This is a genomic window from Paraburkholderia sp. 31.1, assembly GCF_014397645.1.
In the GTDB taxonomy this organism is placed as follows: Bacteria; Pseudomonadota; Gammaproteobacteria; order Burkholderiales; family Burkholderiaceae; genus Paraburkholderia; species Paraburkholderia tuberum.
Window position 1 is genome coordinate 1 of the sequence record NZ_VZQN01000035.1, and the last position, 57,671, is coordinate 57,671.

51 protein-coding genes and 3 pseudogenes are annotated in these 57,671 nt (G+C 62.3%); 23 read left to right on the forward strand and 31 right to left on the reverse strand.

The window, feature by feature from the left end; all coding sequences use genetic code 11:
* Positions 1-678: 678 nt before the first annotated feature.
* On the reverse strand, positions 679-1,641 hold the full coding sequence (locus F6X37_RS24945; RefSeq protein WP_187613144.1) for a 2-hydroxyacid dehydrogenase: 963 nt from the start codon (positions 1,639-1,641) through the stop codon (positions 679-681).
* Positions 1,642-1,950: 309 nt separating this feature from the next.
* Between F6X37_RS24945 and F6X37_RS24950 the strand changes: the two genes are divergently transcribed.
* The 5 genes from F6X37_RS24950 (at position 1,951) to F6X37_RS24970 (ending at position 7,315) form a co-directional block, all read left to right on the forward strand.
* Positions 1,951-2,709 (forward strand): SDR family oxidoreductase, encoded by a 759-nt coding sequence (locus F6X37_RS24950; protein WP_187613145.1) that lies wholly within the window; start codon positions 1,951-1,953, stop codon positions 2,707-2,709.
* Positions 2,710-2,761: 52 nt separating this feature from the next.
* A complete protein-coding gene (locus F6X37_RS24955; RefSeq protein WP_090807439.1) occupies positions 2,762-4,078 on the forward strand; it encodes an MFS transporter in 1,317 nt (438 codons plus the stop codon).
* 26 nt (positions 4,079-4,104) lie between these two features.
* A complete protein-coding gene (locus F6X37_RS24960) occupies positions 4,105-4,494 on the forward strand; it encodes a VOC family protein (protein ID WP_090807437.1) in 390 nt (129 codons plus the stop codon).
* 108 nt (positions 4,495-4,602) lie between these two features.
* The gene (locus F6X37_RS24965; protein WP_187613146.1) at positions 4,603-5,847 is read left to right on the forward strand and encodes a citrate synthase; all 1,245 of its coding nucleotides are present in this window, start codon (positions 4,603-4,605) and stop codon (positions 5,845-5,847) included.
* 562 nt (positions 5,848-6,409) lie between these two features.
* On the forward strand, positions 6,410-7,315 hold the full coding sequence (locus F6X37_RS24970) for a lipid A biosynthesis lauroyl acyltransferase (RefSeq protein ID WP_187613147.1): 906 nt from the start codon (positions 6,410-6,412) through the stop codon (positions 7,313-7,315).
* A 322-nt stretch (positions 7,316-7,637) separates the two neighbouring features.
* On the opposite strand, the gene F6X37_RS24975 is transcribed toward F6X37_RS24970, so the two are convergent.
* Positions 7,638-8,705 (reverse strand): GGDEF domain-containing protein, encoded by a 1,068-nt coding sequence (locus F6X37_RS24975; protein WP_262420014.1) that lies wholly within the window; start codon positions 8,703-8,705, stop codon positions 7,638-7,640.
* Positions 8,706-8,809: 104 nt separating this feature from the next.
* On the opposite strand from F6X37_RS24975, the gene F6X37_RS37680 reads away from it, so the two are divergent.
* From F6X37_RS37680 to F6X37_RS25000, 5 genes are all read left to right on the forward strand, one after another.
* Complete coding sequence (locus tag F6X37_RS37680; RefSeq protein ID WP_187613148.1) at positions 8,810-9,532, forward strand: hypothetical protein; 723 nt, start codon at positions 8,810-8,812, stop codon at positions 9,530-9,532.
* Between the two features lie 177 nt (positions 9,533-9,709).
* Entirely contained in the window at positions 9,710-10,252 is a 543-nt protein-coding gene (locus F6X37_RS24985; RefSeq protein ID WP_187613197.1) for a (2Fe-2S)-binding protein, read from the forward strand.
* A complete protein-coding gene (locus F6X37_RS24990; protein WP_187613149.1) occupies positions 10,249-11,259 on the forward strand; it encodes an FAD binding domain-containing protein in 1,011 nt (336 codons plus the stop codon). The genes F6X37_RS24985 and F6X37_RS24990 overlap by 4 nt, the downstream gene beginning before the upstream one ends.
* Entirely contained in the window at positions 11,256-13,397 is a 2,142-nt protein-coding gene (locus F6X37_RS24995; protein ID WP_187613150.1) for a xanthine dehydrogenase family protein molybdopterin-binding subunit, read from the forward strand. Before F6X37_RS24990 ends, F6X37_RS24995 begins: the two co-directional genes overlap by 4 nt.
* A 178-nt stretch (positions 13,398-13,575) precedes the next feature.
* Positions 13,576-13,962 carry a DUF4142 domain-containing protein gene (locus F6X37_RS25000; protein ID WP_262420015.1) on the forward strand — a complete coding sequence of 129 codons (387 nt, stop codon included), beginning with the start codon at positions 13,576-13,578 and terminating at the stop codon, positions 13,960-13,962.
* 423 nt (positions 13,963-14,385) lie between these two features.
* On the opposite strand, the gene F6X37_RS25005 is transcribed toward F6X37_RS25000, so the two are convergent.
* The gene (locus F6X37_RS25005) at positions 14,386-14,712 is read right to left on the reverse strand and encodes a hypothetical protein (RefSeq protein ID WP_187613151.1); all 327 of its coding nucleotides are present in this window, start codon (positions 14,710-14,712) and stop codon (positions 14,386-14,388) included.
* A 331-nt stretch (positions 14,713-15,043) separates the two neighbouring features.
* On the opposite strand from F6X37_RS25005, the gene F6X37_RS25010 reads away from it, so the two are divergent.
* On the forward strand, positions 15,044-15,952 hold the full coding sequence (locus F6X37_RS25010) for a LysR family transcriptional regulator (protein ID WP_187613152.1): 909 nt from the start codon (positions 15,044-15,046) through the stop codon (positions 15,950-15,952).
* A gap of 7 nt (positions 15,953-15,959) precedes the next feature.
* Here the strand turns inward: F6X37_RS25010 and F6X37_RS25015 are convergent, their stop codons facing one another.
* The 10 genes from F6X37_RS25015 to F6X37_RS25060 form a co-directional block, all read right to left on the reverse strand.
* A complete protein-coding gene (locus F6X37_RS25015; RefSeq protein WP_187613153.1) occupies positions 15,960-16,664 on the reverse strand; it encodes a sterol desaturase family protein in 705 nt (234 codons plus the stop codon).
* 72 nt (positions 16,665-16,736) lie between these two features.
* A complete protein-coding gene (locus F6X37_RS25020; RefSeq protein ID WP_187613154.1) occupies positions 16,737-18,113 on the reverse strand; it encodes an MFS transporter in 1,377 nt (458 codons plus the stop codon).
* A gap of 97 nt (positions 18,114-18,210) precedes the next feature.
* Complete coding sequence (locus F6X37_RS25025) at positions 18,211-19,959, reverse strand: GMC family oxidoreductase (protein ID WP_187613155.1); 1,749 nt, start codon at positions 19,957-19,959, stop codon at positions 18,211-18,213.
* Between the two features lie 33 nt (positions 19,960-19,992).
* On the reverse strand, positions 19,993-20,799 hold the full coding sequence (locus F6X37_RS25030; RefSeq protein ID WP_090807408.1) for an enoyl-CoA hydratase/isomerase family protein: 807 nt from the start codon (positions 20,797-20,799) through the stop codon (positions 19,993-19,995).
* A 6-nt stretch (positions 20,800-20,805) separates the two neighbouring features.
* Positions 20,806-22,362, reverse strand: coding sequence for an AMP-binding protein (locus tag F6X37_RS25035; protein WP_187613156.1), 1,557 nt, complete (start codon positions 22,360-22,362; stop codon positions 20,806-20,808).
* Positions 22,355-22,870, reverse strand: coding sequence for a (2Fe-2S)-binding protein (locus tag F6X37_RS25040; protein ID WP_244145040.1), 516 nt, complete (start codon positions 22,868-22,870; stop codon positions 22,355-22,357). Before F6X37_RS25040 ends, F6X37_RS25035 begins: the two co-directional genes overlap by 8 nt.
* 23 nt (positions 22,871-22,893) lie before the next feature.
* On the reverse strand, positions 22,894-23,715 hold the full coding sequence (locus tag F6X37_RS25045) for an FAD binding domain-containing protein (protein WP_187613158.1): 822 nt from the start codon (positions 23,713-23,715) through the stop codon (positions 22,894-22,896).
* Positions 23,712-26,741 (reverse strand): xanthine dehydrogenase family protein molybdopterin-binding subunit, encoded by a 3,030-nt coding sequence (locus F6X37_RS25050; RefSeq protein WP_187613159.1) that lies wholly within the window; start codon positions 26,739-26,741, stop codon positions 23,712-23,714. Before F6X37_RS25050 ends, F6X37_RS25045 begins: the two co-directional genes overlap by 4 nt.
* On the reverse strand, positions 26,738-27,361 hold the full coding sequence (locus tag F6X37_RS25055) for a UbiX family flavin prenyltransferase (RefSeq protein WP_090807398.1): 624 nt from the start codon (positions 27,359-27,361) through the stop codon (positions 26,738-26,740). The genes F6X37_RS25050 and F6X37_RS25055 overlap by 4 nt, the downstream gene beginning before the upstream one ends.
* Positions 27,354-28,847, reverse strand: coding sequence for a UbiD family decarboxylase (locus F6X37_RS25060; protein WP_187613160.1), 1,494 nt, complete (start codon positions 28,845-28,847; stop codon positions 27,354-27,356). The genes F6X37_RS25055 and F6X37_RS25060 overlap by 8 nt, the downstream gene beginning before the upstream one ends.
* A gap of 290 nt (positions 28,848-29,137) precedes the next feature.
* On the opposite strand from F6X37_RS25060, the gene F6X37_RS25065 reads away from it, so the two are divergent.
* From F6X37_RS25065 to F6X37_RS25090, 6 genes are all read left to right on the forward strand, one after another.
* On the forward strand, positions 29,138-30,079 hold the full coding sequence (locus tag F6X37_RS25065) for a LysR family transcriptional regulator (RefSeq protein ID WP_187613161.1): 942 nt from the start codon (positions 29,138-29,140) through the stop codon (positions 30,077-30,079).
* Positions 30,076-30,678 carry an aldehyde dehydrogenase family protein gene (locus F6X37_RS25070; RefSeq protein ID WP_187613162.1) on the forward strand — a complete coding sequence of 201 codons (603 nt, stop codon included), beginning with the start codon at positions 30,076-30,078 and terminating at the stop codon, positions 30,676-30,678. The genes F6X37_RS25065 and F6X37_RS25070 overlap by 4 nt, the downstream gene beginning before the upstream one ends.
* Before the next feature lie 160 nt (positions 30,679-30,838).
* Positions 30,839-31,069 (forward strand): hypothetical protein, encoded by a 231-nt coding sequence (locus F6X37_RS25075; protein ID WP_187613163.1) that lies wholly within the window; start codon positions 30,839-30,841, stop codon positions 31,067-31,069.
* 256 nt (positions 31,070-31,325) lie between these two features.
* Positions 31,326-32,681 carry an MFS transporter gene (locus F6X37_RS25080; protein WP_187613164.1) on the forward strand — a complete coding sequence of 452 codons (1,356 nt, stop codon included), beginning with the start codon at positions 31,326-31,328 and terminating at the stop codon, positions 32,679-32,681.
* A gap of 150 nt (positions 32,682-32,831) precedes the next feature.
* Positions 32,832-33,803: a dipeptidase gene (locus tag F6X37_RS25085; RefSeq protein WP_090807390.1), complete on the forward strand. Its 972-nt coding sequence runs from the start codon at positions 32,832-32,834 to the stop codon at positions 33,801-33,803.
* A gap of 93 nt (positions 33,804-33,896) precedes the next feature.
* Positions 33,897-34,430 (forward strand): DUF5943 domain-containing protein, encoded by a 534-nt coding sequence (locus F6X37_RS25090; RefSeq protein WP_187613165.1) that lies wholly within the window; start codon positions 33,897-33,899, stop codon positions 34,428-34,430.
* 859 nt (positions 34,431-35,289) lie between these two features.
* On the opposite strand, the gene F6X37_RS25095 is transcribed toward F6X37_RS25090, so the two are convergent.
* Genes F6X37_RS25095 through F6X37_RS25105 form a run of 3 tightly spaced genes read right to left on the reverse strand, consistent with a single transcriptional unit; the run spans position 35,290 to position 36,539 of the window.
* Positions 35,290-35,805, reverse strand: a complete 516-nt coding sequence (locus F6X37_RS25095; protein WP_090807386.1) for a DUF2867 domain-containing protein — start codon at positions 35,803-35,805, stop codon at positions 35,290-35,292.
* A 36-nt stretch (positions 35,806-35,841) separates the two neighbouring features.
* The gene (locus F6X37_RS36440; RefSeq protein WP_187613198.1) at positions 35,842-36,018 is read right to left on the reverse strand and encodes an SDR family oxidoreductase; all 177 of its coding nucleotides are present in this window, start codon (positions 36,016-36,018) and stop codon (positions 35,842-35,844) included.
* Positions 36,015-36,539, reverse strand: coding sequence for a TetR/AcrR family transcriptional regulator (locus tag F6X37_RS25105; RefSeq protein ID WP_262420017.1), 525 nt, complete (start codon positions 36,537-36,539; stop codon positions 36,015-36,017). The genes F6X37_RS36440 and F6X37_RS25105 overlap by 4 nt, the downstream gene beginning before the upstream one ends.
* On the opposite strand from F6X37_RS25105, the pseudogene F6X37_RS25110 reads away from it, so the two are divergent.
* The 5 genes and pseudogenes from F6X37_RS25110 to F6X37_RS37685 form a co-directional block, all read left to right on the forward strand.
* Positions 36,498-36,710 (forward strand): annotated as a pseudogene (locus tag F6X37_RS25110) (glutathione binding-like protein); the annotation flags it as partial. The gene F6X37_RS25105 and the pseudogene F6X37_RS25110 sit on opposite strands and share 42 nt — an antisense overlap.
* Before the next feature lie 625 nt (positions 36,711-37,335).
* Complete coding sequence (locus F6X37_RS25115; protein ID WP_187613203.1) at positions 37,336-37,557, forward strand: hypothetical protein; 222 nt, start codon at positions 37,336-37,338, stop codon at positions 37,555-37,557.
* 227 nt (positions 37,558-37,784) lie between these two features.
* Positions 37,785-40,190: a beta strand repeat-containing protein gene (locus F6X37_RS25120; protein ID WP_187613166.1), complete on the forward strand. Its 2,406-nt coding sequence runs from the start codon at positions 37,785-37,787 to the stop codon at positions 40,188-40,190.
* A 220-nt stretch (positions 40,191-40,410) separates the two neighbouring features.
* Entirely contained in the window at positions 40,411-40,800 is a 390-nt protein-coding gene (locus tag F6X37_RS25125) for a VOC family protein (protein ID WP_090810234.1), read from the forward strand.
* A 318-nt stretch (positions 40,801-41,118) separates the two neighbouring features.
* A pseudogene (locus F6X37_RS37685) lies at positions 41,119-41,205 on the forward strand (ketosteroid isomerase); the annotation flags it as partial.
* A 466-nt stretch (positions 41,206-41,671) separates the two neighbouring features.
* Here the strand turns inward: F6X37_RS37685 and F6X37_RS25135 are convergent.
* The 9 genes from F6X37_RS25135 to F6X37_RS25175 form a co-directional block, all read right to left on the reverse strand.
* Positions 41,672-43,177, reverse strand: a complete 1,506-nt coding sequence (locus F6X37_RS25135; RefSeq protein ID WP_187613168.1) for an amidase — start codon at positions 43,175-43,177, stop codon at positions 41,672-41,674.
* Positions 43,178-43,205: 28 nt separating this feature from the next.
* Positions 43,206-43,838, reverse strand: coding sequence for a GntR family transcriptional regulator (locus F6X37_RS25140; protein ID WP_316251998.1), 633 nt, complete (start codon positions 43,836-43,838; stop codon positions 43,206-43,208).
* An 80-nt stretch (positions 43,839-43,918) separates the two neighbouring features.
* Positions 43,919-45,229 (reverse strand): amidase, encoded by a 1,311-nt coding sequence (locus F6X37_RS25145; protein WP_187613170.1) that lies wholly within the window; start codon positions 45,227-45,229, stop codon positions 43,919-43,921.
* A gap of 2 nt (positions 45,230-45,231) precedes the next feature.
* The gene (locus tag F6X37_RS25150) at positions 45,232-46,209 is read right to left on the reverse strand and encodes an ABC transporter substrate-binding protein (protein WP_184063207.1); all 978 of its coding nucleotides are present in this window, start codon (positions 46,207-46,209) and stop codon (positions 45,232-45,234) included.
* The gene (locus F6X37_RS25155; protein ID WP_184063209.1) at positions 46,206-47,018 is read right to left on the reverse strand and encodes an ABC transporter permease; all 813 of its coding nucleotides are present in this window, start codon (positions 47,016-47,018) and stop codon (positions 46,206-46,208) included. The genes F6X37_RS25150 and F6X37_RS25155 overlap by 4 nt, the downstream gene beginning before the upstream one ends.
* A complete protein-coding gene (locus F6X37_RS25160; RefSeq protein WP_090807368.1) occupies positions 47,011-47,871 on the reverse strand; it encodes an ABC transporter ATP-binding protein in 861 nt (286 codons plus the stop codon). The genes F6X37_RS25155 and F6X37_RS25160 overlap by 8 nt, the downstream gene beginning before the upstream one ends.
* Entirely contained in the window at positions 47,868-48,323 is a 456-nt protein-coding gene (locus tag F6X37_RS37690; protein WP_187613171.1) for a hypothetical protein, read from the reverse strand. Before F6X37_RS37690 ends, F6X37_RS25160 begins: the two co-directional genes overlap by 4 nt.
* A gap of 396 nt (positions 48,324-48,719) precedes the next feature.
* Positions 48,720-49,268 carry a hypothetical protein gene (locus F6X37_RS37110; RefSeq protein ID WP_262420019.1) on the reverse strand — a complete coding sequence of 183 codons (549 nt, stop codon included), beginning with the start codon at positions 49,266-49,268 and terminating at the stop codon, positions 48,720-48,722.
* Between the two features lie 170 nt (positions 49,269-49,438).
* Positions 49,439-49,705, reverse strand: coding sequence for a hypothetical protein (locus tag F6X37_RS25175; protein ID WP_184063215.1), 267 nt, complete (start codon positions 49,703-49,705; stop codon positions 49,439-49,441).
* 424 nt (positions 49,706-50,129) lie between these two features.
* On the opposite strand from F6X37_RS25175, the gene F6X37_RS37695 reads away from it, so the two are divergent.
* Positions 50,130-52,133, forward strand: coding sequence for a hybrid sensor histidine kinase/response regulator (locus tag F6X37_RS37695; protein WP_187613172.1), 2,004 nt, complete (start codon positions 50,130-50,132; stop codon positions 52,131-52,133).
* Here F6X37_RS37695 and F6X37_RS25185 read toward each other — a convergent pair.
* The 6 genes and pseudogenes from F6X37_RS25185 to F6X37_RS25210 form a co-directional block, all read right to left on the reverse strand.
* On the reverse strand, positions 52,075-52,824 hold the full coding sequence (locus F6X37_RS25185; protein ID WP_187613173.1) for a response regulator: 750 nt from the start codon (positions 52,822-52,824) through the stop codon (positions 52,075-52,077). The two genes, F6X37_RS37695 and F6X37_RS25185, sit on opposite strands and share 59 nt — an antisense overlap.
* Positions 52,825-53,342: 518 nt before the next feature.
* The gene (locus F6X37_RS25190; protein ID WP_187613174.1) at positions 53,343-53,975 is read right to left on the reverse strand and encodes a TetR/AcrR family transcriptional regulator; all 633 of its coding nucleotides are present in this window, start codon (positions 53,973-53,975) and stop codon (positions 53,343-53,345) included.
* Between the two features lie 366 nt (positions 53,976-54,341).
* A pseudogene (locus F6X37_RS25195) lies at positions 54,342-55,625 on the reverse strand (glycosyltransferase family 2 protein).
* Positions 55,626-55,692: 67 nt separating this feature from the next.
* Positions 55,693-56,295, reverse strand: a complete 603-nt coding sequence (locus tag F6X37_RS25200; RefSeq protein ID WP_187613175.1) for a cytochrome b — start codon at positions 56,293-56,295, stop codon at positions 55,693-55,695.
* Positions 56,296-56,338: 43 nt separating this feature from the next.
* Positions 56,339-56,470, reverse strand: coding sequence for a TetR family transcriptional regulator (locus F6X37_RS38020; protein ID WP_410451427.1), 132 nt, complete (start codon positions 56,468-56,470; stop codon positions 56,339-56,341).
* 84 nt (positions 56,471-56,554) lie between these two features.
* On the reverse strand, positions 56,555-57,535 hold the full coding sequence (locus F6X37_RS25210) for a fumarylacetoacetate hydrolase family protein (protein ID WP_187613176.1): 981 nt from the start codon (positions 57,533-57,535) through the stop codon (positions 56,555-56,557).
* Positions 57,536-57,671: the final 136 nt, after the last annotated feature.

Below are 57,671 nucleotides of genomic sequence, written 5' to 3' on the forward strand. Positions count from 1 at the left end.
GCGTCCGCCCAAATTACGAGAGTAGACGCGATCCGGCCAAAGTTTACAAGCACGGCTTTCAAGTCATTGAATGTAAACGGCTTGCTGGCGCGGGCGGCTGCCGCAGCGAGATGTGTATAACGCTATGACTAATACCCCCGATGTTTATGGAGATAATAGCAGGGCATCTATCGACACGGCCGCGCAAGTCCGGAATTATCTTGTTGCTCGTCGGACGCGGCCAGGGCGCCCCAGCCGGGTCTCGCCTTTTCTGGCGCTATTTGAACAAGTACCAGTTCATTGCCGCCTCCAAAATTCAGTGTCTAGTACAGTCGTCATCGGAGGTCGGCGATTACTTTGCGGCAGCGACGATCCAAACTGGGCGGCGTTGAAATCGTTTTAGTCGACGTGCGAAGGTCAGTTGTCTGGGGCAAGTTCGTCGTTCGGACGTCCGCTTGAAAGCGTTGGTCAGCGTCCGTAGCTGGCCGCACCCGGCCGGATGGCGACCGTCTCAGTTCGTTCCCTATGCGCAGGTCGCAACTATGCGCAGATTTACATAGCGACCCACTGCCGACCTTCGGCCCGGTGCGAAACCAACGGCTGCTTGCGGTGGCGGATTCAACCGGCCGTTGGTCGATGTTTATCGGGAGACGGCTGGTCAGCCGGCGTCGCAACGTACTGTCCCCATGAGGGCGAGCCTTAGACAGGATTCGAGGCGGGCCGTCCTTCCAGCACGGCGGCGATATTGTCCAGCGCCGTAAAGCCCATCTGGTCGCGGGTCTCGATCGTTGCGCTGGCCATATGGGGCGTCAGGAACACGTTGTCGAGCTCAGCAAACCGCTTGTCGACGTTGGGCTCGTTCCGGTACACATCCAGAGCCGCGCTGAACAGATGACCCGACGTCAGGGCGTCATAAAGCGCATCTTCGTCCACCAGGCCGCCACGCGCCGCGTTAACAAAAATCGCGCCTGCGGGAAGGAGTTCAAACTCTCTTTTCGTCATGAGCGGGACGCTTCCACCCGGCACGTGCAGCGTGAGGACCTGGCAGTGCGGCAGCATTTCGTCGAGAGTGGCATAGAAGGTCGCGCCATTTTCCAGCGACGGGGCCGCACGGTGCATGTCCGTGTAGATCACGCGCATGCCGAATCCCTGCGCACGCTTAGCGACCGCCCGTCCAATACGCCCAAATCCGACGATGCCGAGCGTCTTGCCATTCACTCGCATACCCAGCATCTCGGTCATGCCGAACGAGTTGCCCCATCCGTTGCGCATGATCCGTTCGTATTCTGACGCGCGACGGCACGCAGCCAGCAAGAGCAGCATGGAAAAATCGGCTGTGCACTCGGTCAACGCATCGGGCGCGTTCGTCACGACGATTCCCCTTTCACGAGCCGCCGCTACGTCCATGTGATCGAAGCCCGCGCTCGCGTTCGCAATAATCTTGACCGTCGAAGGCAGCGCGGCAATGTGTTCCGCTTGCAGGCCGGATTTTTTCCCGATGAGTACGGCCGGCACGTCGTGCTTCTTGCAGAAGTCGACGACAGACCACGAGTTCATATCGGACTCGGTCAGGAAGGCATGGAATTCGGCCGCAGCGCGATTCGCCACGGCGGTGGGAACCGTTCGCGCAATCAACAGGCTGGTGCGTTTATCTTCCGACATGGTTTTTCCTTTGGTAGGCAGACGTCGAGAGACTACGAAATCGCTGACCGGGCCGTCAATGTTGATTGGATGAATCAACTCCTCGGTGATGACTCGCCCCTATTGTTCGCGGCGCCTGCGCGTTGCGATTTGTTTCCGTCTTGTCCCTCTTCAATCTTGCTTGCGGCCACACGCGCATCAGGAAAACCCTGATGCGATCCCCATCCGCAAGGCCCGCGGATGTTGATTCAATGAATCAAGATTGCTCAACCCCTGATGCGAATGCAACTCTGTTTCCCATGTCCAATTGACTTGACGAGAGGAAAGGAAATGTCTGCATCGAAGAAGTTCGCAGCCGTGACGGGCGCCGGCTCCGGCATCGGCCGAACCGCCGCCGTCGCACTTGCTAACGCAGGATTCGCCGTCGCGCTGATCGGGCGCAGAGCCGAGCCGCTGCTGGAAACAAAGGAAGCAATCGGCAGGGCGGGGGGAGAAGCGGATGTATTCCAGGCCGACGTTGGCGACGCAGCATCGGTCGAGCACGCGTTTTCGGGAATTGCCGAGGCATTCGGTCGGCTCGACGTGCTGTTCAACAACGCGGGGCGCAATGCTGGGGCTGTCCCTCTGGAAGACTACGAAGTCGACCTCTGGAACGACGTCGTGGCCACCAATCTGACCGGCGTTTTCCTCTGCGCTCGCGCCGCTTATCGTTTGATGAAGGAACAGTCCCCGCAAGGCGGACGAATCATCAACAACGGATCGATTTCCGCCCACTCGCCAAGGCCGCACACCATTGCCTATACGGCAACAAAACATGCTGTGACTGGCATCACCAGATCGATCGCGCTGGACGGACGCGCATTCAACATCGCCTGCAGCCAGATCGACATCGGCAACGCCGCCACATCGCTCACTGAACGGATGAACCGCGGCGTACTGCAAGCGGACGGACGCCTGGCACCCGAAGCAAGAATGGATGTGACGCACGTGGCGAATGCAGTCGTGCACATGGCCAGTCTTCCGCTCGAAGCCAATGTTCTCAACATGACCATCATGGCGACCGCCATGCCGTTCGTCGGCCGCGGATAAATCGCCCTTAAGCCAACTAAAAAAACAACAGGCCAATGTTACGGAGACACCGATGAAAATCGCAGAGGAACAAACATTGCCGGTGGGAACCCCGGCTTACGCGGATACCACGAATCGCTCCAGAGTCCGCTACGTCGTGCTCTCGATGTTGCTCATGGCCACCATTCTGAATTACGTGGACCGGTCGGCGCTGGGCATCGTTGCGCCGGGCCTCTCGAAGGGGCTGGCGCTCAACAAGATGCAGATGGGCGAGCTGTTTGCGGCATTTGGTCTTGCCTATTCCATTGCGCTGGTGCCCGGCGGGGTGCTGACCGACATTCTCGGCTCACGCCTCGCCTATGCGCTGTCTCTGGTCGGTTGGTCATTCGCCACGCTGACGCAGGGTTTCGCGACCGGCTATCAGATGCTGCTCGGGTCGCGGCTCGCCATCGGCGCACTGGAGGCGCCGGCCTTCCCTTCAAACGCACGCGCCGTGACCTTGTGGTTTCCCGCCCGGGAACGCGGCTTCGCGACCAGCGTCTATGTAATGGGGCAATACATCGGGACGCCCTTGTTCACCGGAGTGTTGCTGTGGATCTTCGCCGCGTACGGTTGGCGGACGGTTTTTTATGTGACCGGTGGCTTCGGCATTCTGTTCAGTCTGCTCTGGTACCGGGTTTACCGCGATCCGCATCAGCACCCGCGCGTGAATGCCACCGAGCTGCAATACATCAATGAAGGTGCCGCGGCGACGCGCAAGCCCCGCGAGAAGTTCGACTGGCGCATGGCGCTTAAGCTGCTCAGCTACCGCCAGGTTCTCGCCATCTGTCTCGGAAAGTTCTGTAACAACACGCTGCTGGTCTTCTTCACCACGTGGTTCATGACCTATCTGATCGAAGCGCGTCACATGTCGATGATCAAGGTTGGGATCTTCCAGGCACTGCCTTTTATCGGCGCCACGGTCGGCATCCTCGCGGCCGGCTCCCTTTCGGACTTTTTTATTCGGCGCGGAGTGGCGCTTTCGACAGCGCGCAAGGCTCCGCTCATCATCGGCACGATGCTCGGCGCGTCTATCGTGCTTGTCAATTTCGTCGAGTCGAACGAGCTGGTGATCGCCATCCTGACGATCGCGTTCTTCGCGCAGGGCGTCGGGTCGATGTCGTGGGCCGCCGTTTCCGAAATCGCGCCTCGACAGTACGTGGGACTGACCAGCAGCATCACGAGCCTCGCGGCCAACATCGCGGCCGTCACCACGCCGCTCATGATCGGCTACATCACCCAGCACACCGGCCACTTCTACTGGGCCCTCAACCTGATGGGCGCGATCTGCCTGCTCGGAACGTTTTCGTATTCCGTGCTGCTGGGCAAGCTTTCCCGCATCGAACTGTGATGCTTTCAACTATACGGTGAAATCGGATGATTGAATTCAAGTGGGATCATCTGCAACTGTGCTCGGCGGACGCCGAAGCCACTGCGGCATGGTTTGCGCGCTGCCTGAACGCCGAGATCGTGCGTCGTCCTGGGCGAGTGGATTTGCGCATCGGCAGCATCAACCTTTTCATCACCTCGCTGGCGAGCGTCCAAGCCGGCCACCCTCGCTGCGAGCGGCAGCAGGGCATAGATCATTTCGGCGTGGTCGTGGACGATATCGACGCGGCGTTCGTGCATCTGTTGCTCTGCGACGCGGAAATCGTCGAACCGATCAAGCAGGTTCGCCCCGGCGTCAGAGCCTGCTTCGTGCGCTCGCCCGGTGACGTTCTCGTTGAGATACTGGAGCGGCGACCCGCCGAGATGACTTTTACCTGAAAAAACGTCAATATTGGCGCTGGATCGGTCGTGCTCGAGTGCAAGGCGCGATCTGCGTCGTCACTCCCCCGTTGCCCCGTTGCGCCGCATCACCTTGCTTGCCATCCCATGCGAAACTGGATCACTCTGACTGAAGCGGCTCGACAACTCGGAGTGCAGGCGCAGACTGTCTATGCGTATGTAAGTCGAGGTACCATCGCCGTCATGCCGGATCCGCTCGACCCACGCAAGAGCCTCTATCGCGCGGAGGACGTCGCCGGTCTGTGCCGAAAAAAGCAGGTGGGACGCAAGCGCGAAGCGCTTGCCGCCGGGACCATATTCGGTGCGGAACCCTGCATTTACAGCAGCATTACCACCTTCTCAAAAGGCCGGCCCTACTACCGGGGGCGGGATAGCATCCGGCTTTCGGACGCGGCGACGCTTGAAGACGTGGCGGCCATTCTCTGGAACGCGCGCGCCCCCGTTTCCTTCGAAAGCGGCGAGTTGCCGCTACAGGGCGACGAGCGCGGCAGGCAATGCGCGTTCACATCGCTGGCAGCGCTCGCGGCCTGTGGACACTCGACCCTCGGACGCACGGACAGCGCACTGCATGTCGAGGCCGGCCGGCTCGTGGCGCTCATCGCACAAGCGTTTGGTGCGCGACGCGGCGCGAACGCACAAATGACGCATGAGCGGCTCGCGCTTGGTTGGGGCCAGGACCGCGATGGCGCCGAACTTATCCGCCGTGCCTTAGTCCTCGTGGCCGACCATGAGATTACGAGTTCCGCGTTCGCCGCCAGGATTACCGCCTCCACCGGCGCGTCGCTGCCCGGATGCCTGCTCACGGGACTCGCGACTTTCTCCGGCCCACTCCATGGCGACGCGTCAGGCCGCGTGCGAGCCGTGTTCGACGACGTCGGAAGACTCGGTGCGCAGCACGTGGTTGCCCATCACTTGCAGTCGGCCATTCCAATCCCCGGGTTTGGACATCATCTGTATCCGGACGGCGATCCGAGGGCGGCCGCGGTGCTCGAAGTGCTGAATCCGCCTCAAGAGATCATGTCGTTCATCAACAAGGTGGTTGAGCTGACCGGGCTCAAGCCAAATATCGACGTTGCGCTTGCGGCCCTGACGGCTCAGTTGGCCTTGCCGCGCGATGCGTCGTTCGCGTTGTTCGCAACAGCCCGGAGCGTGGGTTTGCTCGCGCACTGCATTGAGCAACTCCGGGTGAGCAAGGTCATACGGCCACGAGGCCGCTATACCGGGCCGGCGCTGGAAGACGCCGCCCCCGAGTCGCCTGCGGAAGGCAGCGAGAATACGCTCGATCCAGCCACGCTCGACAAGAATCGCTTATTCAGGCCGGTTGGGCGCTGAGAGACGCGTCACCTGGATCTTTGCCGAAACAAAAAACCTCGACGCCGATCGGCTCTTGCCGAGAGGGCCGGCTTGTTCCAGTGGACGTAAGCGTTTTGAGCGAAGCGGCGTCGGTAGCTTCGAAGACGTTGCCACCATGCTTATGGCGATGGATGGGGCATGCGACGCCAGACCATGGCCGGATTGCGGACGGAAGGTGTGGAGTCTGGGCGGGAGCCGACATTCCAGGGGTTGCATCAACGTGCGACCGAGCGGCCGCTCTTGGGCCGACTCCTGCCTGACGGCGGTCGGCGGCTCGCGACCCGGATCTGTCCTTCGCCCCAATGCGGACTCGGCGGCGGCTTTCAAAGTAGAACGGCCGCCTGGTGGTGCATCCGCGCTGCAGGCGCTTGCCGCCCATACGCAGTCGTTTTCGCCAGGGAGAACCGAGAACCCTAGCGTCCATTTGGGTAGCCCGTCACAACGCAGTACGTGCGATACTTCTCTGCCATCGCCATGCTATGTCACCAGGATCTCGAACTTTGTTATACATCCGTAAGTATTCGTATTTTTCCGTGTCGCGATGAGTGATTCTCGCAAGCGGGGGAGGTTGTTGGGGCGATTAGGCTATGTCTTGATTGTAGTGCTGCTGCGCGTCTTCGCAGTCCTTCCCTATACGCTCGTCGCAAGGTTCGGCAGCGCGCTTGGGGCAATGTTATATGCACTTCCAAGCTCCCGAAAACATATCGCTCTCGTCAATCTGCGTCTCTGTTTTCCGGGCAAGAGCGAGTGCGAGTACGACGACCTTGCCAGAAACCATTTTCGCCACGTCGTTCGAAGCTATTTCGAACGAGGGATTCAATGGTTTGGCAGCGCGCAGAGGATACGGAAGCTGGTCCACATCGAAAGTCGAATCGATCTGGAAGACAGGAATGCTCCACCGACCATCTTTCTGGGCTTCCATTTCGTGAGCATCGAGGTCGGCTGCATACTCTACTCAACGCGCCTGCCCGCCGCCTCACTGTATACACGCATGTCGAACGCGCGCCTTTGCAGTCTGGCCAAGCGGCAACGCGGCAGATTTGGCGCCGAGATGATTGAACGTTCGACAAGCGCCAGAAAGATCGTCGGCTTACTTCGTTCAGGCAAACCAGTCATGCTGGCTGCTGACATGGATCACGGCATACACAACTCCGTTTTTGTGCCGTTTTTTGGCGTCCCCGCGTGCACACTCACTTCGGTTTCGCGCCTTGCTCGACTGGCCCATGCGCGGGTTGTACCATTCATGACTGAAGTATTGCCCGACTACCGCGGGTATAAGCTGACCATCTTCGAGCCGCTCAGCGACTTTCCTTCAGAAAGTGAGACGATCGACGCGCGCCGATTGAATGAATTTCTTGAAACGCAGATCAATCGGTGCCCAGAGCAATATTACTGGGTGCATCGACGCTTCAAGAATCGTCCACCGGGCGTGCCAGGTGTGTACTGAGCACACCGTCCGTAAGGCATGCGACCGTTCCTGGTTGTGTGCTTCCGTGAGGTAACGCAATGAGCTCGACTGACAGGCATAGGTCCGCTATCTGAGTGGACCGGACGTTTGAGTGTCTGTCCGAATGCTCGAGGGTCGTTCGTGGCCGGATGGCGACCGTCTCAGTTCGCCCCACTCCGGGCCAAACTCCAGCCGCGAAATGAAACTACCTTCCGCAGCGAGACGACGCGCACATGCTCCCAGATACGAGCGTCCGCGGCCCTGCACCTGCATCAAATGCGCTCGCCAACACGAGCAGGGCACCGCCGGGAACCCTATCCGCTTACGCGCCGGCACCCGTCTCATCGAAGAATGAGGTTTTGTCCGTCCCGTTCGCTTTGGCGCGATACATCGCGCTATCGGCCTGGCGCATCAGGGCGTGTACATCAAGACGTTCGTCCGCGCTATTGGTACCGAGCATGCGCACGCCAATGCTGGCCGATACGGCGACGGGATGACCGCCGATCTCTCGAAGCCCATGAAGGATGTCGTGAATACCGTCGGCAATCGCGCGCGCGCCGGCGTCGCCATGCACGTGGCGGGCGAGCACCGCGAACTCGTCGCCTCCCAGGCGGGCAACCGTATCGCCGCGGCGAATGCGTGTCTGCAGACCGTTGGCGAAGCACTGCAACAGTTCATCACCCACCGCATGCCCATAAGCGTCATTGACGTACTTGAAGCCGTCGAGATCGATGAACAGCAAGACAGACTGTCCTTTATCGTCGTCTCGCGCCGCAGTCGCTTTAGCGATCGCCTGCTCGAGGCGAGTGCGGTTGCTGAGTCCTGTCAGAGGGTCCGTCGCAGCCTGCCGTTCGAGCCGATGCACGAGGGCCATCAAGTACACGGAAGTCGCCGCGATGCTGAGCATGATGCCCAATCCCACCGCGAGGTTTTCTCTCCACCACGGCTCGACGTGCATCAAAATCACGACGCCTGCAAGCGCGACTGCACATGAAAGTAGCAACGGCCGCTTGCCGTGGCGGCAACCGGCACCCACAAGGAACCAGAACACGACCCAGAGCAAGGGCAGCGCCACGCGCCCGCCGAGCGCCAAGGCAGTCATGACAAGCGCCTGGTCTGCAATGGTGGTGACCGTCAATCGAAGGCGCGGCCGAACCGTCGCGGCGGCCGCGGCTATGTATGTCACCACGCCGAATACCACGTATGCGAAAACCACGCCCAGAGTGTCATACGCGGCGGCCGTGCGTTGGAGCGCGGCGACGGCGATATAGCCGATCAACACGACCGTGCCCAGGCATATCCGGAGGAGCGCCTGCTCCTTCTCAGGTTGTCCGCGAAAGACACCTAGAAACGTTTGCTCATGCCAACGCTGCGCGCCCGGCCGCTCCATGCCGTCTACCCCGTCAATATTGTCTTTTGCAGAGCGGGCATTCTATCGCTTTTGCCGGCGACCAATGCTTCTTGCCGCTCTCTCCGTCCGCTTCCGAGGGTTGAATGGCCATTCCTGCCGCCGCGGCGACCGACACACATCCACGCTTGAAGCGGTACCAGCAAGCACCGGGTGCATGCCCAAATACCGGTTGGTCTTTTGAAACGCGCTGCTACACATTAGGCTGTGTTGTGCGGTATGGCGGCTTTCGCGCCTTGCCTGGTCGCAACAATCTGCGTTCCGCGACGACGACTTTCCACGAACCACGTTTCGGGAGGGATCATGTCGCGTCATTCATCCAGACTGGCGATCCAGTCGCCCCCAACCCCGCGCAATGGGCTGTCCTTTTCGCTGCGTATGCCGGCGCGGCACTCATCGCGCCTCGGTCGCGGCTTTCCGCGTGGAACCGTGTTCTGCGCCCGCTGACGCTTGCACTATGGGTGCCGCTCGCGCTCGCCGCGTGGTGCGTGCCGATGGCCCACGCGGCCGGACCACTGCCGCAGGGCGGCGCCTTCGTCCGGGGCCAGGGCGCGATGACGAGCGGCACCACTTTGCTAACGATCGACCAGTCCTCGTCCCGCGGCGTGATCGACTGGCACAGCTTCTCGATCGGCAACGGCAACACCGTCGCCTTCAACAACGGGTCGGGCGCGACGCTGAACCGTGCGCCGACACTTTTTATCTGGATCGTGCGGACCGCCATCACCTACATCGACTGCATTTCGCTGGCGCCTGGGGCCTGGGACCTGGGGCCTCAATCAGCATCAGGTCGAAATCGGCTCACCTAATCCTGGCCCGCTTGCAAGTGTCGAGCGGGTGCATGCGAGCAGCTCGCCGTTGCAGTTCGAGCCGGATCGATTCTTTGGGAGACGGTGCGGAAGCAGGAAGGATATCGTCCCTTGATATCAACTCCATATGGTCTATATACAAGCAGAGTGATTGTTGAAACCGGCAAGGAATTGGGAATGGACGACGCTACTTTCGGGGAGCAATTAGCTCCAAATGGAGACGCCGGACTGCCTTGGTCAAGCAGCATCACGGTGACGATGCGTGTGAACGGCCAGCCGCGGGCCGCTACGGTGAACCCGCGCGTCACGCTGCTGGACTGGTTGCGCGAAGACTCGGGTCTCAGCGGCGCCAAGAAGGGCTGTAATGAAGGCGCATGCGGCACCTGCACCGTGCTGGTCGACGGCAAGCGGATGAACAGTTGTCTGACGCTCGTCGTGCAATGTGACGGCTGCGAGGTCACGACCGTCGAAGGTCTGGCCGCCTCCGACGGGACGCTGCATCCGGTACAGCGGGCATTTATCGAGCACGATGCCTTTCAGTGCGGCTATTGCACGCCCGGGCAAATCGTCTCCGCGGTCGCCTGCATCGCTGAAGGGCACGCGACCGATGAGGCGAGCGTTCGCGAATGGATGAGCGGCAATCTGTGCCGCTGCTCTTGCTATCCGCAGATCGCGGCGGCCGTGCTCGATGCCGCCGGCGCGGCCGGGCACGAACGATGAAAAACTTCGAATACGCGCGTGGCGCGACCGCGCAACAGGTAGTCGCGTCGTTGGCGGCGGGCAACGTGGCGATCATCGCGGGCGGTACGGAGTTGCTCAACTGGATGCGGCTCGGCATCGCAGCGCCCGATCGCGTCATCGATGTCGGTGGACTCACAGGTCTCGTTCGTATTGTGCGCGAGCGTGACGATCTGGTGATCGGCGCGCTGACGGACCTGAACGTGATCGGTGAAGACGCGCTCGTCGGCGCCCACGCGAGCGCGCTGGCTCAAGCCTGTCTGCTCGCCGCCTCGGCGCAGGTGCGCAACCGCGCGACGCTCGGCGGCAATGTGATGCAAAAGACGCGATGCGCTTATTTTCGTTCGGAAGCGCCGTTGCCATGGGGCTGCAACAAGCGCAATCCCGGGTCGGGCTGCCCCGCGCGCAATGGCATCAACGAACGGCATGCAATTTTTGGCTGGACCGATGCGTGCGTCGCGGTTCAACCGTCCGATCCGGCTGTGGCACTGGCTTGTCTGGATGCGACAGCTGAGGTCATCGGGCCGAACGGCGGTCGAATGATCAAGATGACGGAGTTCCACCTGACGCAGCAGGAAGCGGCCGGCATGGGCGGCGATGCCGCCCGGCTCGAGACGAGACTGGCTGCCGACGAAGTGATCGTCTCCTTTCACATACCCATCCGCGCGGACGCACGATCGGCCTACGTAAAAGTCCGCGAGCGCGCCAGCTACGAATATGCGCTGGTCTCGGCAGCCGCATCCGTGGAGCTCGATCGGGATCGCATTGTGTCGGCGCGCATCGCACTTGGCTCGGTGGCGCAACGTCCGTGGCGCCTTCCAGCCGCGGAGGCGTCGCTGGCCGGGCAGGCGCCGACCAGGGAAGTGGTCACGCCGATTGTCGACGCGGCAATGAGCGACGCCCGGCCGCTCGCTCACAATGGCTACAAGGTGACGATGGCGCGCAATGCCGCGGTGCGTGCGTTACTGACGGCAGCAGGGCGATCATGAGCATCGGCACGGCGGTCTCCCGCGTGGAAGGCCAGGCGAAGGTCACGGGACAGGCGAAATTCGCGGCTGACAACACGCCGCCCGGCACGCTTCATGCGGCGTTGGTCGGCGCGCCCGTCGCGTCGGGCCGGCTGATCGACGTGGATGCCACCGCGGCACTTACCTTACCGGGTGTGGTGCGGGTGCTTACCGCGCACGATATGCCACGATTCGGTGCGGTTCAGCCGCCAGCGGCGGTGCTCGCACTGCCGTTGCAAAACGACGCGATTCGGTACGAAGGCGAGCCGGTCGCAATCGTGCTTGCGGAATCCATCGAGGCGGCGGAAGCCGGCCGCGATGCCGTGCTTGTCCGTTGCGAGCGCGACGACCCCATCCTTCCCGGTGCCGCGACGCGCGAGCCGCCGCCCGAGCCACGCATGCTCGGCGACGACCTGGAGATGGGCGACGTCGATGCGATTTTCGGAACTGCACACGCAAGCGTGGCGGCGACGTATATTCAAGCCGCGCGTCACCACAATGCGATGGAGACATCGGGCACCGTTGCGCGATTCGAGCACGGCAAGCTCACGCTGTGGGATGCGGTTCAGGCGAGCGAGAATGTGCCGCTTGTCGTAGCCGCGGCACTCGGCATGAGGCCGGACGACATTCACGTGATCGCACCGCACACGGGCGGCGGGTTCGGCTCGAAGGGATATGTGTGGCCGCACCAGATTCTTGCCGCCGCCGCGGCACGCGTCGCGGGGCGGCCCGTGAAGCTTCATCTGCGGCGTCACGATCAGTTCGTCTGCGTCGGCTATCAGCCGTGGGTCAAACAGGACATCAAGCTTGCGGCAACGGCGGACGGCCGGCTCAGCGCCATCGATCACGAAATCGTCAATTCGAGCGCGATTGCGGACACGCATCTGGAGCCCGCAAGCGAAGCAAGCAAGACGCTTTATGCGTCGCCCGCCATTCGCACCAAGCAGTGGCTGGAGCGGCGCAACATCAACGTGCCCACGCCAATGCGCGCGCCGGTGGAAGGTCCGGGGCTATGGGCGCTCGAAAGCGCGATGGACGAACTCGCCGTGGCGCTGAAGATCGACCCGCTCGATCTACGACTGGCGAACTACGCCGAGGTCGATCCGCATACGAACAAGCCCTGGTCGTCAAAAAAGCTTCGCGAGGCGTATGAGGAAGGCGCGCGGCTTTATGGCTGGCGCACGCGCGGCGAGACGCCACGACGAGACGGAGCGTGGCGCATCGGACATGGGATGGCGACGAGCTCAATGGGCAATTTCCGCTTTCCCGGCGGGGCGCGCGTGCGCCTGAGGTCCGACGGCACGGCGCTGATCGAGGCGAACACGCACGATATCGGCACCGGCACGCAGACGGTCTTTTGCCAGATCGCGGCCGAAGAGCTGGGCTTGCCGATCGAGAACGTGTCGATTGTGTGGGGCGATACCAACCTTCACCCGGCGAGTCCCGTCTATGGATCGAGCGCCACGGGCAGCACGGGAAGCGCGATCGCACTGGCTTGCCGGGAAATCAACGCGAAGCTCGATGCGCTCGGCGGGAAAGACGTTCGCGCGAGCCTGCGGCGGGCTAATCTACCGGAGATGGTCGCGGACGGTGCGTTCACGCTTCCGGGTGGCGCCAGCTTCAGCGCGGACGGCGACGGTACGCCATACGCGATGCGGACGTGGGGTGCGATCTTTGTCGAAGTAGGCGTCGATCCCGAGCTTGGCCTCGTGCGCTTGCGCCGGGCGGTGGGTGCCTATTCCGCGGGCCGGATCATCAATCCGAAAACGGCGCGAAGCCAGATGACGGGCGCGATCATCTGGGGTTGGGGCAAGGCGACGATGGAAGAGAGCGTGCAGGAGCCCAATACCGGTGGCTGGCTCGCGAAGAATCTGTCGAACGTGGCGGTCCCGGTGTGTGCGGACATTCCGCTCGATATCAAGATCCACTTCGTCAATGAGTATGATCCGCATGCAAGTGCGATCGGTACCCGCGGCATCGGAGAGCTCGGCGCGACCGGCGTGGATGCCGCAGTGGCCGCAGCCGTCTACGACGCCGTTGGCTTGCGTGTGCGCGACCTGCCCATTTTGCCGGGCAAGATACTGGCAGGCCTTTCGAGTCAGCACGCCGCTGCGGGATAGCAATGCGGCTCGGTCGTGAGTTGAGTGCTCAGGACGGACGGCACCGCAGTTTTGCGCGGATATTTTCAGTTAAGCGAAAGATGATCATCGAGTCATTTTTTGCTTAACTTGTCACAACCCCTGTCGAATAAAGCAAAAGGCGGAAAAATTACTGACCCGCAAATCGCCGCCCATCCTCATGGTGGCGAATCGAGCCGAAATCGAGGCGGGCAACCTGGCGCTAAGCCGAAGCCAGAGAAGAAGCATCCAGAATTTCGCGGGAAAAATGATCGCGGAACACAGCGACTTGTATCAATCAGCCGTCGAATTGACGCAGAGGCTGATGCTCTACCCCGAAAGTAGTAGGGTGAGCGAGGCGTTTCGGGCGGCCGATGAGTACGCGTTCGACGGAGACTACCTCTATCAAGAGATCACATATCACCAGCAATTGGTTCATGCGGTGGACAACACGCTGATTCCTTCCGCGAAGAACGCGGAACTGAAGGCGCTGCTCGTCAGAGCGCGCGTGATTTTCATCTTGCATCTCGACCATGCGATTCGACTGCAATCGGCACGGGTCCGGTAATCCCCAGGGGATTCGGGTGAACCCGGCGGGGTGGGGTGCCTGACATTCGCGGACGGCGCGATGCGCCGGCGCCTTGGCCGCGGGGTGCGCGAGATACGCGGTGCAGGGGGCCAATGACATCTGATAGTCCGGCCTGCAGGATTTTGTGATCGCGGGTGTTGATTTCAAGGGGGAGGCCGCGTCGAATGCCGATAGTCGAAAACTCGCATCTGCAAACGGCGAAACCTGTCATTCGCGGCTGCCGAGGTGCGAATGTCCGGAAAGCAATCTGTAACTGCCTCAGAAACGCAAGCGCGTGTCAGCGCCTTCTATCGGTTGAATGAGACGGCACACGCGGAGCGGCGATACGTTACGTGCCTACGCCTGCCGCGCTGTCGGCGCCGCCGTCCGGCACCTGTATGTAGTCGTCCTGCGAAAGGTCCCTTATTCAGGCTCCGTCGTTGGCTCCGCACGCTCCGACACATCATTCCCCTTCGCGTGCATGCACTCCAGGTACGCGAGATCGTATCTTTGCTGCACGTTCAGTTGTGCCCGCGACACGTGGGCGTCGCTCGCAGCGCGCGTGTCGACACCGCTCGCCAGCTGCTCTCTCGCATACTGTTTGCACTGCGCATCGTCCCGCAGAAAAACGGTGAATGGCTTGTCGCGCCCCGGCTTCACGGCTACCGCCGGCCCTATGGGCTGCGACACGCATCCGGCGGCAACCGAGCAGGCCGTCACGGCAATCTTGATTCGACAAAGAATACTCACGACGTCCGTCCCTATCCGAGGCTATCAAGACTACGCCAAGCTCGATACGCCGAGGCTGTTGGCTTACGCACCGCTGCAATGCAAGGTTGCGACGCAAACATCCCCGTCGGCGGCTGCGAACTCGGGTGCGTTATCTGGCGACTACCGCTTTGGTGGCAGCTATGCGTCGCCGCAGTCGCCGTCGCCCGCATGATCCCCGGGTTATCCGCAGCAGAAAAACGACGGGTTAACGGCGAGCGGCCCGATGTCTTAAGGGCGACGCAAATCCCGCGCGGCGTTACGATATCTGCGTTCAACCGACAGCCGATTCCTTCCGCCCGACCGCCTCCCCATGGAACTGAAGCAGATCCAGTATTTCATCGCTCTCTTCGAGGAGGGCACCGTGACCCGCGCGGCCAAGCGGCTGAACATCGCGCAGCCCGCGCTCAGCATGCAGATTTCGAAGCTCGAAGCCGAAGTGCGGCAGACACTTTTCGCGCGCGGCCCGCATGGCATGGCTCCGACCGAAGCGGCGCGGCTCATGTACCGCCTCTACACGCCGATCATGCGCGACATCAAACATGCCCGCGAGCATCTGAGCCGGCGCGATGTCATCGTGACGGGACGCGTGTCGCTCGGGATGGTGTCGTCGGAGGCGCAAAGCGTGCTGCCCGAATCGCTCGCACGGTTCGACGCCCTTTTTCCGCAAGTCGAAGTGTCCGTCGCGGACGGCTTCAGCGCGCAACTCATCGACGCCGTCGAAGCGGGCCGACTCGATGCCGCGATCATCAACAAGCCGCGCGGGCGGCTCACGCTCGACGTGGAGCCGCTGCTGGTGGAAGAAATGGTGCTGGTGACGAGCGCGGCGCACGGGCCGGATCTGCCGGAGACGATGGATCTGGTCACGCAGTCCGGTATCGAATTTGTGCTCCCCACGCGCCGCAACGGACTGCGCGGCGCGCTCGACGCCGCCTTGATGGCCGCCGACGTCGTCATTCAGCCGAAGTTCGAGATCGATCTGCTCAGCACCATCGTGCAGTTCGTCGAGCAGAGCAGCATCGCGACGATCCTGCCGCGCGTCGTGGTGCAGGCGAAGGTGGACGAAGGCCTGCTGCGGGCGCGCACGATCGACTCGCCGCCGATCGTGCGTCACATCATTCAGGTCACGCACCCGAAGCGGCCGATCGGGCCGGCCGCGCAGGCGCTCATTGCGATCATCACCGAGGAGATCCGGCGCGTGACCACTGGCGCGCGGGCTTAGTGAAAACTCAACCGCCGCTCGGGCTCATCGGCTCACGCGCGCTGCGCGATGCATCGCTGCGCGTGCCGAACAGCGTGTCGCAGATCGGGAACGTGAGGTTGAAGTTCTGCGTCGCCATAAGTTCGGGATCGTGATGCGTGACGTGCAGGCGCCGGACTGTGTTGATGAGCGGCACACGGTCGAGAAACGGGCTTTCCGTCACATGCGAAAGCGTGTGCAGCCCTTCGTACATCAGATAGTACGCGGCCATCGTCAGGAGCGCGATATAGCCCGCGTTACGCGAGAACGCGAAGCCGATCACCAGCGCGAGCGGCGTGGCCGCGAGCACGAACGCGACCGGCGCAAACGGCGGAAACAGCAGCGCGCGCCAATGCCTGTGGCCCTTGTACTCCAGCGTCACATGCGTGAAAAAGCGATGATGAACCGCGCAATGGCGCTTGTAGACCATGCTGAAATATTTGGTCGGCCGATGCAGCACATAGCGGTGCGCGGCCCATTCCGCCCAGTTGCCGAACAGAAAGAGCGGCACGACCGCGAGCCATTCCGCGAACGTCGGCGCATGAAGCTGCGCGGCGCAATAGACGATCACCGCCGTCGTGAAAATGAGCGTGAAACCGAGATGCATCTCTCCGCGATACCACCACGGCGTCGCCTGCACATATTCGTCGCGAAACTTGTAGGATCGCGCGCGAATGTCGTCGTCATACTTCATGATGAGCGTCTCCTTTTTCTATCGGACGATGCGCGGCGCGCTCTTCGGCGCGCCCGCCGATGCTTGCCTGCTTCAGGACGGATTGCGCGCCGCCCCGTTTTCGAGCTTGCCGAGCGTCTCGGGCACGACGAACGCGCCGATCAGGAAGATCACGCTGATCGCGCCGACGAAGATCGCGAGCGTCGACGGCAACTGGCTCGCATCCTTCGCGACGAGCGAGACGAAGGTCGGCATCATCCCGCCGATCGCGAAGCCGATGTTCCATGAAAGACCCGTCCCGGTCGCGCGGATCGCAGTCGGAAAGCGCTCGTTCAGGAAGATCAGGATCGGTGCATAGCCCGCGCTGCCGAGCGCGGAGAGCAGCACCGCGTACACGCCGATCATCGTGATGTTCTGCGCGCTCGGCAGCAGCACGAAGAGCGCAGGCAGCGCGACCAGCCGGATGAGGCCGAGCCACACGAACGCGCTCTTGCGCCCGATGAACGTGCTCAGATGCCCCGCCGCAACGGAGGCGACGACCACCGCCACGCTGCAGATCATCAGGATCGCGGCGGCCGCGCCGTTCGGCACGTGGCTCACGACCTTGAGGAAGGTCGGCAGATAGCCCGACGTGAGGTAATAGCCGCTGCCGCCACCGATGGTCAGCAGCAGGTTCACGAACAGCACCTTGCGATAGTCCCGCGAGAACAGCGTGCGAACCGGCGAGCGCACCACTTCCACCTGCCCGCTCTTGACCTGCGCGGCGGCCTTGGCGGCCTTCTCGGCGGCGAGCTTCTTCCAGAGCGGCGATTCTTCCAGGCTATTGAATACGAAGAGGCCGAGCAGCGAACTCAGGATGCCGGTAAAGAACATGCAGCGCCAGCCCCAGACGTCGAAGAGATCGCCGGGAAAAAGCGACGACATCGCGAGATACGTGAGCGACGCGAGCAGTGCGCCAAGGCCCGCGCCACCGCCGCCGATCAGCCCCGAAACCGCGCCGCGATACTTCGGCGCGACGGATTCCGTGCCGATGGTATGCGTCGAAGCTACCACGCCGCCGACAAACACGCCCTGCACGAGGCGCAGCAGCATAAACAGGACCGGCGCGACGAGGCCCACCTGCGCGACCGTCGGCAGCATGCCGAAGGCCGCCGTCGAGAGGCCAACGCCAACGACCGCGACGATCATCGCCCCCTTGCGGCCATGACGGTCCGCGTAGGAGCCGAAAAGCGCGGAACCGAGCGGGCGCATCAGCAGCGTCACCGCGAACGACGCATAGACCGCCGCGAGCGAGAGCATCGCGTGCTCGGATGGGAAGAACAGACGCCCGACCACCGGCGCCACGTACAACAACACGAACAGGTCGAACAGATCGAGCGCCCAACCCATGCACGAGGCCACGACTGCGCCCATGACCTGGCGCTGATTGACGTGAAGCGCGGCGGCACCTTCTTGCGCTGCTACGGACATTTGCATCTCCTTGTATGTCACTGGGCCGTCTTTCGATCGCCCCCGTGTCGCAGGCACGTTTGTCTTTTGCCGTGCTCTTGTCGAGGTTAAAAAATCGTCAGTGCGCGGCGGCGAGCGGCGGCGCAGCGGAGTCGCTGGATGCGCCCGATGCCAAGCTCGCGCGTCGCTGCGCGACCATCGCGTGGGCGATCTTCTCGGCGATCATGATGGTCGGTATGTTGGTGTTGGCCGAAGGCAGTCTCGGCATCAGCGATGCATCGACCACGCGCAGTCCCTGCGCGCCGTGCACGCGCCCTTCGGTATCCGTGACGGCATCGCGATCCTGCGCGCCGCCCATGCGGCATGTGCCGCTCGCATGCCACACGCCGAACACGTTCGCGCGGATGAAGTCGGCAAGCGCGCGGTCGTCGGCCAGGAGCGCGGCCATGTCCAGCCCGCGCGTGAAGAAGCGTTCGATCAGAAAACGACGCAGCGGCGCGGGCGTATCGAGCAGCGTGCCGAGCATCGAAGTCAAAAGCGCGTTGCGCTCGCCGACCTGGCTCAACGCCTTGACGCGCGGAGAAAACGCCGCTGGAAAGAAGTCGCGCGGATCGCGTCCGAGCCCCGACGCCTCGACCACGCTCGCGAGCATCCGCACGCCGGTAGCGAGCCGTTGCAGATCGCGTTCGTCGTCGAGCAGATTCAGGTCGACACGCGCAGCGGCGGCGGTATCGGCGGATACGAGCTGCACGCGGCCGCGCGAGTACGGCCGGTTGCACCACAGGAAGAAAAGGCCCAGCCGGTTGCCCAGCTCGTGCCATGCCGCGCGTGTCGCGCTCGACAGATACAGGTCCGACTCGTCGCAGCCCGCGACGCCGGAGCTCATGCGCGCGGCCATCATGCTGGCGCGGCGTCGCGCGAGCGGCATGCGAAAGCGCGGTTCGAGAAAATGACAGAACGTGAGCGACGGATGATCCTGCAGATTGCGCCCGACGCCCGGCCGATCCACCGCACACGCGATGCCGAGCGCCGCGAGTTCGCGGGCATCGCCGATACCCGCGCGCATCAGCAGCGCAGGCGACTGAAGCGCGCCCGCGCTCAGCACGACTTCGCCCGCCTCGAAACGCACGCGCTCGCCGCTTTGCGCCAGCGCGATCACGCCGCGCGCCGCCGCGCCTTCCATCACGATGTGCTCGACGCGAAGGTTCGAATACACCGTGAGATTCGGGCGCTTGCGCGTGGTTTCGTCGAGATAGGCGATGGCCGTGGACACGCGCTTGTCGTCGATGTTCGAGAACGCGCCGGGGAAAAAGCCGTCGCCAAATTCGCCGTTCTGATCCTGCAATTGCGCGACGCCATTCGCGCGCAAGCCCTTGGCGAACGCATCGCAGAAGGGCGGCCAGTCTTTCGGCATGATGCGGCGAATCGGCACGGGGCCGTCGCTGCCGTGCAGTTCGCCGCCCGGAAAGTTGACGTCGCGTTCCAGCTTGCGAAAGTACGGCAGCACGTCACGCCACGCCCAGCCATCGGCGCCGTTCGCAGCCCACTCGTCGTAGTCGCGCGGCAGGCCGCGATTGGCCGATTGCACGTTGATGCTCGACCCGCCGCCCATCACGCGGCCCTGCTCGTAGACGCGCGGCGCGGCGTCCTTGGTGGCTTTCGCCTTCAGGTCCGGCCAGATGTAGGTCTCGCCACAGAAGACGGGCATCGGATAGCTGTCGAGGATGGCGGTGGGCACCGCGCCCGGCGGCGTATCGGCGCCTGCTTCGATCAGCGCGACGCGCAGCGACGGCACGGCCGACAGCCGATGCGCCAACACGCATCCCGCAGAGCCGCCGCCCACGATTACGTAATCGTACCGTTCCATCCTCTGTCTCCTGTTCTTCTGTGACGCTGCTTATCAACTTCCGCGAAACACCGGCTTGCGCTTGCCATGGAACGCCTCGACGCCCTCGCGGAAATCGTCCGATGTGCGCAGCCGGCTATAGCAATGCCCTTCAAGTTCAATAGCAATGGAAAGCGGCGCATCTTCCGAATCGTTCAGCAGCTTCTTCGCGGTGCGCTGAGCGAGCGGTGAGAACGCGCGCAGTTCGTCGACGAGCGCATCGGTGGCGGTTTCCAGTTCCGTGTCGGCCACGCAGTCCACCGCAATGCCCCACTCGTAAGCCTGCTTCCCCGGAATGCGGCGCGAGCGCATCACGATGTCCTTCGTCCGGCCGATGCCGACCATCGCCTGAAGACGAGCCGAGCCGCCCGAGCCGGGAATCTGCCCGAGCTTTTGCTCCGGCAGCGCATAGAAGGTCGTTTCGGTGACGATGCGGAAATCGCAAGCCAGCGACAGCTCGAACCCCACGCCGAAGCAGAAGCCGCGATTGGCCGCGATCACCGGCTTCGAGCAACGGGCGGGCGCCGCGATATTCCACGCGAGCTTCGACACGTGCTCCGGCGACGCTTCCAGAAAGCCCTTGATGTCACCGCCGCTCGAAAAGTGCTCGCCCGTCGCGCGCACGACGATCACGCGCACGCGCTCGTCGTCGTCCAGCGCCTCGAAGACGAGGCGCAACTGGTCGCGCGCGCGCATCGAAATGACATTCAACGGCGGCCGATGCAGGATGATGTCGGCGCGCTCGCGTTCGGCGTCGATCTCGACCGAGAAGCCGTCGAGGTCTTGCAGCAGCGTCTGGCCGCGATGGTTCAAATCGCTCATATCGGATTACTCCTTTGTGGTCTGTGTAGGTTGAACGTTGCCGTCGGATGCGTATTCGCCCGCCGAGAGCTTGCGGCGCAGAATCTTGCCGACCGGCGACTTCGGAATATCGTCGACGAACACGTAGTCGCGCGGGCGCTTGAAGTTGACGAGGTCGGACTGGCGGCACCAGGCGTCGAGCGCCTCGGCATCGACGTGTTCGCGGCGCTTGATGAACGCGACCACGCGCTGGCCCCAGCGCTCGTCCTTGACGCCCGCGACCGCGACTTCATCGACGGCCGGATGCAGCGAGAGCACCGATTCGATATCCACCGGCGAGATGTTTTCGCCGCCGCTGATGATCATGTCGTCGACGCGGCCGGTCACGTACAAATCTCCGTCGCGGTCGAAATAGCCGGTGTCGCCGGTGAAATACCAGCCCTCGCGCAGCGACTTCGCGTTCGCGTCCGGGCGGTTCCAGTAGCCTTCGAATGCTTCGTCGCCGAGCAGGTCCGCGATGATCTGGCCTTCCTCGCCGGCCTGTGCGATCTCATCGGGCGACACGGCGTCGAGCTTCACGACGCGCAGCCGCGTGTTCACGCCCGCGCGCCCGGCGCTGCCCGGCTTGCGCGTCGCGTCCTGATCGATGCTGACCGTGTAGACCTCGGACGAACCGTAGTGATTGACGAAGATCTCCGGCTCGAACGCAGCCGACAGGCGCTTGAGCAAACCATCGTTCATCGGCGCACCCGCGAAGCCTAGCTTTCTGACCGACGACGTATCGGTGCTGGCGAACGCGCTGTCCGCGAGCAGATCGTGATAAAGCGTCGGCACGAGATAGAGGCACGTGAGCGCGTACTTCGCGATGGATTCGAGCGCGAGCTTCGCGTTCCAGCGACGCACGCAGACGAAGACGCCATCGACGAGCGCCATCGAAAGCAGCGAGCGCACGCCCATCGTGTGATAAAGCGGCATCACGCCGAGCGTGCGTTCGCCGCGCCGGTACAGGTTCTGCGCGACGTGCGCGAGCGCGCCCGCGCGTTCATGCCGATGACGGCGCGGGACACCCTTCGGCTTGCCGGTCGTGCCGGACGTGTAGAGGATCAGCGAGATATCGTCGGCGGTGGCGTGCGTCGTCTCGCCGGTGCGCGTGCGTTCCGCGAGCAGCGCGTCGAAGGCCATCGTGCGGCCGGGGGCGTCGTCCAGACCGATGCGCGGCACGTGCTGCGCGGCGGCGCTTTCCACGACGCCATCGGCGCAAACGGGTTCGTATACGATCGCCTTCACGCCCGCATCCGTCACGCAGTACTCGACTTCCTCCGGCTTCGCGCGCCAGTTGAGCGGCACGATCACGATGCCCGAGAATTGCCCCGCCCAGTGCAGCGTCGCCATTTCCCAGCGGTTTTGCAGCACGACGAGCAACCGGTCGCCGCGTTGCAGCCCGAGTTCGCGCAGGGCATCGGCGACATTCAGAATTATGCGATGCCACTGCGCATAGGTCAGTTGCATGTCGCCATCGACGAGCGCGAGCGCGTTCGGGCTGCGCTCGACGCTTTGCAGAAACGTGCGGCCGAGATCAAGCATGTTCGGCCTCCTTCTCGCCGCGCGCCTCGACCTGACGACGCGCTGCCACATCGAGCACGGCCGCGACGATCGGCGTATAGCCGGTACAGCGGCAGATATGGCCCGAGAGCATGTCGCGCACCTGATCCTCGGTCGGATTCGGCACGCGCTGCAGATAGTCCGCACATGACATCAGAATGCCCGCCGTGCAGAAGCCGCATTGCAGCGCGTGATGGCGCTGGAACGCCTGCTGCAAATCGCCGAGCGTCTGGTCGGGCGCAAGACCTTCGACTGTGTCGATGCGCCGCGCATCGGCCTGCACCGCGAGCATCAGGCACGAGCGCGCCGCGACGCCATCCACGTGCACCGTGCATGCGCCGCACACGCCATGCTCGCAGCCGACATGCGTGCCGGTCGCGCCCAGTTCGTGGCGGATGAAATCCGACAGCAGTTCGCGCGGCTCGCAATGGCCGCTGCGTTCGCGGCCATTGAGCGTCAGCGTGATGCGCCGCTGCTCCCCTTGCCGCATGATGTTGTCCGATGTGTTGCTGCTCACGTAGCCTCCTCGATCACACGCCATCCCAGTTGCCGGACGAGATTGCGTCGATATTTCGCGCTGATGTACGCGTCGTCCTGCGCGTTCAGCTTCCAGCTCAGGTCGTTCAATGCGCCGCGCAGGTCGTCGCCTGTCAGACGCGGCCAGCTTTCCGCCACCGGCCGGTCCGCGACGCCGCCGACCGCGATACGGATCGAATCGTCCGTCACCACCGCCGCGCACGCGACGATCGCGAAATCGCCGTGCCGCGCCGAGAACTCGGTGAACGCATAGCGTTCGCCGGGCTTCCTGAGCGGAAAGCGCACGGCTTCCACGAGTTCGTTTGGCTCGCGCGCGGTCATCAGCATTCCCTGAAAAAAATCCTGCGCGGCGAGCGTGCGGCGCTTCTTTTTCGAGCGCAGCATCACGTCGCCGCCGAGCGCGGCCAGCACCAGCGGCAGTTCTGCGCTCGGGTCCGCATGCGCGACGGAGCCGCACACCGTCCCGCGATTGCGAATCTGAAAATGCGAGATATGCGGGAACGCCATCGCGAGCATCGGCACTTCGTCGCGCAGCGTGGGACGCCATTCGACGCTGCCTTGCGTCGCCGCCGCGCTCACGACGAGATGGCCTGCTTTGTCATCCACGCGCACGGCGTCGAGTTCGGCGGTGCGCGAGATATCGACCAACACGCGCGGCTGCGCGAGCCGCATGTTGAGCACGGCCATCAGCGATTGACCGCCCGCCAGCACGCGCGCGTCGTCGCCGGTTTGCGCGAGGGCGTCGAGCGCGTCTTGCGTCGTCATGGCGCGCAGATAATCGAACGGCGCGGGCTTCATACGTGCCTCCTGAAGCGGGCCAAAATCCGCGCAATCCACGACTTGCGCTGCTCGACGGGCTGGCCCGCCGCCTGCCGTCCGAGCGATTCGAACAATTGCTTGAGCACGACCTTCGCCGCGCCTTCGAGCATGCGTGCGCCGACCGCCGCCACCTTGCCCGACACCTGCGCTTCATAGTCATAAGTGAGGCGCGTGCCGGTTCCCTGCGGCGTCAGTTCGACGAGACCGTTGCCGCGCGCGCTGCCGAGCGGCGAGATGCCCGCGCCCGCGAGCCGCAGCCGGTGCGGCGCGTCGATCTCCGACAAGCCGATGCGCGCCTCGAAGCGCGCCTTGATCATGCCGACGCCCACCGTCACGTCCGCGCGATACTGATTCGGCGCGGTCTCGTCGAGCGCATGGCAGCCGGGAATGACCTTCGCGAGCGCCTTCGGGTCGAGCAGCACGCCGAACACGGCTTCGGGCGTCGCGGGCAAATCGACCGTGCCGCGCGCCGTCAACGCCTTGCCGCCCGGCGTCGCGGGCTTCGCAGCCGGTGCTTCGCGCAGTTCGGGCCGCGACGGTTCGGGATCGTCGATGCCGATCAGCGCCATCACTTTGGGCGGCGTGAGCGGCAGGCGGATATCGTCGACGCCGAGGGCATCGGCCACCGCATTCGCGATGCACGGCGGCGTGCTCATGTTGTTGCCTTCGCCGAGCCCCTTCGCGCCGAGCGGCGTGAAGGGCGACGGCGTCTCCAGATGTACGATCACCGGGTCGGGCACTTCGCAGGTCGTCGGCATCAGATAGTCGGCGAGCGTGCCGGACTGGAAACTGCCGTCCGCACCGTAGCGGAACTCTTCCATCAGCGCCGCGCCGACGCCTTGCGCGAACGCGCCGCGAATCTGGCCATCGGCGAGTGCGGGATTGAGTAGCGTGCCGGCGTCGTGCGTCGTCACATAACGGTCGATGCGCACGCGCCCCGTCACGCGGTCTACTTCCACGCCGCACATGTCGAACGCGAAGCCATACGCCGCCGACGTGTTGATGCGATCCTGCTCGTCGGGCGCGTCCATGTGCGGCGGCGACCAGAAGACGCTCTCGCGCAGACCCGGCTCCTCGCCTTCCGGTAACAGCGCGGGCGCCCAGTGCGGCGCATTGCTTGCGGCGCGCGCGAACGGCAACGCGCGCTCTTCGGCACCGTTCGGAAAGACGCGCGCGCCTTCGAAGCGCACGTCGCCGGGCGCGCAGCCGAACTGCTTCGCGAGAATGCGCGCGAGCTTTTCGCGCACGCGGGTCGCGGCCAGATGCACCGTGCCGGCCACCGCGCCCGCGAATCGGCTCGAATAATTGCCCGCCGCGACGGACCACGCGTCCTTGTGCGTATCGAATTCGACGTTCACGACGATGTCCTTCGGGTCGAGCCCGAGCACATCCGCGACGACTTGCGCGCACACCGTCATGTGGCCCTGGCCCGCTGGCGTCGACGCGATGGTGACGACCACGCCGCCGAGCAGATCGACGCTCACCGTCGCGCTGGCGATCGCGCCGTTCTTCGGCCCGGCTTTCTTGCGGGCGTCGGGCGGCATCACAGTCGTGATGTATCCCATGTTCGATACCGACGGCTCCACGATCGCCGCGAAGCCGATGCCATAAAGACGCCCAACTTTGCGCGCCGCGTCGCGTCGCGCGACGAGTTCGTCGTAGCCGCCTTCGGTCATCGAGCGGCGCAGCGCTTCCTGATAGTTGCCGGAGTCGAGCAGCGCGCCCGCCGTCGCGCGATACGGAAAGGCATCGGCGGGAACGAAGTTGCGGCGGTACACATCGAGCACATCGAGCCTCAGTTCGACGGCGATACGCTGAATGAGCCGCTCCAGCGCGAAGTAGACCTGCGGTCCGCCGAAGCCGCGCACGAGGCCGGTCGGCGTCTTGTTCGTGAGCACGACGCGGTTGCGCACGACGAGATTCGGAATGGCATATGCGCCCGTCAGGCAGCCGTGCATCCGGTAGAAGGTCGCGGGTTCGGGCGCGCGCACGTAGCCGCCGATATCTTCCAGTTGATCGTAGGAAAGCGCGACGATGCGGCCATCGCTTTCAACGGCCGCTTCGATGGTCGAAAGGCGCGCGGTCGCGGAAGTCGCCGCGCTCAGGTGTTCGAGCCGGTCCTCGACCCATTTCACCGGCGCGCCGGCCTTGCGCGAGGCGAGGCACATCAGCACGACATACGGAAACACCGCCTGCTTGACGCCGAAGCTGCCGCCGGAATCGCGCGGGGCCTTATGACGCAGACGGTTCGCGGGAACGTTGAGCGCCATCGCCATGACGGCGTGCAGCGAAAACGGTCCCATGAAATTGGATGTGACGTCATAGCCTTCGCCGCCCGACAGATACTCGGCGATGACCACGCCGCATTCGATCGGCGCGCACGTGTTGCGCGGATAGTGCGCGACGAGCTTCACGCGATGCGGCGCGTTTTCGAACGCGGCTTCCGGTTCGCCATAGCGGAAACGCCGGTCGCTGATCACGTTGCTGCCGACGCGCTCGTGCAGCACCGGCGCATCGCCCCGCACCGATTGTTCGATGGACGTGACCGGATCGAGCATCGCGTAGTCGACCTTGATGAGGTCGAGCGCGTCTTCCGCTAGCGCGCGGGATTCCGCCATCACCACCGCCACCGGCTCGCCGACGTAGCGCACGCGGTCCATCGCGAGCGCCCACTGCTCCATCGGCGACTTCACGCCGACGACGAAGGGTCGCGACCACGGACGCAGATCGTCGCGCGTGAGCACGGCGTGCACGCCGTGCAGCTTCGATGCGGCTTCGGTATCGATGGAAACGAGTTCCGCATGCGCGTGCGGCGAGCGCAGAATCGCTGCGTGCAGCGTGCCGGGCTTCACGGCGATATCGTCGCCGTAGCGGCCGCGGCCCGTGAGAATCGCGGGGTCTTCGAAGCGCTGCAGCGGCTGGCCGACGTGGCGCCGCGGCTTCGCGGCATCGCTGTCGGCCACGCGCGCGTTGATATCGGCAAATCCGGTTTCGCGCTGATTCATGGCGTCACTCCGTCATCTTCGCCGCGGCTGCCGAATTCATCGGCGAGACCGCTCCAGCGGCGCGCAATCTCGCCGTGCTCGATGCCGAGCAGATCCAGAATGCGCCCGACCGTGTGATCGACGACATCGTCGATGGTCTTCGGATGCGCATAGAACGCCGGCACCGGCGGCATTACGATGGCGCCCATTTCGGTCGCGAGCGTCATGTTGCGCAGATGCGCGAGATTGAGCGGCGTCTCGCGCGCGACCAGCACGAGGCGGCGGCGCTCCTTGAGCATCACGTCGGCGGCGCGGGTCAGCAGATTGTCCGCGAAGCCGTTCGCGACACCCGCGAGCGTTTTCATCGAACACGGTGCAATCACCATGCCTTCGCTGAGGAACGAACCGCTCGCCACGGCCGCGCCGATATCGCGCACGTTATGCACGACGTCCGCGAGTTGGTCGACGTCGCCGCGCGTGAGGCCGAGCTCCTGCGCCGCCGTCACTGCACCCGACGCCGACACGATCAGATGCGTCTCGTGCGTGCCGAGGCGCCGCAGCGCAGCGAGCAGCCGCACGCCGATGACCGCGCCGCTCGCGCCCGATATGCCCACGACGATGCGCTTCTTCCGCTCAGCCATGATCGCGCGCGAGGTAGGCGTCGAGCGCGCTGTTGTCGGCGGCGACGAGCGCGGTCAGATCCGCGGTGTCCTGACCCGGGATGCGCACGCGTGTGAAGACATGCGCCGGATAGACGACCGGGCGCGTCGCGTCGAGTCCCATCTTCGCGCTGATGCCTTGCAGATGCGCGGGGGCGTCGTCGGGCTGGCCGACCGTCGTCGAGGGATCGAGCGGCGAGCCTTGCGCGCCCGCGACGACGACGAGATCGCGGTCGGCCTGAAAGCGCGTCGCAATCGCCCATTCGATTTCTGCGGGATCGTGCACGTTCACGTCCGTATCCACGACGACGACCAGCTTGATGTCGTAATGCGCGCCGAACGCGCAGAGAATCACGTTCTTCGCTTCGCCTTCGCGTTTCTTGTCGAACTGCACCCACAGGTGATAGCGGCACACACCGCCTACCGACAGATGCACGTCCTTCACCGCCGGATGGCTGCGCTGAAGGTGCGCGAGGAGCGTCGCTTCGCGCGGAATCGCGCCGAGCAGCAGATGCTCCATTTCGGCCGGCACGATCGTATGAAAAATCGGGTCGCGCCGATGCGTCACCGCCGTCACTTCAATGACTTCGCGCGCTTCCTTCGCGCTGTAGTACTTTGGGAACTCGCCGAATGGGCCTTCCGGCTCGCGCACGTTCGGCAGAATGCGTCCTTCTATGACGATCTCCGCGAACGCGGGCACATGCACACCGCTCGTCACGCATTGCGCGACCGGCAGCGGCGCGCCGTGCAGCGCGCCGGCGATTTCGAGTTCGTCGTTATCGATGGGCGTGATCGCTTGCGAAGCGAGCATCGTCAGCGGATCGACGCCAATGGCGACGGCCACGTCGAGCGCATCGCCCGCTTCCTCGGCGGCGCGCTGGAACGCGTAGAGATGGCGCGGCAGCAGCAGAATCGCCATGCGATCGCGGCCATGCACCTGAATGCGGTTGATCGACACGTTCTGCACGCCGGTGCGCGGATTGCGCGCAATCACGAGACCCGCGGTGACGTACGGGCCGTTGTCATGCTCGCTATGCGTGGGAATAGGCAGAAGCGCGTGCAGATCGATTCCGCTCGTATGCGCCACTTGCTGGCACGGCGCGTCCTCACGAGCAATGACTTTCGACGCGAGCGGCTCGGCGGCAGCGGCGGAAAAACGTGCGAGCAAAGCGGCTTCGTCGACGCCCATTGCTTCGGCAATCCACGCCCGCTTCGACATGAATCCGCTCACGACCGGAACCGCATGGCCGCCGGGGCGCGTGAAAAACGCCGCCTGCGTGCCGTCGAGGCGTTTGGCGATAGCGGCGAGTTCGTGTTCGAGCGCAACCGGCTTGTCGATGGTCGCGAGGCGTCCCGTCTTCGCGAGATGCGCGAGCCAGTCGCGCAGCGAGAGCGAGCACGCCTCCGAGCCTTCCGGGGCCCACGAGAATGAGGAAATTCCGTTCTTTGCGGCATCGCGTATGTTCATCAGCGTCTCCATCTGTGCTGTGCCCGGCAAAGTGATGCCGCAGCGAGCGATGGGGTCAAGCGTAGCGATATCGCGCCATAACTTCTAATAGTGTTTTCTGATGCGCTGGATCATTCACTCTTATATCAGTGTTAGCCCCGATGACAGCGTTCTTGCGGTTACGTATCAATAGATCCGTCCCGCAACCCGTACTGGCGGGCGCGGGCGGCAACGGCGCGCGGCAGGCACGCACCGTTCGACGTGATAATGCAGGTGGTGGCTATTAGCATCGCTGATGCACGAGGGGTGAGATGGACCTCAAGCAAATTCAGTACTTCATCGCGCTGTTCGAGGACGGCTCGGTTACGCGGGCGGCCAAGCGCCTGAATATCGTGCAGCCCGCGCTCAGCATGCAGATCGCGAAGCTCGAGGACGAACTGCATCAGCAACTCTTCGAGCGCGGCGCGCACGGCATGGCGCCGACCGCGGCGGGGCGGCTGATGTATCGCCTGTTTCTGCCGATCATGCGCGACCTCGCACACGCGCGGCAGCAGATCGTTCAGCGCGATGAAGTCGTGACGGGACACGTCGGCATCGGGCTGATTGCGTCGGTCACGGAGAGCGTGCTCGCGGATTCGCTCTCGCGCTTTCATGCGCAATATCCGGATGTCGAAGTCACGGTCGCCGACGGCTACAGCGCGACTTTCATCGACTGGGTGGCGGGCGGTCAGCTGGATGCCGCGATCATCAACAAGCCGCGCGCGCGTCTGTCGCTCGACTCCCGCGCGCTGCTCGACGAAGAGATGGTGCTCGCAACCAGCGCCGCGCACGGCCCCGATCTGCCGCACGCCATTGAACTCGCGCAGCTGCCCGAACTGGAACTCGTGCTGCCGACCAAGCGCCACGGCCTGCGCGGCGTGCTCGACAGCGCCGCGCAGCATGAAGACGTGCTGCTCGCGCCGCGCTTCGAAATCGACGTGCTCTCGACCATCCTCAAGCTCGTCGAAAACACGCGCTTTGCGACGATCCTGCCGCGCATCGTGGTCGAGCGCGCGGCGCGGCATGGCACCTTGCGCGCGTGCCCGATTCTCGCGCCGCGCATCGTGCGGCATGTCGTCTGCGTGAGCCATCCGCGAAGGCCGTTGAGCGCGGCGGCCGAAGCGCTGATCGCGATCATCGGCGACGAGCTGCATCAAGCCTCGAATATTTCGTGTAACGAACCATCCCCTTCTTTGAAGGAACGCTCCGCATGAACGCATCACGCTGGATTGCCGGCGAATGGACCGGCACGCCTACGCTCGACAGCATCGATCCCGCCACGGGCGAGGCCATCGGCCAGTTCGCCGACGGCGGCGCGGATGAAGCCGATGCCGCCATCGCCGCCGCGCGCCATGTGTTCGATCGCACGACGTGGGCGCAGGATGCACGTCTGCGCCAGGACGTGCTGCGCGGCGCGGGCTCCGGCCATGCGTTTCTGTCGCCGACGCTCGTCGAGCATGGCGATCCGAAGGCGTTCTTCTGTCAGGACGAGATTTTCGGGCTGTTCGTCGCGCTCGAAGTTTTTGAAAGCGAGCAGGAAGCACTTGAGAAGGCCAACGATACGGTCTTCGGCCTGTCGGCCAGCGTGTGGACGCACGACGGCGCGCGCGCGTTGCGCACCGCGCGGGCGCTGCGCAACGGGACAGTGTGGATCAACGATCACAACAAGCTGTTCGCGGAAGCGGAAACGGGCGGCTACCGGCAAAGCGGGCTCGGGCGTCTGCACGGTTACGACGCGCTCGCCGACTTCACCGAGATCAAGCACATCTGCATGCCGGCGGGCATCGTGGAAGGCGTGGCTCCGCTTCGTTGATGCGCCAAAGGCGCGTGCTAGCGTCCGCCGCAATGCGGCATCAACGCGGCAAGCCAGATCGCGACCGCCACCGCGCCGCCATCGGGCCAACCCACCGCACGCGAGCCTTGATACATAAGGCGAAGGCGGCCAATTTGGCCAGAGGAAGATCCGTCAGGAGATGGCTTCGCATTACTTCGTGGCGGTCATTCCAACCCGGAGTAAAAAACCCCGCGATAAGCCGAAAGCAGAGTTGTCGGTCCTTCTGGCGCAGAGATGGGTCATCGCCCGCCTACGCAACCAGCGCTTCTTCAGCCTGGACGACGCGCTCGGTGACTCTCTGCTCGATCTCCGGCGACCCGTGCCTCCGCTCGATCCGGCGATCGATTTCGCATTCAAATCAGTGGCTTAGGTCGGGATGGGAGATGCGGGATACGGCGGATTTTTTGCGAATCCCGGCCGACCCTCCGCCTCGCTCAAAATACCGGAAGCCGAATCAGCGCGCTGAAAACCTGGCGCTCTCGTTACAACGTAATGGCGGGAATGTTCTATGACGCCGACTTTTGGTCCCTTCTACTCTCTATCGATCCTTACTTTTTGAAGCGCGATCGATTACGCATGTGGGTGATGCTTTCACGGCACGCTCACAGCAACTACGGGAGTATCGAATGTCTAAGGCACCGTCCCCTGAAGTCGATATTAGAACACTGCGCAAAGTCATCATGGCTGCCTCGATTGGTAACTTTGTTGAATGGTTCGATTTCGCAGCGTATGGTTTCCTCGCAACTATCCTCACTAGCGAGTTTTTTCCGAACAGCGATCCTTCCGCGGGCCTCCTGAAGACTTTCGCGGTGTTTGCAGTGGCTTTCGCATTTCGTCCGGTCGGTGGCATAGTGTTTGGCGTAATTGGAGATAGGATTGGGCGCAAACGCACGCTGGCGCTGACCATCTTGATGATGGCCGGGGCGACCACACTGATCGGCTTGCTGCCGACCTACGCCGCCATCGGTGCTCTCGCGCCGTTGTTGCTAACCGTGATTCGCTGCGTGCAGGGCTTTTCGGCCGGTGGTGAGTATGCTGGCGCCTGTGCCTACGTAATGGAGCACGCCCCGCAAAACAAACGCGGCTGGTACGGCAGCTTTGTTCCCGTGTCGACTTTTTCTTCATTTGCGATCGCGGCCGTCGTCGCTTATGCGCTTGATGCAACGCTTTCGGCTGATGCAATGAGCGCGTGGGGATGGCGCGTGCCGTTCCTCGCGTCCGCACCCATCGGGCTCATCGGGCTGTACCTGCGCATCAGTCTCAATGAAACACCCGCCTTCCGCGCTCTTGAAGGCGAGCACCAGGTGGCGCATGCGCCGTTGCGCGAAACGTTCCGTACGCAGGCGGGCGGCATTCTGAAGCTCGGTGCATTTATTTCAGTGACAGCATTGTCCTTCTATACCTTTACTACCTATTTCGCGACATATCTGCAGGTCGTAGGACACATGAGTCGCGCAACTTCGCTGCTGATCACCGTTGTAGCACTTTTGTTTGCTGCGGCCATTTGTCCGCTTGCCGGCCTGTATTCTGACTTCGCCGGACGCCGCATGACATTATTCACCACGTGCGCGCTGTTAATCGTAATCGTCTATCCCTCGTTCTCGCTCGCCGGCTCGGGACAATTTCTGTCAGCACTGATCGGCGTGGCAATGCTCGCGACAGGCGCGGTGTTGTCGGGCGTGGTGACGGCTGCGTTGTTGTCGGAAGTGTTCCCAACCAGGATGCGCTATACCGGGTCGGCCATTACCTATAACCTCGCCTACACGATCTTCGGGGGCACCGCGCCGTTGGTCGCTACCTGGTTGATCGGCACGACCGGAAACAATCTGTCGCCCGCTTTGTATCTGATCGCCGTATCTTTCATGGGCCTGATCGGCGGGATGATGCTTCCAGAAACTTCACGAATGTCCTTGCAAGATGTGGGCACTGACAACGACCCAGCTATAGGCGAGATGCTCGGAGCGCAGCGACCGCTCAGGTAGCCCGGATCGTTCGAAGCTTTCCCGAGACTGCCGGCCGGCACGACGCGCGGCTTTGGCGTCGGCGAATTCCGCGAGGTTGGCCGCCTGATCCTCCAAGCTTGCGCACAGCCATAGCGACCCCACGCGCCAGAAGCCTATACGGAGCATCGAATGAGCAATCTGCATGAGAACAGCATCATCATCGACGGCCTGAACATTTCGAAATTCGACCGCTCGGTGTTCGAGGACATGAGGAAGGGCGGCATCACCGCGGCCAACTGTACGGTGTCGGTGTGGGAGAGCTTTACGAAGACCGTCGACAACATCTCGTTGATGAAGCAGCAGATCCGCGCAAACAGTGAGTTGCTGACGCTCGTGCGCACCACCGAAGACATCGCGCGTGCGAAGAAGGAAAACCGCACTGGGGTGATCCTGGGCTTCCAGAACGCGCATGCGTTCGAGGACAACCTCGGCTATATCGAAGCCTTCGCCGACATGGGCGTGCGCGTCGTGCAGCTTTGCTACAACACGCAGAACCTGGTCGGCACCGGTTGCTATGAGCGCGACGGTGGGCTGTCGGATTTCGGCCGCGAAGTGATTACCGAAATGAACCGCGTCGGGATCATGGTCGATCTGTCGCACGTTGGTGGCAATACGTCGTCGGAGGCCATTGCGTTCTCGAAGAAGCCGGTCTGCTATTCGCATTGCCTGCCGTCGGGTCTCAAGGAGCACCCGCGCAACAAGTCCGATGAACAGCTGAAGGAAATCGCCGAGGCCGGCGGCTTCATCGGCGTGACGATGTTCGCGCCGTTCCTCAAGCGCGGAATCGATGCGACGGTCGAGGACTACATCGAAGCCATCGACTATGTCGTCAACCTGGCCGGCGAAGATACGGTGGGCATCGGCACCGATTTCACGCAGGGCTACAGCGTCGACTTCTTCGACTGGCTCACGCACGACAAGGGCCGCTATCGCCGTCTGACGAACTTCGGCAAGGTCGTGAACCCGGAAGGCATCCGCACGATCGGCGAGTTCCCGAACCTCACCGCGGCCATGCAGCGCGCAGGCTGGAGCGAGACGCGCATCCGCAAGATCATGGGCGAAAACTGGGTGCGCGTGTTCCGCGATGTCTGGGGCGCATAAGCACCGAAGCCCGATCCTCATTCATCGAAACGCGACGGGCGCCGTGACGAGCGCCCGCGCGAACCGAAACTCACTCCTCGGAGCACCCTCGCGATGCAACCGCAACTGCCGATCGACGTCGATCCGAACACTGGCGTCTGGACCTCTGACGCACTGCCGATGCTGTACGTCCCGCGCCATTTCTTCACGAACAATCACAAGGCTGTCGAAGAGGCGCTCGGGCGTGATGCCTACGCGGAGATCCTCTACAAGGCGGGTTACAAGTCGGCCTATCACTGGTGCGACAAGGAAGCAAAGCAGCACGGCATCAGTGGCATAGCCGTATTCGAGCATTACGTGAAGCGTCTTTCGCAACGAGGATGGGGCATCTTCACGATCGTCGAAGTCGATCCGGTGAGCGCGCGTGGGCGCGTCGAACTCCGTCACTCATCCTTCGTGCTGGCGCAACCGGGCAAGCACGGCAAGCTTTGCTACATGTTCGCGGGCTGGTTCGCCGGCGCTATGGACTGGGTGAACGACACTACTGAAGCTGGCGAGGGCGCTCCGCGCTCGCAGTCGAAGGAAGTGCAATGCGCAGCGGAAGGCCACGACCACTGCGTGTTCGAAGTGTCGCCAGTCGCGCAATAAACCGTTTTCTCGCAATAAGCTGACCTGAGATGCTGAGAGACGGCGCCAGAGCGTAGGCCATTGCAGTACGCGAGAACGGACATCGTGTCCCTGACGCGACGTACAAGTGCGTATTCGACGGCAAGTCGAGCGCAGATTCCACACTTGCCCGAGCGCGGATTCCACGACTGCCCGAGCATGAATTTCACGTGAAGTCGAGCGCTGGAATGTGAGGTAACCACGCGGGTAACCCATGGCACCCTCGACGTTTTTGCGTCGGGAGTGCGAATGCCGAACAACAGGTTATCCATGCGTCAGATCAAGGAAGTCTTACAGCTCTATTAGGTCTATTAGGTCTATTAGGGGGGGCCCGGTAGGCGCGATTTCCTATCATAAGCGCCGGGGTTATGTACCATTAGCGACTCCCCCGCAAAATTGTCATAGCGTGACATATAAAATCCGCTGTGCAAGTAGGGCCGACAGGGTCACGGAACGAAATCCGGCCCCCGCAATTCGCCCCCCTACGGAGCGGTCCGAATTCAAAGCAGATATCCGCGGACCCAAGCGAGACTTGGTGGACCATGTCGGATTCGAACCGAGTTTGTCCATTCGGAGGCGGATTATGATCCGGATACTGCGAAAGCGGACGCTCAGGTCGTCGCTACTGAGCACGTCGCTACTGAGCACCCTGGAGACTGACCGCTTAGGCCGACAACGTGCTGGCCAATCTGACCGAGCGAATGGCCGTTGCATCTCGTTTCGGCCGTTGGTGCCGCCCTTCGATACCTCGGAATTCAAGCAGTTGATATCAACGGCGACGGCAGGCGGTGCCACCGCCTGCTCTCTGGCTGAGCCGCGCAGACGGCTCAGTGGATCGCCGTTATGCATTGGGCCATCCTAGCCGCTGCGCTCGATGAAGCGAGGCTCGTACGACAACCCGATGAAAAGGTGCGATGAGCGTAATATAGGCTCGCCCCAGCGGACGATTGTAGAAGACGAGCGTCGTCACTATGAGGCGGGATCGCCCGTGAGATGACGGCTGCACGAGGACCGACACGCGGAAATCCAGATGCGTGTCATCCTCGCCGAGAACGATCTCGTCGTCATATCGTTCGAATACGTGAAATAGGCTTATCCTGTCGCCTCCTTTCTCCTTGAGGTCAACTGCTGTCTTCAAGCCGAACGGCCGCACGAGAATGTCGCGGAATCTCAGCAGCATGCCAATCCATGCCGGCTGCCTGGCAAAGACGTGTCGTGCGAGAGCCTCTGCGTCGTGGCAGGCTCTTTCTGGCAGGTCCACCGAGAACGCGTCCGCGAAATCAGCCAGGCCGTACGACCGTCTCAGCTGCGAGGTCGGCGGCAAATCGGACTGTTCGATCTTCGGATAGCAATACATGTGCGATCACCAATGCGAGGGTCTTGGGCCGAGATATTAGAGCAGCGAGATGCCGCCGTCGACCACCGACTCCGCGCCCAACATGTACCGCGAAACGTCAGTCGCCAGAAATAGCGCCGCTGTGGCGATATCGCTCGCTTCGCCCATCCGGCACACCGGCACCTGCACCTCGAAGGCCAGGAGGCGTCGTACCGACTTTTTTTCTGCTGCTATGCCGGCAAAAGACCAGCAATACGATAGCTTTCAATTAAGCCATCATAGACAGAGATATCCGCGCGACTTCTGGCGATGAGTTGAGCGCCAGCGACGGCTGCGAAGATGGCGCGAGCACGCCCCTCGCGCTCCTCGGCGCGGACAATGGCCGTGGTGGATAGCACCTTGCTCAGCCATGCAACATTCACATCAGCAAAGGTTTGGACCTCTTTCGTCACCGCCTCCGGCAAGTCATCAGATTCGGCGGCCATGAAGCTGCAGAGGCATATGCGATTATCACGCTCCAGTGCCTTGCGAAATGTATCCGGATAGCGGCGCAGACAGTCGCTCGGATTCGCGGATTCGACCCAAAGTGCATCCAGCGTGGCTGCCGAGTCCTCCCAATAACGCCTCGCCACCGCTGCTCCGAGATCGGACTTGCTTGCGAAGTGATGGTAGATGCTCGCGGCCTTGATGCCGACAGCCTCAGCGAGATCACCCTCAGGGGCATGCAGTACTTCAATGACGTCCTGAAAAAGCAGCCTTTTGTCGCCGGGGATGCGTTCTCGATGGCCGACATCACCGTCATTGGCGGCTTGGTCTTTGCGTCGATCGTGAAGCTGCCGGTGCCCGCAGAGTACGAAGCCCTTCTCGCCTGGTACGCGAGAGTGCGCGAACGCCCGAGCGTCAAGAGCCAGCCGGCATTTGCCTGAAATCGCAGCTGTCGTCGGCCTTCATTGATGAGCGACCAATCTTTGGTTGCAAAACTGGGGCGACCGGTACGCATGAGTTGGACGACTGGTGAACTCAGTCGCGACCGGATGGCTACGACGCCAAGGTCGCGCGGCGGATCAGTCAGCCGTTGCGGCATCACGTAATGCGTTGCCGTGCCAGCCCTTTTGGATTGGGCGGGTCTGTGGCACGATCCGATGCAGAGATCCGCCTGTTCCATTTCGTGCGAGACTATTTTTAGTGCATGACGAAGCTAAGCGTCGTCGTGAGGATAAATTAAAGCGTTTGCTGAAACAATAAAGCATTTCGTGAAAAAATTTGCATTAAAGTGGAAGCTGGATTTTGTCTTCATCTTCTGCTTAATTCCTTAACCCCTGGCGATTAAAGCAAAACACGAATCCGGGGAAAGCAGAAGATGAACGACAAAGCTCCGGTCTAGTGGAGGCTGCCGTGGTCCTGCTAAACGAGAAGCTGGCTGTTATTTGCAAAGTTAAAGTTGAAGATGGATTTTCTTTCAAGTAATGGATAACGGATTGATTCTAAAGTAGCCTTTAGCGATGACAGTTTTGTCCGATCGGCGTTTTTCCGCGCCAATGAACCGGCCCCTTGAAGAATTGGAAGAAACTTGCTCGGATTCAACAAAAAGGTGATCGGGGCGGGGCGAGGGCGCTGGCGTTCAAATGGATACGCATCCTCTACCGTTGCTGGCAGACGGGAAAACCCTACGATGAGAGCGCCTATCTGAACGCGTTGAGAACACATGGCTCGCCACTTCTCGAACGCGCGACGCTTCCAGGAAGCACCACGCTTTCCTCTGAAACCACTTGACGGACTGGCTCAGGGCGTGTTGCCGCCACTCTGTCTCGTGGAGGCTCTACGGCAGATATCCAAGGGACAACTGACGGTGAGCAGAGCACACACGTGCCGACAAGGGGCGCAAAACGCGTAGATTTAGGCGCATCCCGACAACGTCTCCCGCTATTCTTCATACACGGTCGCGCAGTTCGCGCCCTTTCCTCGCGCGTGCCGACCGTCTTGCGCTTACACGGGGACGTATGAGCCCTGCTGCTAGATTGTCGCGTCTACGGCGCGCACCTGGAAGCTGTCGGTGGTCGCGAAACATCTCGCTGGTCATCGCGCTTGCACTGACTGAACTGTTCTCTGGGCAACAGGCCTTCGCGGCAGGACCGCTGCCGCAAGGCGGCCGCTTCATAGGCGGCTCAGGAAGCATTGCTCAGAACGGCACGAACCTGAACATCACGCAAACGGGCTCGCGGGGGATCATCGAATGGGACAGTTTCTCGATCGGACCGCACGGCACGGTTTCGATCAACAACGGCACGGGCGCGACACTCAATCGCGTGACGGGTAACGACTTCTCCGCGATCCTCGGCACGCTGAGCGGCACCGGCAGTATTTACCTTGTCAACCCGCATGGGGTTCTAATCGGGCGAAACGGCGTGGTCTCGACGGGCGGGCGCTTCGTCGCTTCGACGCTCGACATCCCCAACGACACATTTTTGAATCCGCCCGCGATCGGTGGGTCGGTCTACACGGGCAGCTCCACGGCGAATGTGATCAATCTCGGCAGACTCATCTCGTCGGGCGGGGACGTGTTCCTCATATCGGCTAACAAGGTCACGAACGCAGGGACAATCGATGCGCCAACCGGCAATGCCGAACTTGCCGTGGGGCGTCAGGGCCGTCTGCTTGACGGCACGGATCAGCAAGTTTTCGTGGACGTCGGAAGCGGCGGCACGGTGACGAACACGGGCTCGGTGCAGGCGGCTATCATCAATTTGCAGGCGGCCGACGGCAACATTTTCGCGCTCGCGGGTCATTCGGGAGCGCTGCGCGCCACCGGCACTGCGTCACGCGCCGGCCACGTGTGGCTCGTCGCGAACACCGATACCGCCACTTCAGTTATCAACACCGGTAGCGTCGACGCGCGCGGGGCGCAGATCAGCGCACGCAATGCGGACGGCAGCGGCGGCGCGGTCGATATGTCCGGCAAGGAGGTCGAGGTCGGCGGCGCGGACGTTCAGGCGAAAACCTGGAACATCACAACGGGGGACTTCATCACGGACGCCTCCACCGCTCGCACGCTGAGTGCAAGCCTGAGCCACGGTGCCTCGATCAACGTGGACGCGAACGGCGGCGACGGCCTGCTAGGGGCGACCGGCGAGGGAGACATCGCTATCGACGCGAGCATTCGCTGGCACGGCGCCGCGTCGCTGACGCTCGACGCGGCGCACTCGCTGACCATTGCGCCGAACGCGACCATCGCCAATCGCGGCACAGGCTCGCTGATTCTCAATGCCGACTGGCATGGATTCGACAACGGCGGCAGCGTGACCAACCTGGGCACCATCGACTGGTCGCGAAGCACGGGCATCGTCACGGCGCTCTACGACATGAACGGCAGATACACGCCCGGTACGTTGCGCAGCAATCCTTCCTGGAGTGCCGCGCCGTTTAGTGGCCTGGTGACGCAGATCACCGCCTATCAGCTAATTAACTACCTGGCAGACCTTAGTGCGGTGAACAACAACCTCGCTGGCAACTATGCGTTGGGCAACCGGGCAATCGATTTCCTGGATCCGGTGAATTTCAACGGCATCGGCACCGCCGCCACACCGTTCACCGGCCAGTTCGACGGAATGGGCCATGGCGGCGTCACGGGACTCAATATCCCCGGCGACGCCGATACCGGGCTTTTCGGCGTGATCGGCAAAACCGGCGTCGTGCGCAATTTTGATCTCACACAAAGCTCAGCGACCTCCTCCGCAGGACCGGTCGGCTTGCTCGCCGGCACCAACTATGGGCTCATCGTGCAGGTCGGCGTCTTCGGTAGCGTCCAATCCACGGGCGACACAAGCAGCGTGGCCGGAGGGATCGTCGGCGAAAATCGGGGCCGCGTTGAACAGTCATTCGCCGGGGTGAGCGTAAGCGGGGCGGGCACGGTCGGTGGTCTTGCCGGTACGAACGACGGTTGCATCGACCAGTCTGTCACGTTGGGCGCGGTGACGGGCGGTGCGCAAGCCACGATCGGCGGACTCGTCGGCGTGAACAATGGCGGGATCAACCAATCTTATGCAGAGGAAATCGTGGCGGGTGGCGTGACGGGTGGCGCAGTAGTTGGCGGCCTCGTTGGCCGCAATGCGGGCGTCATCCGCGAGTCCTATTCGGTGTCGACGCTCGCGCCTGATCCGGGTGCAACGACAGGCGGTATCGCGGGCACGAATAGCGGCCGGATCGCCGCGGACGTGTTCTGGAACAGCGAGTCGTCCGGGGCGACGGCAGGCGTCGGCTCGGGCACACCGGTGGCGAGCTCAAGCGGACTCACGGACGAACAACTGACCGAGCCGGCGAGCTTCGGCCCGACGTGGGACTTCAGCGCGAACGGTGTTTGGGTCGTCGGATTTCCCTACCCGACGCTCCGCTGGTTGAGCGGATCCTGATATCCGGGCACTTGACTACAGTTCTGTGTAAGGCTTAGTGCCAGTTTCGAGCGACTCCGCTTCGTGGACTGGCAACCATATCTCGACTGGGCGTCACCGGCAAAGCGCGCAGCCGGCGCGGTTGGCGCAAGTCGACCCGATACGGCCCTTCAAGCTGCCTGGCAGCGGTCGTTCAATCGCTGGGAAAGCGGACGTCATATATGGGCCGCAGGAGAAGCCGATGAAACGCACATGGACAATCATTGGTGTTGCTGATGTGGCCCGCAGCTTCAAGTGGTATCAGTCGCTGTTCGGACAACCGGAAACGCTGCCAGCGCATGACTACTTCGGGCAAATCGTCGACACGGATGGAACGGTCTTGCTATGCCTTCACCGGTGGGGCGCGCACGAGCATCCTCCGCTGGCTAGTCGCGACCGTGCGGAACCTGGCAACGGACTGCTTTTGTTCTTTCGTATCGATGATTTCGACGATGCGCTGCTGAGAGCCCGCGCGCTTGTCGCCGGACTCGAAGAGGAGCCCAACGTGAACCCCAACACCGGAACCAAAGAGTTTGCGCTCCGCGATCCTGACGGGTACTACGTCATGGTGAGTGCGCTCGACCCGCCCTAACACTTCCATCAGGCGGTCGCGCGGCCAATGGCTACTATCGAGCATTTGCGCCTTCGCTGCGCAGGTCCGCAACTGGCCGTTCAGTGCCTCATGCAAGCGGCATATGCACGCCAGGGCAGCGCGATGCAGCGATCGACAGCAGCCGGACCCGCTCCGGCCAGTCATCCCCTCCGAAGCAGCCGTTCAACGTTTCACATGAGTCGCGTGCGCGGCTTGTCCGCGACTCGCCGCTCGATGAAGCGATGAAGAAGAAATCGGATTGCCATACGTGGAGCCGGCGAGCGGCGTGGTGCCGCTTGTTCCCGGAGAGCGCTGCCTCACGTCTTCACGATCGAAAACGGAAGAATCACGAAATTCAAGGAATACCATGACACGGCGGCTGAAGCGGCGGCCCATCGGCGATAGAAACATTGGTCTACCTTGATTAAAGCCCAGGCAACGTTCAGCGACCGCGAGTTTGGCCCTCATGTCGATTTTCTTCGGTAATTTTCTTCGGTACCACCAGCGGCGGCGTGCGTCGATCCGCAACATCGCCCCCTCCCGCACGCGCCTGGATGCCTCGTGTGGGTCACCGCAACGCTTCGCTTGACGAATAACGCGCTCGGGGCATTCTCTTTCGTCAAAGGCCCGCCCCGTTGCGCCACTAGCCCGCTTTTCGCGTGGGACGGATCTGGGCGCCGGATTCGGGCCTGTCCCGGCGTTTCAGCGCACCGGAGAAGGCTATCCGCCTGCGCCTCCTGCATCGCACGACAGGCCTTGTAAACATGTCTTTATGCTGAAGTCCAGTTATCGAATATCGCCAAGAGAGCTGGCAAGATCCCTCTTGGGCTCGCATCACGAATGACAGCCTGAGTTTGTCGTCAAGCCGTCACTAGGCCATCCTCGAACGATTCGATAAGATCGGCGCGGACGACACGATAGACCGCAGCTCAGGGACCGGCTCGGACAGTGCTTTAAGATCCGGCGCAGGTCGCCGCAGCGCGTCGTCCGTAGCAAATGCCGCTTCGAGCGCCTCCGAAATGTCCAGCAACCGCCCATCTCCACGCGCTGGGCCGACCAACTGCACACCAAACGGCATGCCGGCATGATCGACCCCGCACGGCAGCGACAACGCCGGATTGGTCATCAGCGAAACGAGGTAAGTCAGTCCCAGCCAGCGATAGTACGTATCGAGCGGCTTGCCATTGATCGCTTCGAGATGCCATTGGGACCACGGAAATGGCGTGACGGACACCGTCGGCGAAACGATCACGTCATAGTGCTGCACGAGCGACTGGAAGCGTCGATACAGCGTCGTTTGCATCTTGTGCGCCCAAACGGCGTCGCCGAGCGTCATCGATGCGCCCAGCTCGAAGTTCGCGCGCGTATTGGGTCCAAGCTGCGACGGATCGCGCTCATAGATTTCCGCGAACTGCGCAACGAAGTTCTGCGCGCGCACTACGTCGAAGCATCGGTCGATGCCGCTCATGTCGATGCATACCGGTTCGCACACCGCCACGTGCCGTGCGATCTTGTCGACCTTCGCGCGGAACGTCGCGCGGGATGCGTCGTCGAGCGCGCATACCCCGAAGTCATCGGTAAAGCCGATGCGCAGCCCCGACGCATCGATCGGACGGCGCTGCGCAAGCGCGGCCGAATCGACGTCGTGAGCTAGCGGATCGCGCGCGTCGAAGCCAGCCTGCGCGGCAAGCAGCAACCGCACATCGGCGACGGTACGGGCCATCGGGCCGCTCACGGTAATCGGTGCCCACCCGAGTTCGCGCCGGTCGCCCGGCACGAGTCCCGGCGATGGCCGCAGTCCCACAATCCCGCAGAGCGCGGCTGGAATGCGCAGCGATCCGCCCGTGTCCGAGCCGGTGCAGAGCGGGAGCATGCCGGTTGCGAGCGCTGCGGCCGATCCGCCCGACGACCCCCCCGCGTTCAGCAGCGGCGCAAAGGGGTTGCCCGTCGCGCCCCAGACGTCGTTGCGGGTGTTCGCACCCGCGCCCATTTCGGGCGTGTTGGTCTTGGTTGTCACGATGGCGCCCGCCGCCCGAATGCGTGCGACCATCCCGTTGTCCTCGTCCGGAACGTTTGCGCGGAAGAGCTTCGAGCCATACGTCGTGAGTACGCCGGCGGTCTCTTCCAGATCTTTCACGCCGATGGGCACGCCATGCAGCAAGCCGAGCGGCTCGCCACGCATCACCGCCGCTTCCGCGCGACGCGCTTCGTCGCGCGCACGTTCGAAACACGTCGCCGCCATCGCGTTGACGGCAGGGTTAATCGCTTCGATGCGCGCGATGCACGCGTCAAGCAGTTCGACTGGCGAGACACTGCGATCGCCGATCAGTCGGCGCGCATCGACGGCGGAGAGAGAGACGAGAGAGTCGTGCGTCATGGGCATCGAGGAGGAATCGGATAAGAGCTCAAGCCGCCGCTGGCGAAGGCAAGGCCTGCCCGACACAGGCGATGATCGCATCGCGCGTGTTCTCGAGATGCGCGTACGTCTGCTCATGCACGGCGCGCATATCGCGGGCGCGGTAGGCGTCGAGGAGATCGGCATGCTCGCGGTTGTTGCTGTCGAGGATATCGCTCTTGACGTGCATCGAGAGGGACACGTAAGGCCGCGCGACCAGCGACAGCCCTTCGACCAGTTCAAAGAGACGCGTGCCGGCGGCGCTCGCCATCAGATGCTTGTGGAACTCCTCATTGAGGATGGCCCATCTCTCGGACGACAATGTCGCGCACATTTCATCATGCACCTTTTCGGCGGCGGCGAGGTCGCCATCGGTGGCATGCCTGCAGGCGCGTTGGGACAGCATCGGCTCGAGCACCATGCGCAGTTCGTAGATTTCGCTGACGTCCGCGGCCGTGAGCGCGCGCGTGACGACGCCCTTGTTGGGGTCGATCGAGACCAGCCCTTCCGCGCGCAGGTCGCGGAACGCTTCGCGCACCGGCGTCGTACTGACGCTGAGGCGTTTGGCGATCTCTTCCTGCCGCAGCCGCGAGTTCGGTGGATACACGCCGCTTAGAATCTCGGCGCGCAACGTGCCGAGCACGTATTGCTGAATCGTACGAAAGGGCTGGCTCATGTTCGTCTCCGTGAGCGGTCGTTATCGTATGTTGCGCATTTCGTCGATCAAATGGTGACGGCGCGTCTTTCGAACTTCAGCATGCTTTCGATGCGCGCGGCAACGCGCAGCAGCTTCGCATCATCGCCGAAAGCGCCGACGATCTGGAAGCCGAGCGGCAGATTTGCATCGCTCCAGCCGGAAGGCACATTGACGGCGGGCGCCCCCATCAGGCTCCAAGGTGCGCAGAAACGGGCGTCGCCCGTATCGGCGTGTCCGTGGGGCGCTTCACCGCTGGCGGGCAAGGTCACGAGCGCGTCGCAGCCTTGCAGCAGCGCGGCAGACTGCGAGCGCACCTGCGCCTGCAACAGCAAGGCTTGCTGATAGCGCTCGAGCGGCATCGCCTGGCCTTCGGACAACAGCACGCGCATGTGTTCGCTCATCAGCGCGGGCGCGCGTGCGGCTACATCGCCGACGGCGCGATACGCCTCGACCGCGAGAATCGTCAGTGTCGCTTCGCGCATTTGCGGCAGGTCCGCGCCGTAGTCCAACTCGACGATGCGCGCGCCGCCTTCGCTCAGCGTCCCCAGCGATGCATCGAAGTTGGCGTGTTGATGCGGCGCGATGAGTTCGTCCCAGAACGGCGTGCGAACGACGCCGAGCGTGAGCGCGGAAGTGTCGCGCGGAAAGTGATCGCGCCACGCCGCTTCGCTTTCGACTGCCTGAAGAGCGCCTTCGACGAACAACGCATGCGCGACGGCGACATCGTCGACGGATCGCCCGAAGAATCCGACGTGATCGAGCGACGCAGCCAGCGGATGCACGCCTTCGCTCGGCACCGCGCGATACGACGGCTTGTAGCCGACGATGCCGCAATACGCGGCCGGGCGAATGATCGATCCGACCGTCTGCGTGCCGATGGCGAGCGGCACGATGCCCGCTGCGACGGCCGCCGCCGATCCGCTCGACGAGCCGCCCGGCGTGTGCGCACGGTTCCACGGGTTGACGGTCGCAGCCGGTCCGCGCCAGGCGAATTCGGTCGTCGCGGTCTTGCCGAAGACCGTCCCGCCGAGCGCGCGGATCATCGACACGATGCGCGCGTCGCGCTCGGGCCGATGCCCGTCGTAAGCCGGCGAGCCGTAGCCCGTGGGCATGTCGGCGGTATCGGCGAGATCCTTGACTCCGATGGGCACGCCCACGAGCGCACGCGCCACGGCGCCGCGCACGGCGTACGTATCCGGCCGATGCACGAAGGCCCGAAGCCACGGCTCCAGCGCATCGGCGCGGGCCTGCGCGTCCAGCAGCGTCGCGCGCGCGGCGGCTTCGTCGTGACGATTAGCGAGCAGTGTCGTGAGCAATGATTGATCTGATCGATTCATCGTTACTTGCTCGCGGCTGCGGCGAACGTGTTGTCGACGCCATTGGCATAAGTGATTGCGCCGGGTTTGATGTTGCCGATCGACTCCTGCAGATCGAGCGCATTGCGGAAGGCCTGCTCGGAAATACCGGGCGTGGCCGCATAGATCTTCTGATCGATGAGACGCTGCACCGCCGAATCGACGATCTTCGGATCGAGCGATGGGAATTCGGCGCGCGCGACGCTCTTCGCCGTGTCGTGCGATTGCTGAATCAGAGCTTCGGCTTCACCGATCGACTTCACGAACGCGGCTACCATCTTCGGCTTGCTCTTGACGGTGAGAGAGAGCGTGTCGATGGTCGAGAATGCATAGCCGCCCGGATACGCCTTCGGGAACGCGTACACGATGCGATAACCCTGCGCGAGCCCCGTTTCCGCTTGCGGCATATAGAGCGCGGCGGCTTCCGAGCGCCCCGCCATCACCGGCGCGAGTTCGGTGCCGATCTGCACGGTGTTCATCTTCACGTCCGCGAGCTTCTGTTCGCTGATGAGCCGTTGCAGCAGATACGTGCTCGTCGACGGCGGCAGTGCGGTCGAGACGCTTTTGCCTGCGAGATCGCCGACGCCCTTGACCGTCGAATCCTTCGGCGCGATCACCCACACCGGCACGCCGGCGACCACGTTGGCCACGTTCACGAGCGATGCGCCCTTGAGGTTGGCGAGCATGGCGGTCATCGGGTCTTGCAGCGAGAAGTCCGCATGACCGCCGATCACCGCTGCAACGCCCGCCGCGCCGCTGCCCGCAGTGACCTTCTGCACGGCAAGGCCGTTCTTCTCGAAGATGCCTTTGTCGATAGCCACATAGAGCGGCAGGTACTGGATCGACTGAAATGCCTGATAGATGACCACCGGCTCGGCGGCCTGAGCGCTCGTCGCGCCGATTCCGGATGCGACCAGACATGCGGCCGCGATACTATTGAGCAGAGCGTGTGTCTTCTTCATTTTTTCTTCCAGGAAATGATCTTCGCTTCCGCGAGTTGAACGATCCAGCTGAGAACCGAGGCCATCAAGGTCAGCACGATGATGCCGAGCCAGACGGTATTGAGATCGAAGAGCGAGCCCGCGACGAACACCGCGTGACCGAGCCCCGACTGCGATGCAATGTATTCGCCGACGACCGCGCCGATCAACGCGAAGCCGATGTTCACGCGCAGCGTCGAGAAGATCCACGGCAGCGCGCTCGGAACGATGAGCTTGGTGAAGATCATCGACGGCTTCGCCTTGAACGAATGGAAGAGATTGAGCAGGTCCTTGTCGACTTCACGCGCGGCGGCGCAGGACGAGATCATCGCGACGGCGAATGTGGAGATGCCGGCGAGCCATATCTTCGACGAGGCGTCGGAACCGAACCAGATCACGATGAGCGGTCCGAGCGCAATCTTCGGAATACTGTTGAGGATGACGGACAATCCTTCGGCAACACCCGAGACTGTCGGCAGGAACCACAGCAGCAGGCCGAGACCGATCCCGAGGCCGCTGCCGATGGCGAGACCCGCCAGCGTTTCATAGAGCGTGACCCAGGTGTCGGACACGAGCGTGCCCTGCGTCAGCCCGATGACGGCGGCCTCATAGATGCCGGACGGCGAGCCGAGCAGCTTGCCGTTGATCCAGCCCGCGCTAACGGCAAGTTGCCAGGCAAGGACCAGCGCAACGACGATACCGAAGACGGCGCCCGTCGTCCCGAACTTGCGGCGCGTACGGCGTACGGCTTTCCTTGGCGTGACGTTGGTGGACAGAACGGCTTCAGTCATGGACGGCTCCTGCAAGGATGCTCGATGGAGCGACTTCATCTGCGTCGCGCGAGGTGACGTGTCCGCGCAAACCGTTCCAGACACGCGCGTGATAGCCGCGGAACTCGGGCGCCTCGCGCGCGGAGACGGCATTGCGCGGTCCGTGCGTCGTCAGTTCGATGTCGATCTGGTCTTCGATGCGTGCGGGCCGCCCGCCAAGCAGGATCACCCGATCGCTCATCGCGATGGCTTCTTCGATGTCGTGCGTGACGAGCACGACACTCGTGCCGCTTTGCGCACGCAGCGCGATGATGTCGTCCTCGAGTGCGAGACGCGTTTCGTAGTCGAGCGCGGAGAAGGGTTCGTCGAGCAGCACGAGCGTCGGATCGACGAGCAGTGTGCGCGTGAGCGCAACGCGCTGTCTCATGCCGCCTGAGAGCGAATGCGGATAGGCATCGGCGACGGCGCCGAGCCCGTAGCGCGCGAGCATCTGCCGCGCACGGGCGACATCATCGGGCCGGACCTTGCGATACAACTCAATGCCGAGCAGCGCGTTTTGCAGCACTGTGCGCCACGGCATCATCAGGTCCTTCTGCAACATATAAGCGATGCGGCCCGCTTCCCCATCTGCGCGTCTGCCGACCGATATCTCGCCTGACTGCGGCGTGAGCAGGCCTGAAATGAGATTGAAGAGGGTGCTCTTGCCCGCGCCGCTTCGTCCGACGATGGACACGATCTCGCCATGTCCCACGGAGAAGTCGAGCCGGTCGAAGATGGTCACGGTCGAGCGATCGGGCGATTGAAATCCGTGACTGAGTTGCCGCACGCGCAGCGGTTCCGCGAACGTGTTGACTGTTGCGTTCGATCCCTTCATGTCGTTCCTCGCAAGGTCTCGTACTGGTGAAGTAGTTGCTGCAATGCATAATGCACAATCAAAAATCGGAAGCTGTCCTCGTCAAAAAAGTTTTTTCTCGGTGGACTCGCATGGGATGCGTCGGTGCGCAACCTTGGTGCCGCTGCGCCTCTGCAGTGCGCGTCGCTGTGCGAATCGGTGCATGTTGCGATGAAACTGTGCGGAGCGAGGCATGAATTCAATGGCACATTAATCGCTTCGTGCAAGTCTCTTGAACGACGTTCATTCCGTTGGAAAGCCACTGCAAAGAGCGATTGCAAAGACAGGAAGTGTTCGATCCGTGCACGAGCGATCAGCCGATAGCCGCCCGAATCGTCAGCTTGCTCGACGGCGACAGCTTGATGCTGTCTATCGATCGACTGGCCGCGTTCGGACACCGTACCGATGGCGCGTGTCTCGAGAAGCGCTGACACCGCGAGATCGCGGCTGGGAGACTTACGTCGACGATTGCGCGAACCTGTTCTTTCGTCGCAACTGTCTCGAGGATCTGCCACCGGTCCTGACCGGCAATCGATACACAGCCCGCAGGCGGACGCCTGGACGGCGCTTACGGCGGGTTGGCAGGGCTCGAAGTGCTTCGCGCGCTGGATCCAGCGGGCATCGCGACACGGCATCCTGTCGAGGTCGTCGCGGGGACGAACGAGGAAGGCAGTCGTTTTGCGCCCGGCGCGGGGGCTCGAGTGCGTTCGTCGATCCCGCGTTGCTCGCGGGCTACCGCGAATCGCGCGACGCCGCAGGCATCCGGTTTGGAGATGCGCTGGATGAAGCGCTTGCGGCAACGCCCGTCATTGCGGTTACGTGAAGACCCGCTATCGTGGTCTGATGAAGAACATCGCCCAGATCACCACGCTTCGGGGAAGTCGAAGGACGCGATCGGACAGCAGCTCGCCGGTGAGAAATGCGACGGGAATAACGCCTGCCCACGCGAAATGACGCCTAATGCTATCAGCAACCTCCTTGCCAGTGGCTCCGTCGCGCCGCCGGATATCGGTGACGATGAGATCGGGAATGCGGCTGTCATCGGCGAGGATGACGTCAAATCCATCCATCGATTCTGCGGCGTGCACGAACGCGCCCGCGCTCGCGGCACGTTCCAGTGGAATGGTGACGAGCAAACCGACGATATACATCATCGGCACCATCGTGGCGTGCGCAATCACCGACTCCACGCGCGCGTCGACGCTCTGGCCGCTGGGCTTGAAATAGAGCATGACCAGGTAACTGACAACGCATAGCCCGATCAGCCACGCCGCCGTGATCCCTCGGAGCCGGAATGCCATGAATATCATGAAAAGGGAAAACGTCAGGATCGGATAGGCTTGCCGCCAAGCCAGGTCGCCCGGATAGATCTGCACCATTCTCAGGACCGCGCACCAGCAACTGATCGTCCAGACACTGAGCAGCTCGACGGCCCTCCGCTCGACGAAATAGCATCGTTGAGATCCAGAACTGAGGGATCTATACACGCCGACGACGGTGAAGGTGACGGTTCGATAGTCGAAACATCCTTCTGGCCCGCGCCCCTCACCTAGCTGCCTCGGTAAAGCTCGACCATCTTCGCTGCTTCGCCATTTTTCTGGAAATCCTCCAGCTCGCGCATCACCTGCTCGCGTGTTTTTCCGGGGAGAACAGGATCTGCCGATGTGGCAGCCGGAACCGCGACCGCCGGAGCCTGCTGGGTGCTGCCAGCCGCTACGGACTCCTGCTGGTTGGTCGCTGATTGGGCGAAGCATCCATCTGCTGTCACTCCAGCCACCACGACAAGACAGACGGTAACCGATTGATAAAGTTTCATGAGAGTACTCCTTCGAAGTTTAAGAGATCGGCGTGTTCACTCTCTCGCCGACCCACAGCATTCTTCGCACGAGCCAACGCAGATTCGGCCTCCTTGCGACGATCAGCCGATCCAGGTGCACTCGATGACTGCCCTGTCAGCGTTGCTGTCATATTCATTCTTGGTCAGCCGAAACGCCATCGCAACGCACATGCGTAGGCGATGAACAACCACCGTCGACGAAAGATGTATGCACTGTCGATGTCCGATCCCAATCCCGATCCCGATGACGTGTCGGACATTCGCCTCCCGACGGCGGTCCTTCCTGAACGGTCCAGCTGCGGGCACGTCACGTCGCTGATACATTTGTGGCTGATGGTAGGGATGGCGACCTGCTATTCTGTTTTTATCGCACCGCGGCTACGGACGAGGGCGTTGTGCATCCGTGGCCTTCGACATCGCTTTCGCTGCAATTCGCCGCATTGCTCCGTTAGCCACGATCGGTGGAGATCTTTCCAGCCAGTGGTGCGGCGATAAAGCTCATCGATGTGGAGCACTATCCCACGGTGATTTTTCTGGTCCGGCAGGCCTTATGAAATTGTCAGGCTTCGTGGTACGCAAGTTTGCCTCGGCAGATCTCGAGCGCGCGTTCCGTACTGACTATGCGCGCCGCTACGCCGGCCAACGCAGGCTGGCTGGCGCCGCCAGCCTCCTGCTGTGGATCCTGTTTGCTCGCCGCGATTGGTGGCTGCTGACCCGGGTCGATCCCAGCATCATCTTTCACGTTGGCTATCTGCGGCTCGCCGGTGCCGTGGGTATGGCTGTGCCGATATGTTTGATGTGGGGACCGCGTGCCTTTGACGAACGCTGGGTGGTCGGATTGCTTTGCGTATGGATGCTGAGCTGCTGGTTCACGCTCTTGCAGTTGATGGAGCTTTACCCGGCGGCCTTGGCTTTCCGGGAAGTATTCCCCGAATTTTTACTTGTCCTTTTCACGATATTCACATTGCTCCGACTTCGAGCAATCACGGCAGCGTGGTTAGTCGGGCTGGGCGTTGTAAGCTTTCACCTTACCCTTTCTCTCTGGCCACGGACGGGCGCTTCCACGGTGGGCGCTGGCTGGGCGTCCCGTGGGTCTGTGCTGGCCATCATGTATTTTATGGGCGTTGTCATCTGCATTCAGTTTGAACGCGCTGCCCGCCGTGAATTTATGTTCAGGCGGACTTTGCGCGCAGCAAGCGCACGCGTTCAGGCGGCGTCCTCCGCTGTCAAACGGCAGAATGAACGCATGAGAGAGCTGGTCAGAGAGAAGGAACGGTTCTTTTCATCGGCCTATCACGACATCCAGCAGCCGCTCGCCGCAATCAACCTCTTCATCCGCAGCGCGCGGACAAAGCTCGAAGCTGGTCACGCCGCAACGCATGATCTCGACGTCATCGAGGAGACGGCAGGCGACATCCTCGACATGTTCAAGAACATTCAGGACTACAGCGAACTGGGTTCGTACGTTCCAAGCCTGTCGCCGATCGATACACAAGCCGTGCTGGCCGATGTTTTTGAACAATATCTTGAACCGGCGAGATCGCAGGGCATCGAAATCAGAAGCACCATGCGCTTGCGCCGCCCGCCGCCCATTGAAAGCGACCGCTCGCTGTTCAAGCGGGTATTGTCCAACCTCGTATCGAACGCGATCAAGAACACCCGTACGGGAGGCGTCGTTATCGGGTGGGTGGAGGTCGGCGAACGGCTTCGCATCGACGTCTGGGATACGGGCGTCGGTATCTCGCCCGCACATCGGGATGCGATATTCGCCGAGTACTATCAGATTGACAACCCGGGCCGCGATCGCTCGAAAGGCTTGGGACTCGGGCTGTCCATCGTCCAACGGGTCATTGGGATTCTGCCGGGGCACAGCTTGAGGTTCTATTCGGTCGAAGGGCGCGGGTCGCACTTTTCCCTGTACGCTCCAATTTCGATAATGACGCCGGTCATCGGGACGGAGGACCGAAAGGATGATGCATACACGTCCGTGCTCAAGGGCAAATACGTCCTGCTTTGCGACGACGAACCGACCGTTCTCGAAGGTCTGCGGCGGCTGTTTATCAGCGCGGGCGCACTCGTGGATACTGCCGGGTCAATGACGGGCTTCGAAGCGATTCTGGCCGATGAAGGCCGCGCACCCGACGTCCTCGTCACCGATATACGGCTGCGCGAAGGGCCAAACGGCATTGAGCTTGCCGAACGGATCAGGCGGCGTTTCGACTGGGCGGGCGCGCTGCCCGTTGCGTTCATCACGGGCGAGCTGATTTCCCCGCCCTCGCTTCGCGATTTTTCCCAGCCTTTCGTGTTGCTGCGCAAGTCTTCCGCGCCAGAAAACACGCTCGTTGAAGTCAGCCGGTTCGTTGCCGCCCAACAGCCGGCAGACTTTTGTCATGTGCGGGATCCGTGACTGGCGGAACGCCAAGTTTGATCCCTCTATCTGCAAGCATCACGATCAGTTCCGTACGGCGCCGCAGATTGAAATGCGCGAGCAGATGACTGATGTATTTCCGTACGGTAATGTCCTCGAGCCCCATTTTCAGCGCGATGACCTTGGATGGAAGCCCGCGCACCAGCCACGCCAAGGTTTCGAACTCTCTCGGAGTCAGTCCCAGTTCAGATGCGGTGCTCATTTCTGAGTTGCCTCCCGACTGGGGGTGCCGAGGTTCATCCGCGGGGGCGTCGTCTGCGCTCATGTCACGCCTGAGCGTCGCGATGCTTGACGCAGGCAGGAATACGCCGCCGGCCAGCACCGCGCTTATCGCCGCATGAAGCGCTTCAGGAGATGACGATTTGGGCACGTATCCCATGGCGCGAAGTTCGATGCATCGGCCAATGGTTTCCACGCTACCGTCGGCCGAGATCACAATCACCGGTAAAGACGGGCGCGACTCCTTCAATTCGGCAAGCGCGTCGCAACCGTGACCATCGGGAAGGTCGAGATCGAGAAAAACGATGTTCAGGAATTCGCCGAGCGCATGATTCAAACCTTGTGACAACGTACTCGCGTGCAGCAACTCGATGTCCGGAAAGATCTGTCTCAGCAGAAGCGCCAGTCCGGCTCTGAACAGTTCGTGATCGTCGACGATCAGTACGCGCATTCCATCGTCTCCCTGAACCGCTTTCGAAGCGGGCCGCAATGACGCAGCGGATGATGCTACATCCGTGGCGGTCTTGCGTTGTGTCAGACCAATAGTACATGCAGTGTACCGATGCCCCGGACGGCGACGGCTGACCAATAGGACATTGCCTCGAATGTGGCGGTTTTTGCCCGTCGTCCGGCGATTCAAGCCTACCGGAATGGGGATAAACTCACGAGCGGACGCTTCAACTTGACCTGCTCGCGCAGCGGTTGGCGCAAGAAATCTCCCTCTGGCACCCGCGTCTTCGGGCCAATCCCCACTTCGTCAAAATTTGCAGGATTCGTGCGGCAATATGCATGCGCCATGTAAATCACGCAACTCCATTTCCGCATCGGATTCTTGCTGCGTAAGCCGCTGAGAGTTGTCTGAGAGTTGTTCGGGAACGCCTACTTGGGCAAAGCGATGTTGGCACTCCATTGCGCGAATTCAGTTTTGCTCATCGATAATTAGCCGTTAGTCTTAAATCGTTGCACCATTTATCTATTGAGTTGACTAAGGCCAAATTCAAATTCCCGTCTCAGTACGCCGGACACATCAATGAACATTTGTTCGGCCGTCATCTCGTTCTGCTCGATCTGAAGCGACATGAAGACGCCGTCCAGCAATTGAAGTAACATTCGCCCCATTCTTTGGGCAAGGCGCTTCGCACCGTCGGACTCATAGCCCTCTAAAAGGGGGGCCACAGATCGCTCGACATAATCCCTCCATTCGCGCCGGATCTTGACCGCAGCGTCCCGTATTTCATGGCGACTGGCTTGATGTTCGGTTGCGACGATCATCATAAGGCGCAAAAATTCCGGTGCCTGAACGAAGCCAGAAGCGAATACCATCAGCTTTTCATAGGGGTCGGTCTTCTGATCCGAAAAAGGCTTAAATTTCCGCCTCCATTCCTCTGCGGTAATGGTAAGGACTTCTGCAAAGAGCCTCTCTTTGGATTCAAACGCCCAATAGATTGACCCCGAAAGCACGTTCGCTTTTTTTGCGATCTTTGATATCGATGCCGCTGTATATCCTTGCTCGGCAAACACCTCGCGCGCGGCCGCCAAGATACGGTCGCGAGCGAGCTGCGGATCGACGTTTTTTTTTATTTTTTCGTTTGCATTAGGCATAAATCTTCTTTCTGAGTTTGTTTCAGTCCTCCATGATAACTGGGTTTTCCAGTCTGATCGGGGTGAATGACGACGCGGTGCAAATCGCGCAGGGACGCCTCGGCGGGTGCATCGAGGGTGCTGCGATCCAGCGGGGGCGCTGCATGCATGAGGGACGCCTCCTGGCACGAACGGAACCAGGCTCGGCCGACGGCGCACGCGGGGACCGCATCGAAACCCAGTCTACTCGAACATCCGAGACGAGGTGTCTGCCAGCCCGCCGTTGCCGTCGAAATCGCCTGGCAAGGCAGCCACGCGAGCGCGGCCGATCCTGCCGGCGCAGACCGGACGACGCTCGCGGCGTAACCGCGCAGCCGGCGTGGCTCGTCAGTGTTCGTCGGGCGCCACTAGCCCCGAGCGCTGCTGCCGGCCCCACGAGTGCCCGCCGCGCAGGAAGTGCAGCCAGCCGAGCAGCGCGCCGGTATGGCGAATCAGCTGGAACCTGAAGGGCTCGGCAAGCGCCGCCGCCATGGCCATCCACAGATTCGAGCTGGGGCGTTCGCCGGTCCAGCGGCGGTACAGGTGGATACAGCAGAGATAGAACGCCAGGTCGATGGCGGTTTTCAGGCCGATCACGCTGAAAATCGACACCACGATCGCGCGGTGCCCGCCGAACAGAAAGCCGAGCAGCAGCGCGAACGCGGTCAAGCCGTAGATCGGCTGCATCGTATCGATCGCCTTGACCGGCAGCATCAGCATCCCGAGCGTGCCGTAGCGCGGATTGCCGGTCATGTCGCGATTTCAGTACTGAGTCTGCAGAAAGCCGGCGAACCAGCGACGCCGCTGCCGCAGAAAGCTGCCGAGCGTGCCGGGCGCGTCCGTGCGCGCATGCGCGTCGCCGACCACGCGCACCGCCCAGCCGAGCCCGTGATCCGCCGAATGGCGGCGCAGCCGGTGAATCAACTCGTAGTCCTCCACCAGACACTGCGGATCGAAGCCGCCTACCGCCAGCAGCGCATCGCGCCTGAACGCGGCGAACGCGCCCGACACCAGCAGCAGGCTGTCGGCGCGCATCCACGCAAAGCGCGCGATGAAGTTGCGCATGTACTCGTAGGTCTGAAACCACTGGAACACACGGCCCGACACGCTCTTGCCGCAGATCGGCACGAGAATGCCGGCCGCCGCCACCAGCGTGGGATCGCTCGCGAAAGCGGCGCGCATGGCATAGGTGGCGTCGTCGGCCAGCAGCGTGTCGGCATCGACGCTCATCACGGTGTCGGTGCTCATCACCGCAATCGCCGCGTTCAGCGCGCGCGCCTTGCCGCCGTGCGGCACGCGCAGCCGGTACAGATTGGGATAGAGCGAACTGGGCGCGCTCAGTTTGCCGTCCGCGGCCGGGGTCAGGCCGAAGCGCTCCGTGAGCAGCGCGCGCGTGTTGTCGGTGGAGCCGTCGTCGGCGATCACGATCTGCGTCAGGCCGTGCACCTGCCGCAGCAACGCGGCAAGCGTCACGGGCAGCACGGCGGCTTCATGCAAAAAGAACGCCCGGGCGAACAGCAGTAGCCATACCACGACGACACTCAGGTGAATCAGCGTGCTCGGCAGCGGGGCGGGGCGCGGCAGAATGCGCGGCGATATGAGCGCGAGCGCCTGTTCCAGTGATCTCTTCAAAATGGCTGCTGAATCTGTCGATACCGCGTTGATAAAAGGCCTGCGTCAAAAGGAACAGCGACGGCCGTCACGGCACCATGCGTTTGAGCACCGACTTGCGATCGATCCATTGATGCTTGAGCGCACCGCCCACATGCATCAGAAGCATGGCGTAGAGCGCATAGCCGAGCCACGCATGCAGGGCGCCGAAGCGATCGTGCAAGCTTTCCTTCAGCGCCGGATCGAGACGCGTCACGTAGCCGATGCGCGGCCACGGGAACAGGTTGAACAGGCGCATCGGATGAGTCGCCGCGTCTTTCCAGGCCGAATCGTGCAACCAGCCCGACAGCGGCAAGCCGATCATGAGCAGATACAGCACGAAATGCGCGACGTGCGCGGCGCGCATTTCCCAAGCCGGAAAGTCGGCCGGCAACGGCGGCGGCCGGTGCGACACGCGCCACAAGATGCGCAACAGGACGAGGCAGAGCACGATGATGCCGATCGATTTGTGAGTATCGATCACCGGACACACCCAGTCGTCAGGCAGCGAATCCGCGCTGAGCCCCAACACGACATTGCCGATCATCAGCACCGCGATGATCCAGTGCAGCAGCATCGCCGTGCGGGTGTAGCGCCACGAAGCCTGCGCAGCGCTCGACTGCGCAAGCGGGACAGGGGCCGGAGTGGTCATCGATGATTCCGTCCGGACATGAAGGCGATCCTGCACAACCTGTTTAAAACGGCGTCGTCGAAATAGTGCCTGCGTCTATAAATTGACCCGATAGAACGTTCGCCTTTTTTGCCATTTTTGATATAGATGCCGCGGTGTATCCTTGCTCGGCAAACACCTCACACGCGGCCGCCAAGATGCGGTCGCGAGCGAGGTGCGGATCGACGGTCTTTTCGTTTTTCCGTTTGCATTAGGCATCAATCTTCTTTCTGAGCTTGTTTCAGCCCTCCACGATAACTGGATTTTCCAGTCTGCCTATGCCTTCAATTTCTACCGAGATGGGCTTGCCTGAGCGTCGGATATCCCAATGAGCCAGCATGAGATACTTGCCACCGATCCGCGGCTGCATCGCAGTGCCGCAATGCAGCACATCGCCTGGTTCAAGCGTCATGTATTTGGACGCGTGGGCGATAATCCTTTGTACCGAGAATGTCAAATTAGCCGTTGAATCTTCGAAGACAAGATCATCGCCGTCGAAGGAGTTGATCGTCAGCCGATTGGGGTCCTGAATTTCATCGCGCGTGACGATCCAAGGCCCCATCGGACCAAAGGTATCGGCACCTTTGGACAATGTGTGATACGTCAGATAGATCGAGCGCTCGTGCTCCTCGTCTCGTACGTGACGCCAGGTCAAAAGTTCCCGGTAGCCGCCACGGACCACCCCGGGAAGAACAATCTCCAGGCTGTCTTGTTCTTTCAGCCCGGGTGAGGTCACGTCATTCACGATGGTGTAGCCAAAGACGTGGTCGAGCGCCTGCGACTCCGCAATCATCTTGCCTCCGCGCCCAATCACTACCGCAAGCTCTGGCTCGGGGTGGGTCAGGCCGAACTCTTCTCGCACGATCACGGGGCGTCCGCAACCTACCAGCGAACTGGCAGGCTTGAGAAAGAAGGCGGGATTTGCAAACGGCCGAAATGCCAACTCTTGTCCCATCCGATTATTGATGGCGACGCCGATGATCTTACCAGGTCGAGAAAGCGGAGGGCACCACGAGACCTGGTTCAATGGAATTGGCTGGACTCCCGACAATGCCGCCGTGATCGTCTCCTGTCTCAAGCGATGATCGGCCATCGCTGCAATGAGCGCCTCAAGGGATTCCGGTGCTTGCGCACCCAATGCACCCTTAAGATCCACGACACCTGCGTCACACACGGCGCCATAAGTCCGCCGCTGAGCGGTCTCAAAACTACAGAACTTCATCTCGGAACCTCCACGTTGCTTGACCAGTAGAAGTTGCCATGATACCGTGCCTTGGTTGATCGATCAAGTAAGAAGCAAATTTTTGTTCTCGGGCCGCCCGGCAAAAGGGCTTAGATGGCGGCGCGAGCTGCCCTGG

Bases quoted from the DNA above. Each gene is read 5' to 3' on its own strand.
- F6X37_RS25135 (WP_187613168.1), bottom strand. From the start codon at position 43,177: ATGACGCACGACTCTCTCGTCTCTCTCTCCGCCGTCGATGCGCGCCGA.
- F6X37_RS25210 (WP_187613176.1), bottom strand. From the start codon at position 57,535: ATGAAGTTCTGTAGTTTTGAGACCGCTCAGCGGCGGACTTATGGCGCC.
- F6X37_RS24960 (WP_090807437.1), top strand. From the start codon at position 4,105: ATGATTGAATTCAAGTGGGATCATCTGCAACTGTGCTCGGCGGACGCC.
- F6X37_RS25065 (WP_187613161.1), top strand. From the start codon at position 29,138: ATGGACCTCAAGCAAATTCAGTACTTCATCGCGCTGTTCGAGGACGGC.
- F6X37_RS37110 (WP_262420019.1), bottom strand. From the start codon at position 49,268: ATGGTGCAGATCTATCCGGGCGACCTGGCTTGGCGGCAAGCCTATCCG.
- F6X37_RS25075 (WP_187613163.1), top strand. From the start codon at position 30,839: ATGGCTTCGCATTACTTCGTGGCGGTCATTCCAACCCGGAGTAAAAAA.
- F6X37_RS24945 (WP_187613144.1), bottom strand. From the start codon at position 1,641: ATGTCGGAAGATAAACGCACCAGCCTGTTGATTGCGCGAACGGTTCCC.
- F6X37_RS37680 (WP_187613148.1), top strand. From the start codon at position 8,810: ATGGCCATTCCTGCCGCCGCGGCGACCGACACACATCCACGCTTGAAG.
- F6X37_RS25200 (WP_187613175.1), bottom strand. From the start codon at position 56,295: ATGACCACTCCGGCCCCTGTCCCGCTTGCGCAGTCGAGCGCTGCGCAG.
- F6X37_RS25055 (WP_090807398.1), bottom strand. From the start codon at position 27,361: ATGGCTGAGCGGAAGAAGCGCATCGTCGTGGGCATATCGGGCGCGAGC.
- F6X37_RS25050 (WP_187613159.1), bottom strand. From the start codon at position 26,741: ATGAATCAGCGCGAAACCGGATTTGCCGATATCAACGCGCGCGTGGCC.
- F6X37_RS25070 (WP_187613162.1), top strand. From the start codon at position 30,076: ATGAACGCATCACGCTGGATTGCCGGCGAATGGACCGGCACGCCTACG.
- F6X37_RS25090 (WP_187613165.1), top strand. From the start codon at position 33,897: ATGCAACCGCAACTGCCGATCGACGTCGATCCGAACACTGGCGTCTGG.
- F6X37_RS25120 (WP_187613166.1), top strand. From the start codon at position 37,785: ATGAGCCCTGCTGCTAGATTGTCGCGTCTACGGCGCGCACCTGGAAGC.
- F6X37_RS24995 (WP_187613150.1), top strand. From the start codon at position 11,256: ATGAGCATCGGCACGGCGGTCTCCCGCGTGGAAGGCCAGGCGAAGGTC.
- F6X37_RS24975 (WP_262420014.1), bottom strand. From the start codon at position 8,705: ATGGAGCGGCCGGGCGCGCAGCGTTGGCATGAGCAAACGTTTCTAGGT.
- F6X37_RS25030 (WP_090807408.1), bottom strand. From the start codon at position 20,799: ATGAGCGATTTGAACCATCGCGGCCAGACGCTGCTGCAAGACCTCGAC.
- F6X37_RS25025 (WP_187613155.1), bottom strand. From the start codon at position 19,959: ATGGAACGGTACGATTACGTAATCGTGGGCGGCGGCTCTGCGGGATGC.
- F6X37_RS25095 (WP_090807386.1), bottom strand. From the start codon at position 35,805: ATGTATTGCTATCCGAAGATCGAACAGTCCGATTTGCCGCCGACCTCG.
- F6X37_RS24970 (WP_187613147.1), top strand. From the start codon at position 6,410: ATGAGTGATTCTCGCAAGCGGGGGAGGTTGTTGGGGCGATTAGGCTAT.
- F6X37_RS25125 (WP_090810234.1), top strand. From the start codon at position 40,411: ATGAAACGCACATGGACAATCATTGGTGTTGCTGATGTGGCCCGCAGC.
- F6X37_RS25040 (WP_244145040.1), bottom strand. From the start codon at position 22,870: ATGCGGCAAGGGGAGCAGCGGCGCATCACGCTGACGCTCAATGGCCGC.
- F6X37_RS25060 (WP_187613160.1), bottom strand. From the start codon at position 28,847: ATGAACATACGCGATGCCGCAAAGAACGGAATTTCCTCATTCTCGTGG.
- F6X37_RS25035 (WP_187613156.1), bottom strand. From the start codon at position 22,362: ATGCTTGATCTCGGCCGCACGTTTCTGCAAAGCGTCGAGCGCAGCCCG.
- F6X37_RS25185 (WP_187613173.1), bottom strand. From the start codon at position 52,824: ATGCGCGTACTGATCGTCGACGATCACGAACTGTTCAGAGCCGGACTG.
- F6X37_RS25175 (WP_184063215.1), bottom strand. From the start codon at position 49,705: ATGAAACTTTATCAATCGGTTACCGTCTGTCTTGTCGTGGTGGCTGGA.
- F6X37_RS25145 (WP_187613170.1), bottom strand. From the start codon at position 45,229: ATGAATCGATCAGATCAATCATTGCTCACGACACTGCTCGCTAATCGT.
- F6X37_RS25020 (WP_187613154.1), bottom strand. From the start codon at position 18,113: ATGTCCGTAGCAGCGCAAGAAGGTGCCGCCGCGCTTCACGTCAATCAG.
- F6X37_RS25000 (WP_262420015.1), top strand. From the start codon at position 13,576: ATGGTGGCGAATCGAGCCGAAATCGAGGCGGGCAACCTGGCGCTAAGC.
- F6X37_RS25080 (WP_187613164.1), top strand. From the start codon at position 31,326: ATGTCTAAGGCACCGTCCCCTGAAGTCGATATTAGAACACTGCGCAAA.
- F6X37_RS24985 (WP_187613197.1), top strand. From the start codon at position 9,710: ATGGACGACGCTACTTTCGGGGAGCAATTAGCTCCAAATGGAGACGCC.
- F6X37_RS25155 (WP_184063209.1), bottom strand. From the start codon at position 47,018: ATGACTGAAGCCGTTCTGTCCACCAACGTCACGCCAAGGAAAGCCGTA.
- F6X37_RS24955 (WP_090807439.1), top strand. From the start codon at position 2,762: ATGAAAATCGCAGAGGAACAAACATTGCCGGTGGGAACCCCGGCTTAC.
- F6X37_RS25015 (WP_187613153.1), bottom strand. From the start codon at position 16,664: ATGAAGTATGACGACGACATTCGCGCGCGATCCTACAAGTTTCGCGAC.
- F6X37_RS25150 (WP_184063207.1), bottom strand. From the start codon at position 46,209: ATGAAGAAGACACACGCTCTGCTCAATAGTATCGCGGCCGCATGTCTG.
- F6X37_RS24990 (WP_187613149.1), top strand. From the start codon at position 10,249: ATGAAAAACTTCGAATACGCGCGTGGCGCGACCGCGCAACAGGTAGTC.
- F6X37_RS24965 (WP_187613146.1), top strand. From the start codon at position 4,603: ATGCGAAACTGGATCACTCTGACTGAAGCGGCTCGACAACTCGGAGTG.
- F6X37_RS25045 (WP_187613158.1), bottom strand. From the start codon at position 23,715: ATGAAGCCCGCGCCGTTCGATTATCTGCGCGCCATGACGACGCAAGAC.
- F6X37_RS25085 (WP_090807390.1), top strand. From the start codon at position 32,832: ATGAGCAATCTGCATGAGAACAGCATCATCATCGACGGCCTGAACATT.
- F6X37_RS24950 (WP_187613145.1), top strand. From the start codon at position 1,951: ATGTCTGCATCGAAGAAGTTCGCAGCCGTGACGGGCGCCGGCTCCGGC.
- F6X37_RS25010 (WP_187613152.1), top strand. From the start codon at position 15,044: ATGGAACTGAAGCAGATCCAGTATTTCATCGCTCTCTTCGAGGAGGGC.
- F6X37_RS25160 (WP_090807368.1), bottom strand. From the start codon at position 47,871: ATGAAGGGATCGAACGCAACAGTCAACACGTTCGCGGAACCGCTGCGC.
- F6X37_RS25190 (WP_187613174.1), bottom strand. From the start codon at position 53,975: ATGCCTAATGCAAACGAAAAAATAAAAAAAAACGTCGATCCGCAGCTC.